This is a genomic window from Pantoea vagans (assembly GCF_004792415.1).
GTDB lineage: Bacteria > Pseudomonadota > Gammaproteobacteria > Enterobacterales > Enterobacteriaceae > Pantoea > Pantoea vagans.
Map to the genome: position 1 here is coordinate 2,522,299 of NZ_CP038853.1, position 54,763 is coordinate 2,577,061.

Here is a 54,763-nt window from a genome sequence, read left to right on the forward strand (position 1 = left end):
GGCGACAGCGGTAGATAACACGGCGTTACTGGCGCTGATGGTGCGTGGGTTGACCACGCCCGAGAAGCGAATGAACTCCGTGCCCTGATTAATGGCGATCTGTTTTTCACCGACCACGTGCAGGTTGCCGTTTGACAACACCTGATCCACGGTGACGGTAATGGTGCCGGTAAAGGTGTTATTGGCAGATGCGCCGCCTTTACCTGCGAAGTCGTTTTTGCCTTCGGCGCTGAGATTGGCTTTTTCGCCACCTGCACCCACCAGGCCTGCCAGACCCGTCGGCACGCCGCTCACACCAAAGCTGTTGCTGCCGTCGCGGCTGGCACTGGCTGAGGAGCTTTTGCTGGCGCTGACGTTTTCCTGCAGCGTGATGGTCAGGGTATCGCCGATGTTGCGTGGACGGCGATCTTCAAACAGCGGCTGATAGCCGTAGTTAAGTGGCGCGACGCCCTGGAATATAGAGCCGTTTACCACCGGTGGCGCGGACGGCATCGGCTGCGCCGTGGTTGCCCCTTCGACCAGCGGAGTACGCGGGACCAGGGCACATCCGTTAAGAGTTAGCAGCAACGAGGCGACTAACCAATGTCCAGGCTTGAGAATCTGTTGCTTCGCCACGGTGTCACGACCTTATTAATGTCTGTATCTCAGGCCAGCACGGGCTGGCCCTGTTCGGGATTAAAGCTGAGTTAATTTCGCCAGCATCTGATCAGAGGTGCTGATCGCCTTGCTGTTGATTTCGTAAGCGCGCTGCGTCTGAATCATGGTGACCAGCTCTTCCGCCACGTTAACGTTCGAGGTTTCGGTATAGCCCTGATAGAGCAGACCCGCGCCGTTCTGGCCTGGGGTACTGTCTGTCGGTGCGCCCGATGCCTGCGTTTCTTTGTAGAGGTTTTCACCCACGCTATCGAGACCGGCGTCGTTCATAAAGGTGCTCAGCGTTAACTGACCGACCTGCGCGGCCTGAGCCTGCCCCTGCTGCGTCACGCTGACCACACCGTCACGCGACACCGTAATGCTGGTAGCGTTGGCCGGAATGGTAATGCCTGGCTGCACCGGGAAACCGGAGTTGGTCACCAGCTGGCCGTTCTGATCAACCTGAAACGCGCCATCACGGGTATACGCAGAGGTGCCGTCCGGCATCTGAATCTGAAAATAACCCTGACCGTTAATAGCGATATCTTTTGAGTTACTGGTCTGCGACAGGTTGCCCTGGGTGTGCAGACGCTCAGTGGTCACCGGACGTACACCGGTACCGATCTGCAGGCCCGATGGCAGCGTTGTCTGTTCTGATGACTGCGTGCCCGGCTGGCGCATAGTCTGGTACATCAGATCTTCGAACACGGCACGTGAACGTTTAAAGCCGTTGGTGCTGACGTTTGCCAGGTTGTTGGCAATGACGTCCATGTTCATCTGCTGCGCATCAAGACCGGTCTTAGCGATCCATAAAGAACGAATCATGTTGTTATCCTCGCGCCTTAGCTCATGTTCAGGAGCTGATTGGCTTTTTGTTCATTTTCGTCGACGTTGGTGATGACTTTCATCTGCATCTCAAAACGTCGGGCGTTGGCGATCATATCGACCATGGTTTCCACTGGTTTGACGTTGCTGCCTTCCAGCACGCCAGGCATCACCTGCATAGTGGCGTCAGCCTGCAGTGCAGCACCGCGGGTCGCCTGCGTCGACGCAGTAGGACGGAACATGCCGTCATCACTGCGCTGCAGCTCCTGCCCGGTTGCCCTGACCAGCTTCAGCTTGCCTAGCTGAACCGTGGCGTTCGGTGAATCACCGGCGTTCAGCCCGGTGATAGAGCCGTCTGCCGCAATGGTGATTTCCGTACCCTGCGGGATCACAATCGGACCGCCATCGCCCATCACAGGATTGCCCTGAACCGTCAGCGTACCGGTCGGACTGATTTGCATATTGCCGTTGCGGGTATAGGCTTCGCTGCCGTCAGCGGTACGCACCGCCAGCCAGCCATCCTGCTGCACCGCCACATCGAGCGGACGCTCGGTGTAATCCATCGCGCCCTGACTCATGTCGGCGCCGGGTGTCGAGGCGGCGACCAGCGTACGGGTCGGCAGCGACCAGCCACTCACCGGCACCGCGCGCAGCGCATTCAGCTGTGCACGAAAACCCGGTGTTGAGGCGTTGGCGAGGTTGCTGGCGGTAACCGCCTGCTGATCCAGCGTCTGGCTGGCCGCGCCCATCGCGGTATATATCGCGTGATCCATATGGCAATCCTGTTAGCGAATTAGCGTAAGTTAACCAGCGTGTTGAGAATCTGGTCCTGAGTTTTGATGGTCTGCGCATTCGCCTGATAGTTACGCTGCGCGACGATCATGTTCACCAGCTCTTTACTCATGTCGACGTTGGACGATTCCAGTGCGCCCGACGTCAGTGAACCGAAGGTGCCGGTGTTAGCCAGACCAATGGCTGCCTGACCGGATGCGCTCGAAGCCTGCCAGACGTTGTCGCCTTTCGATTCCAGACCTTCCGGGTTTGAGAAGCTCGACAGGACAATCTGACCCAGCAGCTGGGTTTTCTTGTTTGAGTAGCTGCCGGTAATGGTGCCGTCATCATTGATCGCGTAGCTGGTCAGATCGCCTGGCGCATAGCCATCCTGCGTCGGGCTGCCAAAGGTGGTAGCGCCGGTGTTCTGCTGCAGGCTGCCCAGCATGCTCAGGTTGATCGGCTGATTGGCGACCGCGCCATTGGCGCCACCCACGTTCAGCGTCAGGCCGACGGTGCCATCCGTGGTGGTGCTCACAACGGCACCGGTAGCATCCAGCTTAGAGACGCTGGTCAGCTTACCGCTGGTGTCAAACGCCATTCTGAAGTCACCCGCTGAGGTGCCGGTGTTGCCATCAATGGTGTGGACTGTCCAGCTGTTGCTGGTGGTGTCTTTCACGAAATACATGTCGAGCGCGTGGTCATTACCCTGCGAATCGAACACGGTGGCGGTGGTTTTCTTGTTGTAGCTGTCTGCGTTCGCCGTCGAGAAGGTGGTCACCGTTGGCGTGGTATCCGTTGAGTTCAGGTTGGCAACCAGACCGGCCGTGGTGGTGGCGCGGGCTGGCATCTGCTCGGTAGGAATACGCAGCGCTACCGGGTTAGCACCCGACTGGATAGTGGCCGGTGAACCGCTTGCCGGATAGCCGGTCACGTTCAGACCCTGGGTGTTTACCAGGTTACGGTTGGCATCCAGTGTTAACTGGCCGTTACGTGAATAGAAGACGCCGCCGCTGCTGTCGGTCATACGGAAGAAACCGTTGCCGCTCAGCGCAACGTCCAGGCCACGGCTGGTGGTGGTGGTCGCGCCATCGTTAAAGTTCTGGATCACCGCAGCAACTTTGGTACCGAGACCGACGTTAGAACCGGCAAACATATCGGCAAACGCGATGGTGCTGGATTTAAAGCCCGCTGTCGCGGAGTTGGCAATATTGTTACCGATGACATCAAGGTTACTTGAAGCAGCACCAAGGCCGCTGACCGCTTGGGAAAATGACATGTGTTTGTTTCCTGTCTACAGGTTAATCAGAGAATCTGACGTACGTCGTCAAGGGTGGCGGAGCCCATGGTGCCGAGATCCAGTTTTGTGGTGTTGTTCGCAGTACTCACCCCATTGACGTAGGCGTAGTTAAGCGGTTGTGCCACCAGTTGTGTGTTGCCATTGCTTGCGGCAATCGCAACGCTGTATTTACCATCCGGTGCGACAGAGCCATCAGTCAGCTTGCCATCCCACGAGAAGGTGTGGACGCCAGCGCTCAGCGCGCCCAGATCGACGGTGTCGATCACCGTGCCATTGGCATCTTTAATGGTGGCGGATGCGCCGGTAGAGGCGGAAGCCAGCTCCACGCCGAATGGCGTTGTGGTGCCGTTGCCTACCAGAATCTGTCCGCCATTAACCATCACGCCATGCCCAATCAGCGTGGAGCTCTGCAGCGACTGGCTGGTGCTGATCTGTCCGGAGATCGATCCCAGTGTGGTATTCAGTTTTTCAATGCCGCTCAGGGTATTGATCTGTGCCAGCTGCGTGGTGAGCTGGCTGTTATCCATTGGATTGGTTGGATCCTGGTTCTTTAACTGCGTCACCAGCATGGTCAGGAACTGATTCTGTAAATCCTGTGCGTTGTTGCCGGTTGCACTGGTGCTGGATGAGCTAAGGACCGTGGGGTCCAGCTTTTCATTAACGCCTACCGCGATAGCCATAATTCTTCTCCGTTATTGCCCGATCGTCAGGGTTTTCATCATCATCGACTTCACGGTGTTGAGCACCTCGACGTTGGCCTGGTAGCTGCGTGACGCCGACATGGTGTTGACGCTTTCAGAAACCACATCCACGTTCGGCATCTTCACGTAGCCTTTGGCATCGGCCATCGGGTTGCCCGGGTCATAGACCAGCTTCGCAGGTGTCGGATCGTCCACGACGCGTGCCACTTTCACACCGCCGGTCGCAGAACCCGGTGCCGCATCGGTCTGGAAGACCACCTGCTTTGCCACGTAAGGCTTGCCATCGGGGCCGGTGACGCTGTCGGCGTTTGCCAGGTTACTGGCACTGACGTTTAATCGCTGTGATTGCGCGGTCATCGCTGAGCCGGCAATGTCAAAAATATTCAGCAAGGCCATAATTATTGCCCTTGTAACACGCTCATCATGCCTTTGATCTGGCTACTGATGAGGGTGAGGTCGGTTTGATATTTCAGGCTGTTATCCGCGAACTGTGTACGCTCACGGTCCATATCTACGGTGTTGCCGTCGGCAGAAGGCTGGTCAGGAATGCGATAAAGCATATCCATTGATGGCGCCCCGTTTGTCTGTGCTTCAATGTGGCGAGCTGACGTGACTTTTAACGCCATGCTGCTGCCTTCCGCACGACCATTGGACATCACCCGACTCAGCTCGCTGGCAAAGTCGATATCCCGGGCCTGATAACCAGGGGTATCGGCGTTGGCAATATTTGACGCCAGGATCTCCTGACGTTGAGCACGCAGGTTGAGGGCCTCCGTTCCAAATTTCAGCGCCGCATCCAGTTTGTCGAGCATGTTTCCTCCGCGTATGAGAATTTCGAGCTCGCAGCTTAATTTGAAAAAGCAAGCCGTCATCGTCTGAATAACGCCTTAAATGACCGCTATTTTGACAATTGAGGATTTTTCTTAACGGGTACACTCGTCGCCATCATCAGTGAGGAACTGCACAATGCGTCGATATCTGACCCTGCTGACCAGCCTGCTGGTCGTGATCGCCCTGCCGGCTTCTGCCGGGGATCTCAATGCACAACTGAATCAATTTTTTAAAGCGCGTGACGCTCAGCATGCTGAAGGCATGGTAGTAGTGGTTCGCACGCCGAAAGAGCAATGGCCAGCCTGTGAGACGCCTAAGTTCACCCTGCCAGGCAATAGCCGGTTATGGGGCAACATGAGCGTGGCGGCAAACTGCGATGAGAATCGCCGTTATATCCAGGTACAGGTTCAGGTCACCGGGTCTTATCTGGTGGCGACCCGGCTGCTGAGCCAGGGCAGCAGCGTCAGCGAAAGTGATTTCACGCTGCAGACCGGCCGTCTTGATACCCTGCCTGCCCGCGCCCTGCTGAATGCGGACGCAGTCGCAGACGCCGTAGTGCTGCGTGATATCCAGCCAGGACAGCCGATTAATCCCTCCACGCTGCGTCAGCCATGGCGCGTAAAGGCGGGTCAGAATGTGATGGTGATTGCCAGCGGGGACGGCTTTGACGCCAGCGGTGAGGGCAAGGCGCTGAACAACGCCGCCCGCTCGCAGTCGGTTCGGGTGAGGATGGGAAATGGCCAGATTGTCAGCGGTAAGGTGCGAGAGGATGGGAATATTCTTATAACGCTGTAAAGTGTTAAAGAAGCCCGCAGTGCTGCCGATAGAAGAATCAACAAAGCGATAACGCTATTATGATTCAGGTGGCAGACTTCCCCTGACCGTACAGGAGCCCGAATATGAGCATTGACAGAACGCAACCTCTGAAACCCGCCAGCACCGTACAGAGCCGCGACAGCAGTGAGTCTGGCAGCAGCAAAGTGCGTCAGAGTGCCAGCCCGGTGGCAGCCACGACCCCCGCTGCAGCCCAGGTCAGCCTGAGCAGCGCGCAGTCGCAGCTGATGCAGCCGAGCAGCAAAGATATTAACGTCGAGCGCGTTGAACAACTGAAAACCGCCATTCGTAATGGCGAACTGAAGATGGATACCGGCAAAATCGCCGATGCGCTGATTGCCGACACTAAGGCGTATTTAGAGGGTAATTAATTCCCATGAGTAATTTGCAGACCACATTAGATAAGATGCAGGACGTGCTGGCGTCGCTTTCAGCGGTGCTGGAAGAAGAGCAGCAGCAACTGGCAGCGGGCAGCATTAACAGCAACCTGTTGCAGCGCATCACCGAAGATAAAAGTGCACTGCTCAGTACGCTGAACTATCTGGATGAGATGCGCCGCACCGCTGAACAGAGTCAGGCGACATCGGCACCTTATCGTGGTCAGAACGACATGGCGCGCCGCTGGGACACTATTCAGCAGCATACCCGTCGTCTGCAGGATGCCAATGTTCATAATGGCATGCTGCTGCAGCATCAGATTCGCTACACCGAAAATGCACTTGAAGTGCTGAAGCCGCATCAGACTCAGGCCTTTTATGGCCCGGATGGGATGGGTAAAGGTCAGGCAACGTTAAGTCGAAAAGCCTGAGCCGCAAAGTAGCGAAAAAAATCCCGCCTGGTGCGGGATTTTTTATTGTCTGCTTTACGCTCAGTCTTACACAGCGGTGCGCCGTGCATAGTCGCGCAGCCTGAAGCCCAGCACTCCCAGCGCCAGGAAATAAGCGCCGCCGCCGACAGCACAAACCGCCGCCAGACGCAGCAGTCGCCACAGCATGGAGCCCTGTTCCCAGGCTGGCATCCACTGCAGCATGGCAAACAGCGCGCCGGCCATCACCACCACAGCGATCAGCAGGCGGAGCAGGAAGCTGCTCCAGCCCGGCTGCGGCATAAAGATATTCTTCTTACGCAGCTGCCAGTAGAGCAGCGACGCATTCAGACAGGCCGCCAGACCAATCGACAGTGACAGACCGGCATGTTTCAGCGGGCCAATAAACGCCAGGTTCATTAGCTGCGTCATGATCAGCGTGATAATCGCGATTTTCACCGGCGTTTTGATGTCCTGACGGGAATAGAAGCCCGGCGCCAGCACCTTAACCACAATCAGACCCATCAGTCCGACGGAGTAGGCGATCAGCGCACGCTGCGTCATCAATGCATCAAAGGCGGTGAACTTACCGTACTGGAACAGCGCCACGGTCAGCGGACCGGAGAGCATGCCCAGCGCCACGGCACTTGGCAGCGCCAGCAGGAAGCAGAGGCGCAGCCCCCAGTCCATCAGTCGGGAATATTCATCATGGTTGCCGCTGGCAAAACTTTTAGCCAGCGACGGCAGCAGAATGGTGCCCAGCGCCACGCCCAGCACACCCGAAGGAAACTCCATCAGGCGATCCGCGTAGTACATCCAGGAGACCGAACCCGAAACCAGAAACGAGGCGAAGATGGTGTTAATGATCAGCGAGATCTGACTGACGGAAACGCCCAGAATGGCCGGTCCCATCTGACGCATCACTCGCCACACGCCCGCGTCGCGCAGATTAAGACGCGGCAGCACCAGCATTCCCAGCTTTTTCAGGTGAGGAAGCTGATAGCCGAGCTGCAGCACGCCGCCCGCGACTACCGCCCAGGCCAGCGCCATTACCGGTGGACGAAAGTGCGGCGCAGCAAACAGCGCAAAACCAATCATGCTGACATTCAGCAGGGTTGGCGCAAACGCCGGCACCGAGAAGCGGTTCCAGGTGTTCAGCACCGCCCCCGCCAGCGAGGCCAGCGAGATCAGCATAATGTAGGGGAACGTCACCCGCAGCAGCGAGCTGGTCAGGGCAAACTTATCGGCACTGTCGGCAAAGCCTGGAGCCGTGACCATGATGACCCAGGGCGCAGCGATCATCCCCGCCACCGTGACCAGCGCCAGTGCCAGCGTTAGCAGGCCTGAGACGTACGCCAGGAACAGTTTCGTCGCCTCTTCACCCTGCTTGCTTTTATATTCAGCCAGAATCGGCACGAACGCCTGTGAGAATGCGCCTTCAGCAAAAATACGGCGCAGCAGATTGGGCAGTTTAAACGCAACAAAAAAGGCATCGGTCGCCATTCCGGCACCAAACACCCGCGCCACGATGGCATCACGGGCAAAGCCCAGTACGCGGGAAAACAGGGTCATAGAACTGACCGCTGCCAGCGATTTCAACAAATTCATAATTGACGGCGCATCCTGAAAAGAATCGGCAAAAAAGGAGAATTAGCGCGGGCACCCGAGGATGCCCGGCGACAGTCTACTGCCACGGAGGGAAATGACCAGCACGGAGTGTTACAAGGCGTTATTCCTGCGTCGCCTCACGCCACAGTTTTTCCACCACACGCTGCGCCATCAGCGCCTGCTCACCGCTGGTTTCAGGCTTCGTCTGATTTTGTACGCAGTCAATAAAATGGCGTGCTGCACCGCTGAAGCCGCGCTGCGTCAGATGGCTCTGCCAGGCGGGCGGCGGGGTGATTAGCAGGCCATCACTGCGCTCTTCCTGCCAGTCGCGCATCTCGCTGATGTCGATGCACTTACCGTCACACACTGCGCTGACCCGCTCGCGCTGACTGCCCGCGCGCCGGTGCATGCTGGTGGTGATCGCCAGGCCGTCAACAGCGAAATGGTGCTCGGCATAGAGCATCTGCCCCTGCTCGTTGGTATCAATGCGTCCCTGAACCTGGCGAAACGGCTTGCCGCCCAGCCAGAGCGCGGTGTCCACCACATGCAGGTAGTCATCAAGCAGGGTAAAGCGAAGATCCAGAGGTCCGACGCTGTCGCTGCGGTGCTTTTCAATCCGCAGAGAAGCCGCGCCAGCCATCTTCGCCCGCAGCTGCTGATAGCGCGGGGCGAACCGGCGGTTAAACGCCACCATCAGCTTACGCTGGCGTTTTTCCGCCAGCGCCACCAGCGCTTCAGCCTGCTCCAGGGTTTCAGCCAGCGGCTTGTCGACGCAGACATCTTTTCCTGCCAGCAGCAGCGCCCTGACCACCTCATAGTGGGTGGCGGTGCTGCTGTGAACAAACACCGCGTCGCAGGCTGCGGCTAACTCATTCAGTGAGCCAAAGCACTGCATGCGATAGCTGTCACAGATCGGGCGGGCTTTGGCCTGATTCGGGGAAAACGCCCCCACCAGCGTCCAGTCTGTCGCGGCCGACAGCACCGGCAGCCAGGCTTTCTGTGCGATACCGCCCAATCCCACCACGCCAATACGTAATGTCATCTCAGCTCTCCGGTTGCAGCAATTGGGTGAGTTGTGCCTGAAGTGCTGCGACCTGCTGTTCCAGCGTAGTGACGCGCGCCGCCAGGTCGCCCTGCTCCTCCGGCGCGTCGGCAGCCTGATGGGCGTCATCTTCATCGCCCAGCAGATGCATAAAGCGGCTTTCACGCTTGCCTGGCTCACGCGCCAGGCGGATGACCTGTGCACTGTCTTCGCGCTGCATCAAGCCTTCCAGCGTCTGCTCGACTTCGCCGACATCACTGAACTCGTGCAGACGACCGCTGCGGGTACGCAGTTCGCCTGGCGTCTGCGGCCCGCGCAACAGTAGCAGGGTGAGAAGAGCGACTTCCGCACTATTGAGTTTCAGTGTACCAAACGCGGAGTTACAGAAACGCTGCTCATATTTCACCACCCGCTGTCCGGCGGCGCTGCTGCCGGTGACCAGATGACGCTTTTCAAGCTGATCGAGCTTATTCTGTACCTCGCTTTCACTCAGCTCCATCACCGGCTCGCGATTCGATTTCTGATTACAGGCCACCACTACGCCATTCAATGACAGCGGATACTGCTCTGGCGTGGTGACCTGCTTCTCCAGCAGGCAGCCCAGCACGCGCAATACCTGCGCGGATAAAGCCATCTTCATGCTCGCGTCCTCATTATTGTCCACGCCGGTCAGGCGTCCATTCCCGCAGGGTTAAGGCTGTCAGCACGTGATCCTGCCAGCGTCCGTCGATCAGCAGATAATCTTTCGCGTAACCCTCTTTTTCAAAACCGAGTCGCGCCAGCAGATCGCCGCTGCGCTGGTTGTGCGGCATGTAGTTCGCCATGATGCGGTGAATATGCTGCTGGCGCTGCATATAGCGGATAGCCGACTGCAGGGCTTCAAACATCAGCCCCTGCCCCTGCCACTTTTCACCCAGTGAATAGCCGAGATAACAGGCGTGAAAGGAACCGCGCAACACGTTGCTGAAGTTCGCCACGCCACGCACTTCGGTTTCATCGCTGTCCATTAAAATGAAATAGAAGGCCGAACCCTGCTTATGCATGTCGGAAATCAGCCCGAGGCGCGCCTGCCAGCCCGACGGGTAGCAGTGGCTGTCATCGCGCACCGGCTCCCACGGTTTTAAAAACAGGCGGTTTTCCGAATAGTAATCTGCCATTCGCCAGGCATCACGTTCGTGAACCAGACGGACCACCAGACGATCGGTGGTTAATCGCACCCTGGGCGCGGCAGAACGATAGCCAAACATCCTGACTCCTGAAATCAATGGCTGTGAGTGAAAGCCGTCATTACCCGGCTTTCACTATAACCGCCGCCTGGGCTGCGGTAAAACGTTACAGCGGTTTAGCTTTAAGGAGGTTGATTTTGCTCTGTTATCACAGCGATGACCCGCCGGTTCGCCCGGCTACAGCCACCTATCCTGGCTGGCAGGTTTGCCCTGCAGGGTAATCTCTTCCATACTTTTTGAGCGCCCGAAAACAGGATGAATTGATTCACTCTGTTAAACACTAAACCTGTAAAAATCCGGGAGATCAGGATGAAACTCTATATCTATGACCACTGTCCTTTCTGCGTTAAGGCGCGAATGATTTTCGGTCTGAAGAATAAGCCGGTTGAGCTGGTGGTGATGCTCAACGACGATGAAGAGACGCCAAAACGACTGATCGGGCAGAAAATGGCACCGATTCTGCAAAAGCAGGATGGCAGCGCAATGCCTGAGAGCATGGAGATCGTGCATTACGTCGATCAACAGGATGGCGCGCCGCTGATCACCGGCGCGCTGAACCCGGCGATTGGCGACTGGCTGCGTCACATGAACAGCTATGTCAATAAACTGCTGCTGCCGCGCATTGCCGAAGCGGCCTTTGCCGAGTTCGCGACGCCTGAGGCGCGTAACTATTTCCGCAGCAAAAAACAGGCGAGCCTCGGTGATTTTGAAACGCTGAAGAGTCACTCGGCCGGGCTGATTAAGAATGTGAGTGAGGATCTGCGCAAACTGGACAAACTCATCGTTCAGCCTAATGCGGTAAACGGCGAACTGTCGGAAGATGATTTTAATCTCTTCCCGCTACTGCGCTCCCTGACGCTGGTCGCCGGTATCGACTGGCCGAGCCGGGTGGCGGACTACCGCGATAACATGGCCAAACAGACCCAGGTTAATCTGCTCTCTTCGATAGCGCATTAATCCCGTCCTGATGAGAGACGCTGCGGCGTTTCTCATCCCTTTCCTGATGACACCCTGCACGCATTCAGGCAGGCTATGGCCTGTTTACTGGCTCTGATATTCAGGATAAAGATCGATGAAAAAGGCTTTTTTCGGGCTGACTGCCCTGTTGATGGCGCTGCTGGTCAGCGGCTGTAATCAACTGACGCAATACACCATCAGCGAACAGGAAGTGAATCAGGCGCTGCAAAAGCACAACAACTACGAGAAAGATATTGGCGTCTCCGGACTGGTTAACGCACACATCGTGCTTAACAACCTGACCAGCCAGATTGGCCGCGAAGAGCCGGGTAAAGTGACGCTCTCCGGTAACGCAAAAATCAACGTCACTTCACTGTTTGGCCCGCAGCAGGCTGATATGCAACTGAAGATGCGTGCTCAGCCGGTTTATGATCAGCAGCAGGGCGCAATTTATCTGCGCGATCTGGAGATTGTCGATGCCCAGGTTGCTCCGGAAAAAATGGCCTCAATCATGAAGACGCTGACGCCTTATCTTAATCAGTCGCTGAAAAGCTATTTTGATCAAAAACCCGCCTATGTGCTCAGCGCTGACCGCAGCAAAGGCGAATCGCTGGCGAAGAAATTTGCCAAAGGACTGGAAGTGAAGCCCGGCGAACTGGTCATTCCCTTTACGCAGTAATTCCGATTTCCGCGCCCCCTGGCGCGGATTTTCTCTGGCGGCATAAAAAGCAGGTGCAAACGGTTGCCTGAATCCTTATGCTTAGACCCCGGCCAAAACACGCCTTTTGTTTCCTTTCTGCCGGAGCTTCACTGATGACAGCACAACCTCAGCAACTTACCCTGCGTCGCCCTGACGACTGGCATATTCATCTGCGTGATGATGAGATGCTCAAAACGGTCCTGCCCTATACCAGCGCGGTGAATGGTCGTGCCATTGTGATGCCAAACCTGGTGCCGCCGGTAACCAGCGTGGCGGCCGGTGAAGCGTACCGCGATCGCATTCTGGCGGCACTGCCCGCCGATCACGCCTTTACGCCGCTGATGACCTGCTACCTGACCGACTCGCTGGATCCTGATGAGCTTGAGCGCGGTTTCACCGCCGGTCTGTTCACCGCGGCGAAGCTCTATCCGGCGCACGCTACCACCAACTCCAGTCATGGCGTGACCAATATTGCGTCGATTGCCCGCGTGCTGGAGCGGATGCAGACGCTCGGTATGCCACTGCTGATCCATGGTGAAGTCACTGATGCACATATCGACATTTTTGACCGCGAAGCCCGCTTTATTGAAACCGTGATGGTGCCGCTACGCAGCCAGTTTCCGGCACTGAAAGTGGTGATGGAGCACATTACAACGCAGGACGCCGCTGAATATGTTGCCGATGCCGGTGAAACACTGGGCGCAACCATTACCCCGCAGCATCTGATGTTTAACCGCAACCATATGCTGGTGGGCGGAATTCGCCCGCACCTCTACTGCCTGCCCATCCTTAAGCGCAACGTGCATCAGGAAGCGCTGCGTAAAGTGGTAGCGAGCGGGAATCCACGCTTCTTCCTTGGCACCGATACCGCGCCGCATCTGCGTCATCTCAAAGAGGCCAGCTGCGGCTGTGCGGGCGTTTTTAATGCGCCGACGTCGTTGCCCGCCTACGCCACCGTTTTTGAAGAGCTGAATGCGCTGGAACATTTTGAAGCGTTCTGTTCTGAAAATGGCCCGCGTTTTTACGGTCTGCCGCTGAATGAGGGGACGATCACGCTGGTGCGTGAGCCGTGGCAGGTGCCGGAGTCAATTGCGCTCGGCAGCCACTCACTGGTGCCGTTCCTGGCCGGTGAAACGCTGAACTGGCGCATCGCATAATTTTACTTGCCTCCGGACCACCAATACTGTAAATATATACAGCATCTTAACCGGAGGCTATTATGCGCGTTGAAATTACCGTATCCAATACCCGACCTCTTCCTGCTGGCGCGATAGAAGCGTTAAGCGATGAATTATCGCGCCGCATCGACGAACAGTTCCCTGACTCGACCAATCACGTCAAGGTACGTTACGCCAGTGCTAACAATCTCAGCGTGCTGGGCGGTGGAAAAGAGACGCGCGACCAGATCAGCGAAATCCTGCAGCAGACGTGGGAAAGCGCTGACGACTGGTTCATTACTGATTAACCGCCACTGTGCTTTTTTTCCGGGTGTCGCCACCCGGTTTTTTTATCTTTTCTCCCCTCTCGCACTTCCCCCTCTCTGCATCTAGACTCTTAATGATCAATGCCCTATCCTTGCGCTCGTCACGCATAACAGGAGGTGCGACACCATGACTACTGATAAACCGGAAGAGGCGATGACCTTTGGTGAGTTGTTAGCACTGATTGGTGATCAGCAGCGTCGTTTAACGGTGCTGGAAAATGCCTTTTCCAGTCTGATTTTCTGTCTTGACGATCGTGCCAGTCAGCTGCTGGTGCACAATCTGTCGCTGGAAGCCCAAAATCAAAACCATGATGAGCAGCTTCAGCAGCACTTTGCCCGTCTGGCAGAAACACTGCAAAAGCGTGGCGGCGGCATCGTGCCGGAAACCCCGGCACTTTAAGCCCGTTCACGCGGCTTAACCCGCTTTTTGCATGCCCATAGAACAGTGATAAAAATGCCTGCCCGTCAGGCATTTTATTTTTCAACGCCCTCCTTTCAAACGCAAATATTCTGTGAGAAGCTGGCTCACGGCATTTTTTAAACAGTGATACCCAGGTTTACTGTTATAATTGTTTCGCTATCGGAATAAAAAAGCCGCATTGAACCTCATCATGCACTTCGTTTAACGAGTAATAAGGAGGTTATAATGGACAGAAGAAAAGACGTTATCCAGACCCATCCTCTGGTGGGCTGGGACATCAGTACCGTTGATAGCTATGACGCCATGATGATCCGCCTGCACTCGCTGTCGTCGCAGGATCAAAAAGAAGAAGAAGCGGATGTTGGCCCGACCTACTGGCTGACAACGGATGTGGCAAGGCAGTTTATCTCGATCCTCGAAGCAGGCATCGCCAAGATAGAATCAGCCGAGCAACCAGAACGACTCCTCAATAAGCATTAATTTCTGCCGCATCAAAGAGGCGCCCTAAGGGGTGCCTTTTTCGTTTCTGTTTCTGGTATGCTTTTGATTATGTGACTCTTAGAGTGTCGTTATCATGATTTATGATCTTATCGTCGTCGGCAGCGGCTCAGTGGGCGCGGCGGCTGGCTACTATGCTACCCAGGCGGGTTTATCGGTATTAATGATCGACAGCGCCCATCCTCCCCACAATCAGGGAACGCATCATGGCGAGAGCCGGCTGATTCGCCACGCCTATGGTGAAGGCGAACGTTATGTTCCGCTGGTTCTGCGGGCGCAGACGCTATGGGATGAGCTGGAACAGCGCGCCGGTGAGCGCATCATGCATCGCAGCGGCGTACTTAACCTTGCACCTGACCACTCCCCCTTTATCCGCAACGTTATCGACAGCGCGAGCCGCTGGCAGCTCAATATCGAGGTGATGCAGCCCGATGAAGTGCGTAAGCGCTGGCCGCAAATCAACGTGCCTGAGGGTTATCTGGGCGTCTTTGAGCCGCAGTCCGGCTTTCTGAAATGTGAACAGGCGGTTCGCAGCTGGATCCAGCTGGCAGAACAGGCGGGCTGTGCGCAGCTGTTTAACTGCCCGGTCTCAGAGATTGGTCGCGATGGCGACCTGCAGCAGGTCACCACCCTGGATGGCATCTATCGGGGCCGCAAAATGCTGATAAGCGCTGGCACCTGGGTCGGCAAATTAATCCCTGACCTGCCGGTCGCCCCTACCCGCAAGGTATTTGCCTGGTATCAGGCAGATGGCCGCTACAGCGAGAATAATAAGTTTCCCGGCTTTACGGTTGAGATGGCAGATGGCAGCCAGTTTTACGGCTTCCCGGCGGATAATAACGCACTGAAGGTAGGTCGCCACGATGGCGGTCAGCTGATGCAGCAGCCTGAAGATCGCAAACCTTTTGGCGCGGTAGCGGCGGACGGCAGTGAGGCCTTTGGTTTTCTCCGTCAGTTTTTACCTGGCGTCGGCGTCTGTCTGCATGGCGAAGCCTGCAGCTACGATTTCAGCCCGGACGAAGACTTTATTATCGATACCCTGCCGGGTGAACCTGACCGCCTGTTAATCACCGGACTCAGCGGACATGGTTTTAAATTTGCCAGCGTGTTAGGCGAACTTGCTGCGGAATTCGCACAGCAAAAACCGTTCTCCTTTGATTTGTCCCCCTTCCGCCTCTCGCGTTTCTGACTCTGATAACGGGTGGCATCAGTCTGATGCTGCCCTGTTGACATAATCTGACGAAAACTGAATCTTACTGACATAACGTTGATTTATATTTCGCCCATATCGTTAATTACCGTTATTTAACGTTGACGACTAACCCGCCAGAAATATCTCATTCAGTAATACTGGTCATTTCACCGCTGTTTTATTCAACCTTTTCACTGCGGAAATTAAAATTTATAGAAGCGTAAGGTCGATTGCTTTTATATTTCATAATGTGGATGCTTATTTCAGATTATTTCCTCATGAAACCCACATTATGTTATTGCGTAATACACCTCATCAGTTTGGACTGGTTGCTGTGCTACTGCACTGGTCAATGGCGCTGGCGATTTATGCCATGTTTGCACTGGGACTCTGGATGGTTGGACTCGGCTATTACGACAGCTGGTACCACGACGCACCGGAAATCCATAAAAGTATTGGCGTCATCCTGTTGCTGACGCTGATCATTCGTCTGCTGTGGCGCGTTATTTCCCCGCCGCCAAAGCCGCTGAGCAGCTATTCCCCGCTGGTGCGTATCAGTTCGGTAGTGGCGCACCTGCTCCTTTATACCCTGCTGCTGGCCATTCTGATCAGCGGCTATCTGATCTCCACCGCCGATGGCAAACCGATCGCCGTATTTAACTGGTTTACGCTGCCCGCGCTGTTCAGCGGCGCAGGCGAACAGGCAGACCTGGCTGGCGACATTCATCTCTGGCTGGCCTGGACGGTTGTGGTCCTGTCGGTACTGCATGGTCTGGCTGCGCTGAAGCATCACGTTATCGATCGCGATATCACCCTAAAAAGGATGTCAGGTTTACGTCTCCCCTCTCCCTCTGAAAAGGATAATTAATATGTTTAAGAAGACCCTGCTGGCGATGACCGGTGCCAGCCTGCTGCTCGGCTCAATGACTGCCAATGCCGCAGACTATAAGATTGATAAAGAGGGCCAGCACGCCTTTATTCAGTTCCGCATTCAGCATCTGGGTTACAGCTGGCTCTACGGCACCTTCAAAGATTTTGACGGTAGTTTCACCTTCGATGAGAAGAACCCGGCCGCAGATAAAGTTGACGTGACCATTAACACTAGCAGCGTTGACACCAATCATGCGGAGCGAGACAAGCACCTGCGTAGCGCTGACTTCCTGAACAGCAGCAAAAACCCGCAGGCAACGTTCAAATCCACAGTAGTGAAGAAAGAGGGTGACGAGCTGAAGATTACCGGCGATCTCACGCTGAATGGCGTGACTAAACCGGTGACGCTGGAGGCGAAAATGCTGGGTGAAGGCAAAGATCCGTGGGGCGGCTACCGCGCTGGCTTTGAAGCCGAAGGCGAAATCACACTGAAAGATTTTAATATTACCAAAGATCTGGGGCCAGCTTCGCAGAAGGTTGAGCTGATGATCTCGGTTGAAGGTGTGCGCCAGTAAAACAGCAAGCCGCCTGAAGCTCACTTCAGGCGGCCACGCTTATTTCTTCACTGGCGACGGAATAGTCATGTTTAACAGGCCACGCGACTTGTTAAAGATCTTGTTGCCATTCTCACGTCCCGCCCGGCGAGCGCGCTGCTCCTCCGGTGAGAGTTTTGCTTCTTCCTGACAGATCGGGCTACAGCAGTTTTCAAACTTCTCTGCGCAGCTTTTGCACTGGATAAACAGCAGATGACAGCCGTCATTCACGCAATTGACATGGGTATCACAGGGTTCGCCGCACTGATGACAGTTCGACAGCACGTCGTCAGAGATCCGCTCACCCATCCGCTCATCAAACACAAAGTTTTTGCCTTTGAAGCGAACCGGTAGTCCCTGTTCACGGGCGCGCCGGGCATACTCGATGATGCCGCCTTCAATGTGGTAGACATCCTCGAAGCCGTTATGCCGCATCCAGGCGCTCGCCTTTTCACAGCGGATCCCGCCGGTGCAGTACATGACGATCTTTTTGTCTTTCTGATCCTGCAACATATCAACCGCCATCGGCAGCTGATCGCGGAAGGTATCAGCAGGTACTTCCAGCGCATTATCGAAGCGACCCACTTCATATTCATAATGGTTACGCATATCGACGAACAGGGCATCAGGATCGTCCAGCATGGCGTTAACTTCTGCCGCTTTAAGATACTGACCGACGTCGCTGGCATCAAAACTGTCGTCTTCAATACCGTCCGCCACAATGCGGTCGCGCACTTTCAGACGCAGTACCCAGAACGATTTCCCATCATCATCCAGGGCAATATTCATGCGCAGGTTGTTGAGCGCCGGGTCAAAGCCATACAGCCACGCTTTCATCTTTTCATACTGGCTGGCGGGCACGCTGATCTGCGCATTAATGCCTTCATGCGCGACATAGACGCGACCAAAGACTTTGAGTGACGTCAGGCCAAGGTAGAGCGCATCGCGGAAGGCTTTAGGGTCGGCAATCTGGAAATATTTATAAAAAGAGACAGTGGTGCGCGGCTCAGTTTCAGCCAGCATGCGCGCCTTCAGCTCTTTATTGGAAACGAGGTTATGTAACACTGGCATGGTGTTCTTTCCTGTTATCAATAGGAGAAATTTAGCGGGCACATGATACCTGATTTCACCGGGATGCAAAGGCCAGTCTCGGAATTGAGCGCGGGTTGCTGTTTTTTCCGGCACTATCTGGCTATTTAACATCAGCCTGCAGTAGCCTGTTCTGTCAGTGATATTTATACGCACGATAAAAACTGGCACAATGGCGTAAATCAATGAGATATCAGCACTGAATGGTGCGCGACGCAGGAAAATTAACCTTCACATGACTCAGTTGCCTCAGTTTTCACGAGAACTGCTTCACCCGCGCTATTGGCTGACCTGGCTGGGTGTCGCTTCTCTTTATCTTTTGGTGCTACTTCCTTATCCCCTGCTTTATGTGCTCGGCTGCAATATTGGTCGTATTGGGATGCGTTTTATGAAGCGACGCGTCAGTATCGCCCGACGTAATCTGGAATTAACATTTCCGGATATGCCGGTTAATGAACGCGAAGCGATGGTTAAGCACAATTTCGAATCCGTCGGCATGGGATTGATTGAGACCGGTATGGCGTGGTTCTGGCCGGACTGGCGCATCAACAAATGGCATAAGCCTTCGGGTCTGGAGCATATCCAGCAGGCGCGCGATAGTCAGCGTGGCGTGCTGCTCATTGGTATGCACTTTCTGACGCTGGAGATTGGTGCACGCATGTTTGGCATCCATAATCCTGGCATTGGCGTTTATCGTCCTAATGACAACAAACTGATCGACTGGCTGCAGGTAAAAGGCCGGATGCGGTCGAATAAAAGCATGATCGACCGAAAAGATCTAAAAGGCATGATCCGCGCACTGAAGCACGGTGACATCATCTGGTACGCACCGGATCACGATTATGGCCCGCGTAGCAGCGTCTTTGTGCCTTTTTTTGCCGTGGAAAAAGCAGCCACGACGGTGGGCACTCATCTGCTGATCCGCACCGGTAAACCGGCGGTTATCCCCTTTGTGCCGCGTCGTCTGCCCGGCGGACGTGGTTATGAACTGATGATACTGCCTGACATCAGCGGTGAGTTTACGCTGGAAAGCGATGAAGTAACCGCAGCCAGAATGAATAAAGTGGTCGAAGAGGGCGTCCTGCTGGCCCCCGAACAGTACATGTGGCTCCACCGCCGCTTTAAAACGCGCCCCGAAGGCGAGCCTTCACGTTATTAATCAGTTCGCGCTAAATGTCCGCCAGGCATTTAGCGCGTTTCTGACCCGACATCCTGCCAAATAAATCAGTCGCTCATCACAGAAGAATCCTTTCAGCCATATCCCAGGACCAGTGATAATTGTGGGTCTATAAACGGAATATAATTTCTTTCTGTTTACCGTTAACCTCGCTAACCCATTTCTTCACCGGAAAGCGCTGCATGCGCACTTTAGCTTTTTATTAATTAATATTGTAGCGAAGTCTGTTTAATTTCATCTGGCGCTATTTATTCCGTATTCCAGGCCTAATCCTATTTAGCCAGTCTTAATGATATCTCCGCGCTTATGAATTGATAAAAATTAACTTATTTTACAATCGATTACCCGGTTAATTTGGCTTATATACCATTTTGTGTTTTTTTAATGTGCTGATAGATCGTTATGGAATTTGAAGTCGTTTATCCTTATCGGTAATTTCATTTGTAACAGTCAGACCTTTAATGGACCTGGCCAAAATTATAAAAAGACAATACACAGCAACCTCTAACGGGACAGATTATATGAACAAAGGTCTCTACTATTACGTTACTATCAGCACCGATCAGGACAATTATCATTTTCTGCATCGAAAAGGGTGCAAACGCCTGCCAGATAAAGACGAGCTGATATTTATCGGCACGTTATATAATCTGAGTCAGGCACTTTCGATCGCCAGAATTAATTTTAAGAAAGTGAAGCCCTGTATAAAATGTTGTATCCGCTACTCCGCACCGGTGATTCATGACTCCGTCCAACCTGTTCTGCACTTCCCGCAAAAGATGATCTGACCCTGGCTGGCGGGAAATGGCTTATTTCCCGCCAGTTGCACCGCCCTGCCCTTTCCCTCCTACAGATTTCGTCTATCCTTCACTGAAATCAAAACAATCCGTAGTTAATGAACCCGTAAGGAGAAGAGCGATGAGCATGTACAGTACGTTAGAGGAAGCGATTGATGCTGCACGTGAGGAGTTTCTCGCTAACAACCCTGAAGTGGATGAAGATGAAGCCTCAATCGGTCAGTTTGGTCTGCAGAAGTATGTGATGCAGGACGGCGATATCATGTGGCAGGCTGAGTTCCTGGCAGATGAAGGTGATGCGGGTGAATGTCTGCCTTTCCGCAGTGGTGAAGGCGCACAGGCTATTTTTGATGCTGACTTTGATGAAGTGGAACTGCGTCAGGAGTGGCTGGCGGAAAATACGCTGCACGAGTGGGATGATGGCGAATTCCAGCTGGAGCCGCCGCTTGACACCGAAGAGGGTGAAGCAGCGGCACAAGAGTGGGAGGATGATAACAGCGACTCCGATCGCAGTTATTCGTAAGGACCGTGACTGGCATCCACCGGTAACAATAGGGTGTCCATCACCAGGGACAGCGGCAGATCAAGGATGGTCAGTACCCGCCACCCACTGTCACGCACATCCCACTGCACGCCGGGATAATATTGATTACCGTGCCCCTGTCCGGGCACGGTACGGCTGATAATACTGCCGCATCCGCTTAAACAGAGCACAGCCGCAACGATAACGCCTGTTTTTAATAACCCTTTCACCACTGATATCCGCCCTGAACAGCCGTTGAAATCGTCACGCGCTACCTGCGGTAGCGTCCAGCACTCAATTTATCATCCTGATGCTGTTTTAATCCGATAAAAAAAGCGGCATCGCTGCCGCTTTTTCAGATTACGCGTTTTTTGCCAGCGCGTGAGGGTTGAGCGTGAGTTTCTGATAACTCTCTACCCACTGATGATACTTGTCCGCATTTTCCCACAGTCGGGTGTGAACACGGGCCAGCACCACCGGATCGCTGATCAGCTGCAGACGCTGTTCACGACCCAGTTTATCCGGAGCATCGCTCAGCGCCTGATCCACACGGCGGTCACGCGCATAGTCCAGTAACTGACTCTGCCTGTGGCGCGATGTCGCCAGTGCCGTTGCCAGCGCGTTGAAGGCAGGATGGAACAGGGCATGCATAAAGCCATTTTCCAGCGCGCGTTCGCGGTTCAGCAGCACATAGCGATCGGTATCGACCAGCTCCTGCGGCGGCGAGTACTCTTCCGGGATCAGGAACAGTTTGGCTTTCTTGCTCTTAATCCCCAGGGTTGAGCGACTCGACATCACCGAAACAAACGGCGACAGGATCAGTGAGAAGACAATCGGAGCCAGCCACCACAGGAAGTTAAGATCCAGCAGTCCCATACCAATTGCCCATACCAGACCCAACGCCATCTGCGAACCGTGACGTTTAAACGCCTCGCTCCATGGAGTGGCATCGTCATCACGCTGCGGTGAGTTCCAGACCACTTCCCAGCCGAGGAAAGCACTGACGACGAACACCGTATGGAACAGCATGCGCACCGGTGCCAGCAGCACCGAGAACAGCGTTTCCAGCACCAGTGATGCCAGCAGGCGCAGCGGACCACCGTAGGCCTTCGATCCTTTAAACCAGATCAACACCACACTCAGCATCTTCGGCAGGAACAGCAGCACCATCGTGGTTGAGAACAGCGCTATCGCCAGCTCAGGACGCCACTGCGGCCAGACCGGGAACAGCTGTCTGGGTTGCAGGAAGTAGGTCGGTTCCATCAGTGTATGCACCACCTGTAAGGCAGTGGAGAGCGCCAGGAACATGAACCACAGCGGAGCCGACAGATAGGACATGACACCGGTCAGGAACACCGCACGGTGAACCGGGTGCATCCCTTTTACCAGGAACAGGCGGAAGTTCATCAGGTTACCGTGACACCAGCGGCGGTCACGCTTCAGCTCATCCAGCAGGTTCGGAGGCAGCTCTTCATAAGAGCCCGGCAGGTCATAAGCAATCCAGACGCCCCAGCCTGCACGACGCATCAGCGCGGCTTCAACGAAGTCATGCGACATGATCGAACCGGCAAAAGAGCCTTCACCCGGTAACGGGGCCAGCGCACAGTGCTCAATAAAAGGTTTCACGCGGATAATGGCGTTATGACCCCAGTAGTGAGACTCGCCCAACTGCCAGAAGTGCAGACCGGCCGTAAACAACGGACCGTAGACGCGGGTTGCGAACTGCTGACAGCGCGCATAGAGCGTATCCATACCTGAGGCTTTCGGCGACGACTGGATGATACCGGCATTCGGATTCGCATCCATCATGCGCACCAGACCGGTCAGACACTCACCGCTCATGACGCTATCGGCATCCAGTACGACCATGTAGCTGTAGTTGCTACCCCAGCGACGGCAGAAGTCATCGATGTTACCGCTTTTACGCTTCACACGACGACGACGGCGGCGATAGAAGATCTTGCCCGCCCCGCCAACATCCCGCACCAGTTCCATCCAGGCTTTCTGCTCGGCAATGGCGATATCCGCATCGTAACTGTCGCTGAGAATGTAGACGTCAAAATGTTCAGCGTTCCCGGTGCGAACCACGGACTCCCAGGTCGCACGCAGACCCGCATAAACACGCTCAACGTCTTCATTACAGATCGGCATAATCAGCGCGGTACGATGTTCCGGATTAAGCGGCTCATCTCCGACCGTTGAATACGAGATACTGTATTTGTCACGGCCAATCAGCAGCTGCAGGAAGCCCATCAGGGCGGTCCAGAAACCGGCTGAAACCCAGCAGAACAGGATAGCGAACAGGAACAGGATGCCGGTCTGCAACACATAGGGCAGGATCTGCATCACTGACTGCTGCCAGTTCTGATTGATCATCTCCATCGGGTCCAGCAGCGTCCAGCCCTGATAGGGCAGAATGCTCTTCATGTACCAGGTGGCAACCACGGTCTGGAAAATGGTCAGGATCAGCAGGATGTAGCGGCGAATCGAACCGACATGACGCCACTTCTCTTCAGCACGCTGCTCTTCCGCATTGGCATAACGCGGCACCGATTTGTGACCACGCAGTGAGTCCCAGGCACGGGCAACCGGGTTGGTACGCCAGGCTTCCGGGAACATCAGTGAGCGTTTGACCTTCGGCATCGCTTTCAGAGTAGTGCGGTCGAGATAATCTTTACCTAACTGCTGACCGTCGGCCAGCGAATCGGGCCAGGCCATTTCGACCCGCGATGAGACCGATTTTAACGGCGCATCGTCGGGACGATCACTGGCTGCGACATCCCTGCCTAGCGCATCATGGATGAAGTGGAACTCGCCGGCATTCTGCAGTGAGACGCTCAGGCGGGCCTTCCCTGCCGCATCCAGCGGCAGAGATTCCACATAACGTTGAGGTGTAAAAGTGGATTTATTCATTGGCAGGTAACTGATAGCTCCAGGTTTCCGTCAATGTCTTGTCGCCGCTTACCAGGGCCGCACGCATTTCGGTGGACTGCTTGGTATCTTTCACACGCAGACGCAACACCAGACGCCAGCCTTTGGTGACCGGGTTATAACGTACGCTCTGCTCAACCACATCGGCATTTTTGCCGACGCTGACCTGCGGTGCCACCTGGCTGTTTTCCGCCATCTTGCTCATGTCTTTACCCACGAAGTCGATGGTGAAAGCCACGGTGCCATCCGGCTGACGCACGAGATTAGACTGCTTCACGTCACCCGCTGACCGGAGGGTGTTTTTAACCCAGGCCGTATCATCGGAGTGCAGCTGGTTTTCGTCGCGCGAGAAGTGCAGACGATATTTGAAGTTCATCTCTTTGCCAGGCTCTGGCAGCGTCTCCGGCGTCCAGAACGCAACGATGTTGTCGTTGGTTTCGTCTGCCGTCGGGATTTCAACCAGTTCAACCCGGCCTTTACCCCAGTCGCCGATTGGCTCAACCCAGCCGCTTGGACGCAGGTCATAGCGGTCATCAAGATCCTGATAGTTGTTAAAGTCACGCCCGCGCTGCAGCAGACCAAAACCTTTTGGATTTTCGATAGTGTAAGTGCTCACCGCCAGATGACGCGGGTTATTCAGGGGACGCCAAATCCACTCCCCGTTGCCATTGTGGATGGAGAGACCGTCCGAGTCGTGCAGTGCCGGACGGAAGTTGTTCACCGTGGATGGCTGATTCTGACCAAACAGGAACATACTGGTCAGCGGCGCAATACCCAGCTTGCCGACGTTATCACGCAGGTAAACTTTTGACTGCACATCAACGGTTGATGCCTCACCTGGATGCAGCACAAAGCGATACGCACCCGCCGCGCGCGGCGAATCGAGCAGTGCATAAATCACCAGCTGTTTGTCCTGTGGTTTAGGACGCTGAATCCAGAACTCTTTGAAACGCGGGAACTCTTCACCGGACGGCAGTGCCGTATCGATGGCGAGTCCACGCGCCGACAGGCCATAAACCTGACCGGCACCGATCACCCGGAAGTAGCTGGCGCCCAGGAAGCTGGCGATCTCATCGTTTTTACCCTTGTTGTTCAGTGGATAAAGCACTTTGAAACCGGCAAAACCGAGGTTTTTCACCGCATCCGCGTCATGTTTTACATTACCGAAATTAAAATAATCGGGGTTGTATTTAATCTCGCGCACCGCGCTGGCGGTCACTTCGTTAATCTGCACCGGGGTATCGAAGTACATGCCCTGATGATAGAACTCCAGCTTGAATGGCGTGCGCAGTTTGCCCCAATACGCTTTATCGTGGTTAAACTGGATCTGCTGATAATCAGCAAATTTCATTTCACGAAATTGAGAGGGTAAATTGCTTTTAGGCGCTTCGAAGCTTTTCCCTGCCAACGCTTTGGCTTGTTTTGCAACATCATCGATGTTAAACGCCCAACTGTTATTAGCGTACAACGCCAGCAGAACCGCAGTACCAATCCAGCGTACCTTCATCAGTCCGGCTTTATTTTTTTCTTTAGTCAGCACATCCCCCCCTTTCGTGTGCTTAAATCAAACCCGTTTATCTTAAAGGATTATTCGGTTTTCCGACAGCTTATGCGCAACATTGTTCCCGCATTTCGTCAGGCTTAACGCTACTTTTAGGACAATTAGACACTACGGATTCCACTGATAGTATACCCGGTTTATCCCAGGTAGAATTCTGCCCGAGCATAATCCGGTTTCAGGGTGAAACTGGCCAAACGTACTAACGAACTGGAACTTTATGAGTACTGTAAAACCTGAACGTGAATACTTCCTCGACTCCATCCGCGCGTATCTGATGTTACTGGGGGTGCCGTTTCACGTTTCCCTCATCTACTCAGCACAGAAATGGGCAGTAAACAGCCAGGAGGCCTCGTTATGGCTGACGCTGCTGAATGATTTTATCCATGCGTTTCGCATGCAGGTCTTTTTTGTCATCTCGGGCTATTTCTCCTACATGCTGTATCTGCGCTATCAGCCACGCCGTTTCCTGAAGGTGCGTCTGGAACGCGTGGGGATACCGCTTCTCACCGCCGTTCCGCTGCTCACGCTGCCGCAATTTTTCATGCTGAAAGCGTGGACAGATAAACTGGCTGACTGGCCCCGTTTCACGCCTTATCAGAAGTTTAATAACCTGATGTGGGAGCTGATTTCACACCTGTGGTTCCTGGTGGTGCTGGTGATGCTGACTACGCTGGGCATGGTGACGTTCCGCTGGTTGCGCGATCAGCATCGCACCATTGATTACACGCGGGTTGGCTGGGGTGCACTGACCGCTGGCGTGCTGGCGTGGGCGCTGGTCTGGTGCGTGTTCCGCCGTCTGGTGTTTCTGTTCCAGCCCGCCTGGCTGATGGATGGCTTGTTCAATATCATCGTGATGCAGACACTTTTCTATCTGCCATTCTTTATGCTCGGGGCGCTGGCGTGGAAGCATCCACCGCTGAAGCAGCTGTTTGTGCGGTTTAATCCGGTGATGTGGATTGGCGCGGTGTTGATGTTTGTCGCCTACTGTACCAATCAGCGTCTGAGCAGCGGCGATGGCTGGTTATATGAGCTGGATGCGATCATTACGACGCTGATGGGCCTCTGCATGCTGAACGTCTGCTTCTGCTTTGGTCACAAACTGCTGAACGCGCATTCACCGCGCATCATGTATCTGGTCAATGCGTCGCTGTTTATCTACCTGGTGCACCATCCGCTGACGCTGCTGTATGGCATTTATGTCACGCCGCGCATCGAAAACAACACGCTGGGCTTCTTCGTTGGCCTGTTGATGGTGTTTGGCATCGCGTTTCTGCTGTATGAGATTCACCTGCGCATCCCGCTGCTGCGGTTCCTGTTCTCCGGGAAGTTTGAGCGCAAACAGGCCAGACAAGGGAATTGATGGTGTTATATACAGACAGCACAAAAACTTAAAGCGATGGGAGCAAACGCCAGTAGCAAAGCATAGCGGGCCAGGGACAATAACGCCGGGAGCGTTTTTGAACAACGCAACGCGTTGGCCCGGCAACGGGCGCACCTCAGGGATGAGGTGCGTAATCGCCCGCGCTGAGCCCGCCATGGATGGCGGGTTTTGCGTCTTTGCGAAGGGCGTATGCTCCCTGAGCCCGCGCAGGGTCCATCCTGGATCTTACAGCAGCCACTCAATCGGCAGTCGCCATACCAATCGCACCTGCAGCCGTTGCCACCAGGAGCAGCCCGGCTCGTGCTTGTGCACGATCTGCTGCGGCTCATCCGGATACTCCAGCCAGTTTACCCGTCCCCACTTATCCAGCCGCAGTGTCCATGCCCGATCGCGCATCGACTGGCTGAAACGCTGATGCGTTTCTCCGGCCAGCGCTGCACTCTCGATAACCAGTCCCATCTCGGTATTCAGCACCGCTGAACGGGGATCAAAGTTAAACGAGCCGATAAACAACGTTTTTTGGTCCACCGAAAAGGTTTTGGCATGCAGGCTGGAGCCAGAGTTACCGGTTAAGCCCCGGTCGTGCGGGGCTTCAGGGACGCCCGCCTGCGGTTTCAGCTCATAGAGCGCAATGCCGTGGCGCAGCAGCTTTTTGCGCCATTTGGCGTAACCGGCATGAACAATCGACACATCGTTGGCCGCCAGCGAGTTGGTCAGAATGGCAATTTTCACCCCTTTGCGCTTCAGCGCCAGCAGTTGGGCGACGCCTGCGCGGGTTGGCACAAAGTAGGCCGAAATGATGTCGAACTGTTGTTGTGGCGTGCCAATCACCTCCAGCATCCGCTGCGGCAGCAGGCTTCTGGCGCGCGCTTTACCCAGCCCTTTACGCGGATCGTCACTCAGCAGGCGCGCTTTTGCCCAGGTCAGCGCCAGCGTCCCCTCTTCCAGCTCCTGCAGCAGCGATGAATTTTCCAGCCGCTGCAGGTAGCGCTGCACCGGTTCACTGTGACGCCATTCTGCTGGCAGACTCACACTGTCCTCTTCCGGCGCCTCGTCATCCAGCACCTTCTGCAGCGGCGACACCGGCTTACTGAGCCAGTAGCGCTCAAAATCCTCTGCAACCTCTTTCACCACCGGGCCAATCGCCATCACGTCGAGATCGGCAAACAGCGGTTCATTTCCGGTGCCGAAATATTCGTCGCCGATATTGCGCCCGCCGACCACGGTCGTCACGCCATCCACCGTAAAGCTTTTGTTGTGCATGCGGCGGTTCAGACGGGCAAAATCGGTGAGATAGCCCAGCGCTCGCAGGGTGCGAAACGAAAATGGGTTGAACAGCCGGACCTCAATATTGGGATGGCGATTAAGCTGGGCCAGCGTCTCATCCAGGCCCGGCGTATTATTGTCATCCAGCAACAGCCGTACCTTCACGCCGCGCCGGGCTGCTTCCAGTACAGCGCTGAACAGCAGCCGGCCAGAGAGATCGTTTTGCCAGATGTAATACTGAATATCGAGTGAACGCTCCGCTTTCTGCATCAGCAGATAGCGGGCAGCAAAGGCATCCAGCCCGTCGCTCAGCTGATGGACACCGCTCAACCCCGGATGGCGCTGACACTGGGGCTCCAGCCGTGTTTCCAGCCAGCTGGTCTGTTCTGATGGCTGCGAGAGCTCAAACGCTTCGGTCATGAAAATTCCCTGTAAAATGCAGTTATTTTTATTATTCCCCGGCCCGGCGTCTGACGCCATACCTCTGCTCCGATTAAGTGAGCGGTCACGGGCGTTTTTTAGTCTAGACTTAACTGGACGATCTGTGACCGGCATTTGTCCGGCAGGAGAGGAATATGTCTCATCAATCCCTTACAGATGCCCGCCAGCGCTACCATCCCAGCCTGTTTCGCAGCTTTTTCCAGGGCAGTTTCCCCTGCTCCACCGCCTGCCGTACGCCTGGGAAACGTCTGGATATGGTGATCAGCAGCGGACACGATATGCTGCTGGAAAAAGATTATGCTGCGCTGGCTGAGCAGCATCTGCTCACCGCCCGCGACGGTGCGCGCTGGCATCTGATTGAAAAGATTCCCGGTCAGTATGACTGGCAGAGCTTTCTGCCCATGGTTGACGCCGCACGACGCCAGCAGATGGAGATCATCTGGGAGCTGGCGCACTTTGGTTATCCCGATCATCTTAATATCTGGAAAGCCGAATTTGTTGATCATTTTAGCCGGTTCGCCCGCGCGATGGCGCAACTGATGCGCGACCAGGGCATTGAGCGCCCCTTTTTTACGCCGGTTAATCAAATCTCATTCTGGTCATGGGCTGGTGCGGATGTCGCCTGGTTTAATCCCCATGCCGCACAGCGTGGTAAAGAGCTGAAGCGCCAGCTGGTCCGCGCCTCGCTGGCGGCGATTCATGCGATTCGCGACGTCTATCCGGAGGCACGCTTTGTGCTGACCGACCCGCTGGTTCAGATTGCCCATCATCCTGATAACCCGGACAGCAAGCCTTATGCCGATGCGCATCACCAGGCGCAGTTCGAAGCCTGGGATATGCTGGCCGGCCGCGTTGATAAGGAGTTAGGCGGCAGTGAAGATTGCCTGGATATCCTCGGTCTGAACTACTATCCCGACAACCATTGGTTTTTCCCCGATCAGCCGATGTCACAGGAGGATCCGGTGCGCGAGCCGCTGCATATTCTGCTGGCGCAGTGCTGGCAGCGCTTCCGGCGTCCGATGCTGATTGCCGAAACCGGCGCAGAAGGTGATGCACGTGCGCCCTGGCTACAGGAGATCAGTGAAAATGTGGCGGTGGCGCTGGATCAGGGCATTGCGGTGGAGGGGATATCGCTCTATCCGGTGGTGGAATATCCCGCCTGGGCCGATGACCGGCGTTCGCCAGGTCCGCTGCTGGGATTAGCCGATCCCAATGGCAACCGGAACCTGCATGAGGCGTTAGCGCTGGTGTTGCGCAGTCAGCAGATTAAGTTTGCAACGCGTAATCAGACAGGCTGAGACGGTGACTTTTTGGGGTGACAGGACTGAACATCGAGCGTGGGGTCGGCAGGATGACGAACGTCGGTCAGCCAGACCATCGTAAACAGGAAGGTCACCCCGATCAGGCAGGCAGCCAGTAAACCGATAATTGCGATTAATTTATCATCTCCGGAGTCCATCGCCTTCTCCTTATTCTGTCCGTTGGATCCCCTGTCTGCGTCAGCTCATCCAGAGCGTAATCATCAGCACAAAGATTATAAGCGTTACCGAGGTCACCGCAAGCACCACTATCGCAAAGTGCGCATCGTCAAGTGACTGGCGAATCGGCTCATCGTGATCGTCGGGCGGCAAGGGCAAAGACATAACTATCCTGTGAAAAATAGGGATCGCCGGCAGTGATGCGGCGGGTGACAGTGTAAATCAAAGGCTGATTATCGTCCGGTTTTTTCTTCTGAAAGATAAACCGGCCCGTGCCAGTGCAGCACGGGCCTGAGATCAGACGCCGCGCCAGCGCCTGAAGATCAGTGAGGTATTAATTCCACCAAAGGCAAAATTGTTGCTCTGGATATAGTCGGTCTCCAGCTCTCGAGGCTTACCCATGATGTAATCCAGCTGACCACCGTCGGCGGTGGGTTGTGTCAGGTTCAGGGTTGGCGCAAACCACCCTTCGCGCATCATCTCAATACTCATCCAGGCTTCCAGCGCCCCACAGGCACCCAGCGTATGACCAAAATAGGATTTCAATGAGGAAATGGGCGTCGTTTCGCCAAATACCGCTGCCGTCGCCAGACTTTCGGCCATATCGCCGCGCTCAGTGGCCGTGCCGTGCGCATTCACGTAGCCCACCTCTGACGCTGTAATTCCTGCACTCTGTAATGCCCGCTCGATGCAAATCTGCATGGTTTCCCGCTGCGGCTGCGTGATATGGGCTGCGTCACAGTTGGTGTGAAAACCGGTGAGCTCGGCGTAAATCGTGGCGCCGCGCGCCTGAGCATGTTCCAGCGACTCCAGAATCAGCGTGCCTGCCCCTTCACCAATCACCAGACCATCGCGCTGCTGGTCAAAAGGCGCAGGCGTGGTGTGGGGAGCGTCGTTACGCTGGCTGGTGGCAAACAGCGTATCGAACACTGCGGCTTCCGACGGACAGAGTTCTTCGGCTCCCCCCGCCACCATCACCGTCTGATAGCCGTGACGAATTGCTTCCCAGGCATAGCCAATCGCCTGACTGCCAGAGGTGCAGGCGCTGGAGGTCGGGATCACCCGGCCGCGCAGGCCGAAAAACAGCCCGGCATTAACGGCAGCGGTATGCGGCATCATCTGCACATAGGTGGTGCCGGTGATATTGTTAGTGTGCTTTTCCGTCAGCATGGTGGCGAACTCGCTGACCGGCCCGGTGCTGCCGGTCGACGAACCGTAGGCGATACCCGTTTCTCCGCTGGTCAGCACCGGATGATCAATCAGGCCCGCCTGAGTCAGTGCCAGCTCGGTCGCGCGCGTTGCCAGCAGCGAAACACGGCCCATGGCGCGGATGCGCTTGCGGGTGTAGTGCGCAGGCAGCACAAAATCATCCACGGGCGCGCCCAGCAGAGTATGCAGTCCGTCATAAACCTGCCACTCCGGCATAAAACGTACCGCATTGCGGCCAGCGCGGATGCGTGCCGAGATCTCAGCCCAGGACTCCCCAAAGGCGGTCACGCCGCCCATGCCGGTTACGACGACCCGCTGGATCACAGCATGCCTCCATTAATCGAAATCACCTGACGCGTCACGTAACCGGCGATATCAGACATCAGATAGCTCGCCAGCCCGGCGACCTCTTCAGCCGCACCCATACGCTTCATCGGCACGATCTTCATCGCCTCTTCAATCACCTGCGGCTCCAGCCCTTCCATGCCGGTATCGATCAGGCCTGGCGCGATGCAGTTAACCGTAATTTTACGTTTAGCCAGTTCAATCGCCAGCGCCTTGGTGGCACCAATAATGCCTGCTTTCGCCGCACTGTAGTTGACCTGGCCGCGATTGCCCATCATTCCGGATACCGAAGAGAGCGTGATAATGCGGCCACCGCGTCGCAGGCCGATCATCGGCATCACGCAGGGCTGGATCACGTTGTAAAAGCTGTCGAGATTGGTATGGATCACGCTGTCCCACTCCTGATCCGTCAGCGCGGGAAAGGCTGCATCGCGGCTGATACCGGCATTGCTCACCACGCCATAGTAGGCACCGTGTTGCGCAATGTCCGCCTCCAGCGCGGCGCGGGTTGCCGCCCGGTCAGCAACATCAAATCCCAGCACCCGTCCACTGCCGCCTGCAGTCTCGAGCTGCTGCAGGCACTGCTCAGCACCATCGCGATCGCGGTTGAAATGTACGATAACCTGATAGCCATCCTGAGCGAGACGCAGCGCTATTGCGCGGCCTATGCCTTTACTGGCGCCCGTGACCAATACTGAATCTGTCATGGCTGATTTCCTTGTGATATTAATTGCTGTAACTCTGCTTCATTGGGTTGATAAGTATTCAGACGGCCGCTGGCAAGCCGCTGCGTGCCGTAACGGATGTCGCCTTCAAAGCTGCCCATGCGGTCGTCGCGCATCAGCAGCGTCATCCGGATATCCAGTGTGACATTGGCGGGAAACCGGGGATGCTCTGCCCGCCAGCCGCGTCCGCCCAGCAGCATACCGGGTGGGATCAGGGTTGCACCGCCCTGCTTTGCATGCCAGCCCGACCAGACGCCCACAGTTTGCGCCATCATCTCCACGCCAAACCAGGCGGGCAGTTCACCCTGTGGCGTCAGGAACGGTGCCAGTACGCCAGCAGCGCAGGTCGACACCTGACAGTGAACCTGCTCATCATCGACGGCAATCAGTTGATCAAGCAGCAGCATCGGCGCAGCGTGCGGCAGCCAGAGCGCCGCGGGAGAGTTAATCATTATCAGGCCGCCCCAGAATCAGACAGGTGTTGTTACCGCCAAAGGCGAATGAATTAGAAGCGATGACCGGCCGTTGCAGCGCCTGTGGCTGTAACAGCAAGCCGCAATCCGGCAGTGTCTCATCCTGCGCCGCCTCACTGAAATCCTGCGCGGGCAGCGGCAGATTTTTCAGCAGGATCAGCGCACTGAGTGCGGCTTCGCATACGCCCGCCGCACCGAGCGTATGGCCGGTCAGATGTTTGGTCGAACTGCACGGCACTGCATTGCCAGACAGACGCGCTATCACGGCGGCTTCCATCTGATCGTTCAGCGGCGTCGCTGTGCCGTGCAGATTGATATAACCCACCTGCTGCGGCAACAGATTCGCCTGTTGCAGCGCCATGCGCATCGCCCGTTCAGCGCCCTCACCCTGCGGATGGGGCGCAGACATGTGCCAGGCATCACAAGATTCGCCGACGCCCAGCAGCGCCAGCGGCTGCGGTTCGCGCGTCAGCAGCATTAGCGCAGCCCCTTCGCCAATTGAAATGCCGTCGCGATCGCGGCTGAACGGCGCGCAGCGACGCTCAGAGAGCGATTCCAGGCTGTCGAAGCCATTAATCGGCATCCGGCTCAGCGAGTCCGCACCGCCCACCAGCGCCACATCCACCAGCCCTGCCATTATCAGCCGCTGGCCGCTGATAATGGCGCGGGCACTGGAGGAGCAGGCGGTGGAAATGGTATAGGCCGGGCCATCCAGTTGCAGATAGTGAGCCAGAAAACGGGAAGGATCGCCCAGCTCCTGCATCTGGTAGTGATAATCCGGCTGGCTACCGCAAATCTGCTGATCGCCTTCATCCACGCCCGAGGTGCTGGTTCCCAGCACAATCGCTACTCTGCTGGCCCCATAGCGCGTAATCGCCGCATCAAGTGCCGGACGGATCTGCGCCAGCGCGGCCAGCAGCAGCTGGTTATTGCGGGTATTGTGTGCGCTCAGGGCTGCAGGAATGAGTGGCAGCTCGCCTTCAACTCTGCCGAGCCAGCAGGTACGATCACCGCTCAGCCAGCCATGACGCAGCTGCATGCCCGGTGCCTCACCTTTTTTCAGGCTGTCTGCAATCTGCTGACTGTCATTACCCAGGGCATTCAGCATGCCGATGGCAGAGATGTAAATCATGAGGCGTCCAGATGTTGAATGCGGATCTGATAGCCAAAGGCATGCTGCTGAATGCTGATCGGCTGGCGCTGATTACCGCGTTGCAGATAATCAATTTCGGTCACCAGCTGGTTATCGGCATCGATCAGCAGGCGCTTTAACCCCTGATCCTGCAGCGTCCAGCCTGGCGGCAGCTGTTTTTGCCACACATCCAGCGGCCAGTAGCTGAGCATGATGTCCGCCAGCACCTGACTGGCGGGTGGCATGTGCGGCAGCGGCATCAACTGCTGAGTGTGAATACCGCTAGCATCGTAGCGCAGGCTGAACAGGCGGATACCCACCGAAGAGAGCCCGGCCAGATCGATTTGCTGTTCATCGGCGCTGAGCAGCACCAGCAGTGACTGACTCTGACCTTTAACCTGCCCGGTCAGCAGCTGCTGCTGCTGGAAGGCGGGACGGATGCCCGGCTGTGGCAGCGTCACTTTTACGCCCGGTTTCAGCCAGGCAGAGGGACGGCTGCTGTCGGGTGCATGGCCGGCACAGGCGCTGAGCAGCAGAGCCGTCAGCAGAATAAAGGCGGCGCGGATCATCGTTTACTCCTTGATCGGGTGGGTCGCATCGCCAGCGGCGACAGCAGGAACGCGCTGAAGATACCGCTGCATAATACGGTGCCAAAACTGGCAATCGCGCTGGTGCTACTGAATACCAGCATTCCCAGCGTCAGTAAGGTGGTAATCATCGCCAGCGATACCGCCAGCAGCGAGGTCAGCGGCGTACCCTGTGGGTTGCTGAAAAATAGCGTGTAGTTAATGCCGATGCCCAGCACCAGAATCAGCGCCAGCAGCGCGAACAGGTTGAGCGATGCACCGATCCAGCCCAGTGTGGCCATCGCCATCGCCAGCGACAACAGCGACGGCAGCGCGCTGCGTAAGCCCGCCTTTAATCCCAGCCGCACGACAAAACTCAGGGTAATCAGCAGCAGCGCCAGCGCCAGTAATCCGCTCAGTAACGTCCGCCAGAAGCTGAACAGCGAATCGTAACTGGATTTGCGATCGATCCAGCTGACGCCCGGATGCTGCTTAGACAGCTCTGCGAGTGCGGCGCTGTTTTTGACGCCGCTGGTGGGGATCAGAACGCCACTCTGCCCGTCCGGCAGCGTCAGCCACAACAGTCGCCAGCCTTCACTCAGCGGACTCGCCAGCCAGGCATCCGGCGTCACCGGCATCGGGTTCAGATCCGGCGCGGCCAGCGTAATCCCCGCCTGCTGCAGTCGGTCTGTAATTGTCGGGGCAGCCTGCTTCAGCAGTTGCAGATCCTGCTGTTGCTGCGCCAGTGACGACAGCGGCAGCAGACGATAGCGCTGCAACCAGCCCTGCTGCTGTGCCTGATGGAGATCCGGTGCCAGTTTTTCCAGCCGCTGCAGCGTTTGCTGAGCGTCATCACCCCAGACCACAAACCAGGTCTGATCGGCGCGCTGGCCGGTCAGGGTTGCCAGTTGGCGATCCTGCTCCAGTAGTTGCGCAGGCGCGCTTTGCAGATGCGCGATGTCATCATCTACCTTCAGCTGGGCGATCCCAGCCAGGGCGAAGATGGCCATCAATACGGGTAATCCGACACGCAGCCCACGCTGACGACGCCAGGCAGCAAGCCAGCGCGCCAGTGGCACCATCAGCGGCACCGGACGCACTGGTAATCCGCGCACCAGCCACGGGTAGATCAGAATCACCATCAGGCAGGAGGCGGTTAAGCCGCTGGCAGCAAACACCGCCAGCTGACGCAGCCCTGGAAACGGTGCCAGCAGCATCAGCAGCCAGGCAATAGCCGTGGTCGCGAGCGCCAGCAGCAGCGTGCCGCGCACTTTACGCAGGCTCTGCCACGGCGTCTGCTGCTCGCCGTGAACCATGCGCTCGGTGAGATAATAGAGCGTGTAATCCGCCGAAATGCCGACAATACTCAGGCTCATCACCAGCGTCATCAGATGTAGCTCGCCGAAGCAAAGCAGCGTCATCACCGTGCCCGCCATTGCGCCGATCGCCACAGAGGTCACCGTCAGCAGCAACGGACGCAGCGAGCGGAAGACCAGCAGTACCAGCAGGACGACGCCAGCCAGCGTCACACTACCCAGTGTTTTGACATCATGCTGAGCACGCTGACTGGCGTTGTCGCTGAACAGCATCGTGCCCCGCGTCAGCAGTTTCGCCTGCGGCCAGCGGCTTTTAAGCTGCTGTTCCAGCGCGCTGAGCCGGGTCACCAGCGCATGACTTTGCTGCATACTGAAGGCGTTATTTGCCAGCTCGCCATGCAGAAAATACCACTGCTGACCCTGCTCATCTTTTACGGTCAGCCAGCCATCATGCAACGTCATCCGCCCGGCGTTCTGGGCCAGCGCCAGTTGTGAACCGCGCACCAGCATCAAAGGATCGCCCTGCAACTCTTTGCTGCTGACGCCCGAGAAGGCTGAGAAGAGCTGTGCCAGTAACCAGTCCGCCTGCGCCCCGCCGCCGTTCTGCAACCGGCCGCGCGTCGCTTCATCCATCAGTCCGTTGCGATGTTGCCAGGCAAAACGGCCCCACTGCTGCTGCTGCTGTGCATCAAGATCGCCCTGCACCTGTTTCAGATCAGGCAACGCGCGCAGCTGAGCCAGCCACCAGGCGGCGACCTGGGGATCGTCCTGATCGCCGGGTGAAATCAGCCACACCATCTGGCGATCCAGCCGCTGCATAAAGCCCTGCTGCAGCGCAGGTGGTGCCGCGCCCAGATTCTGCTGCGGCAATAGGGCAAGCACGCTGCTGTTAAGCTGGCTACGCGGCAACAGGAAAGCGAGCGCGGCGGCCAGCAGCAGGCAGAGGGCCAGCCACAGAATGGCCAGCAGCCGATCATTACGGCCCGGCAAAACGCGCCTGCTCCTCGTCGCTTAACTGTGGCGGTTCAATACGGGTGTTGCTGAGCTGAATCTGCGTCTTATCGCCCTGCTTATCGTCCAGGTTGATACTATTCAGGAAGGCGCTGCCCGCCAGCGAGATACGGTTGAATATTTTGTTGAGCGGCGCGGCTTTCGGCGTCAGTTCCAGCGTCCAGGCGCCATTGCCACGATCGCTGAAGGCCACGCTGAAGTTCTCATTCAGCACCTTCTGATCGGCCTGGAACAGCGCCCGCAGCAGATGGTTGAACTGGAACATCTGCGGATTACTGTCGGCGGTGATCACCTGAGGCTTCTGGCCTCTGAGGCTCTGCACCATACGTTTATCATCCAACAGCAGGGTCATCACAAACGGGGTCTGCTGATGCCACCACAACCCCTGCTCGCGGGCGATCAGCATCTGCCCATGCGACACCAGCGGCTGGTGCATACCTGAAATGGTGCGCGTCTGGATAAAGTCTGCCCGGATCACCGGCTGGCTGGCAAAACGCTGTTGCAGCTGATCCAGCGTGACCGCGCTGGCGGCACTGGCCCACAGCAGCAGGCCGGTAAGCACTATTTTCAGCATCCTTTCACTCCTAAACGTTCCAGTAAAATATCGGGCGACACAAAGCACAGCGCCTGGCTCTCCTTCTCTACCGCCACCTGCAGCGTATGTGCTTTGGTGGTGATCTGACCGGCGGCGTTTCGCACTTCATAATCGATGCGCAGGCGGTTCTCATATTCTGTAATCCGTGCGCTGACCCGAATCGTCTCTTCGCAGCGCAACGGCTGACGATATTTGACCCGGGTATCGACCACTGGCCAGACGTAGCCGCTGGCGGCCATTTCGGCATAGCTGTAATTAATACTGCGCAGCAGGACTTCGCGCGCCAATTCGAAAAAGCGGAAATAGTTACCGTGCCAGACCACGCCCATCGGGTCGCAGTCGTGGAATGAGACGGTCAGCACGACTTCAGCATGATGTTCAGTCATGGTTAAACTCCTTGTGGTGCGCCTGTTGCTCAGGCAGCGTCCAGAAATCGAAAAAGTTGAACCAGTCGAGGGGTGCCAGCAGCGCATAATGGGCCAGCCGTTCCGCGTAGCGATCGACCGCCTGTTGCAGCGCCTGCTGACGCTGCGCACGAGGCAACAGCAGCGGATCGGCATACGGCTCACAGTGAATACGCAGTTTACCCTGTTGCTGCAGGGCGAACATCAGCAGCACCGGGCAGCGCAATGCGGCCGCCAGCACAAACGGCCCCTGAGGAAACGGGGCAGCACGACCCAGAAAGTCGCTCCAGATCACCCGTCGCTCGCCACCGCGCTGCGGATTCACCGCCGTGCGATCCCCGACAATCGCCACCCATTCGCCTGCATCCAGCTTCTGCTGCAGCAGGATCGCCGTCTCCGGCCCGATATCGCTGACCGGCATCAGATTGACGCCCGCCTGTGGGGCGATGGTTTCCAGCACCGCCCGAAAACGGCGGGCGTTGTCGGTAAACACCAGCGCATTAATCACCAGTCCGCTGACCTGCTGCGCCATGGCGCGACAGGCTTCTATATCGCCGAGATGGGAAGCAAGGATCAGCTTGCCCTGCGGCGTTGGCGTGCGAATCACTGCTTCTGCGCCTGGCGCAAAATCGATATCCCGTCCCCAGCGCAGATCGCCGCGCCAGCTGGCCACTTTATCCAGCATCGCCCCGGCAAAGCGCAGGAAATGGCGATAGCTGTTAAGCCGGGGCGGTAACGCTACCTGACGCTGCTGTGCGGCGGCCGTCACCTGCGCCAGCCACTGCCGGGAGGCCGTGCGTGCGTGCTGACCGCTCAGCCAGTAAATCGCCACCACCGGCCAGAGCAGCAGCGTAAAAGGCAGTCGGCCGCCATAACGATAGACCGCCAGCATAAAGCGTAATCCCCACTGTCCGCGCCGTTCTGTTTCCACTGACCAGTGCGCTGGCGGTTTACGCATCGTCAGCAGCCGGGGAATGCGCGGCAGCATGCCAAAGAAGAGTCGGGTGTGCATCCAGGAGATGCGCAGGTTGTCATAGAGTGCATCGAAGTGAGACAGCCCGCTGGCGGGATAGGTGACTCGGGTCGGGATAAAGCGACTGCGCGTCCCCTGCCAGTAGAGCCGCACCATAATTTCGGTGTCAAAATCCATGCGCTGGCCGATGGCACGGCGATCGCACAGCGCCAGGGTCGCGGCCAGCGGATAGACGCGGAAGCCACACATGCTGTCGCGGATCGACAGCGACAGCGTTTCGATCCAGACCCAGAAGTGGGTGATATAGCGGCCATAAAGGCGTGATTTAGGGATCGAGTCGTCATACAGCGGCTGACCGGAGATCAGCGAGTCGGGATAGCGCTCAGCTTCTGCCAGCATCAGCGGCAGATCTTCTGCCTGATGCTGGCCGTCCGCGTCGAGTTGCACCGCATGGGTGAATCCGCGTGCCGCGGCGGCCCGCAGGCCGTGGATCACCGCCGCGCCTTTGCCCTGATTACTGTCGAGCCGCAGCAGGCTGAGCTGCGGGGTGTTCAGCGTCGCCAGCTGAAGCTGAGTGGCTGCATTGCTGCCGTCATCCACCACGATCACCGGCAGATTGAACGGTGCCAGCCGCGCCAGCACCGACGCCATCATCGCGCCGTGGTTGTAACAGGGGATCACCACGCAGGGCGAAAATGCGGTGTTTAACACAGCGCAATCTTCCCGCTGCTGGCACTCTGCTCGCCGTTGTCACTCAGCAGGCTGTAACGGAAGCTCAGACGCGACTTTTCAGCGTCCCAGTCAAGATGGAGCTGTAACAGGGAGTCGGGTGTGACCGGCTGCTGAAATTTGATGTTTTCAATGGCGGCAAACTGTTTTCCGGGCGCAAGCAGCAATATCCCGTAGTGCATGACCCAGTCGAGCTGTGCCACACCAGGCAGAATCGGCAGGGTCGCGAAATGGCCCTGGAACCAGAACAGTCCGGCTTCAATCTGCAGGGTCAGCGTCACGCTGTCCGCCTGCAGCTCCCGGCTGCGTTCAATCGGCAACATGGAAAAGTTCCTCTATTTGCGGCCAGGCGCGTTTACTTTGTGTGGTGACCGGAATGGTGGCGACAACACGCCAGTAGCGCGGCATCGCCAGCGGTTCCAGCCAGCGCTGCAGCTGGCGCTTCCACTGCTGTCTGCGCTGATGCAATGCTGCTTCGTCCAGCGTGCTGTTCAGCGACAACACGACGCCAATCGCCTGACGCTCATGACGCGTGACCACCAGCGCCGCAGCATCGTCTATCTCCGGCAGGTCGGTCAGACGTCGCTCCACTTCACTTAACGAGATGCGCTTATCGCCGATTTTTACGATACGATCGTGACGTCCTGCGAGCTGGAATCCACCGTCCTGCTGCATATTCAACCGATCGTCAAGCGGAAAGCCGCATTCACCCGCAATCAGTGGCGACCAGACCTGCCAGCGATCGGGCGTCACCTGCTGCAGCCTGACTGCCGGGAAGCAGCGCCATGGCGTCCCGGCCCGATCACACCGACGCCAGGCCAGGGTGCCGGTTTCGGTGCTGCCATAGATTTCACTGACCGGACAGCCAAAACGCAGCCAGACCTGTTCCGCATCCGACCCGCGCAGTGCACCTCCGGCCGACACAATCAGTTCACAGAAGGGCGCTTCAACCGTGCTGTCCAGCCGCGATAAAAAGGCCGGGCTGCTGATAAAAGCATAGCGACAGTCGCGCGGAAGCTGGGCCAGCTGTTCGCCGTAAAACAGCGGCTGAGCGGAAAACGGCAGCCTGAGTGCCATTGGCAAAAAAAGTCGAAACGATAAACCGTAGAGATGCTGATGGCTGACCGAGGCGATAACCCGGCATCCCCGCAACTGTTCGCCCCACAGGGTGCAGAGCCAGCGGCTCTCCTGCTCCATCACCGCCAGCGACTTCACCACCTTACGCGGCGCGCCGGTCGATCCCGAGGTAAAGAGCACCAGTTCTGAAGACGCCCGCAGCGGCGGCAAATGACCCGGCGCTTCTGCGTCATCGCACATCAGCAGCGGCAGGCTGACAGCCAGCGGCATATCGCACAGCACGCCCTCCAGCTGCTCCTGCATCTCATCCAGCAGTGCGGCGCGGCTGTGACCCGGCAACACCGGCGTTTTACCGGCATACCAGCATGCTAGCAGCGCCACACAAAACCGGTAGCTGTCATCGAAACAGAGCGCCCAGTGCACGCCCGGCTGTGCCGCTAAGCGCTGGCTGAGCGCCAGTACCTGACGATGCATCGCGCTGAGCATCAACGGTTGATCGCCGCGCCAGGCAACCTCGCGGTCGTCTCCCGTCAGCCAGTCAGCCACCCTCATGCTTTCCGCCTCACGCGCTGACGAATCAGCCATTCAGCCCCCATCAGCGCGGCGATGAGCAGATAGCTGATGCCGCCGTTCCACAGCGTCCAGAGCCGCAGATCGCCATTCAGACAGGTAAACAGCGCCATGCTGCCGTTGCCGATGAAAAACAGACACCATATTTGAGTCACGCGGCGGGTATAAAGTATCGCGGCGGCAGGCAGCTCAGGCTCGCGTAGCCGGGCAATGCGTTCCACTAGCGGCATCGCACTCCAGAGTGAGGCGCCAAACACCAGCAGCATCGCCAGATTAACCGCCACCGGATACCACAGCAGCAGATGCTGAGCGCGTAACAGCTGGCTGCTGACACAGAGCAGCGCGCCGAGTAGCGCCAGCCAGCCCATGACCGCACCCATAGCATTCTGCTGACGACGCAGCTGCAGCCAGCGCAGACCAAACAGCAGCGCCAGCAGCCAGAACAGCCCTTGCCAGTGCGACTGAGTCAGTGCCAGCCAGACCAGCAGTGGCCAGGTCAGCAGCGTAAGCAGATTGAGCAGACGAAGAGTGGCAGCAGGCACAGGGGATCAGGCGTCTTCGCGCATCAGTTGTTCTACTGCATCCACCACGTCCTGGACGGTACGCACCGTGCGGAAGGTTTCCGGCTTAATTTTACGGCCGGTACGTTTTTGCAGGTGAACCACCATATCGACGGCATCAATGCTGTCGAGTTCAAGATCTTCATAGAGCCGTGCCTCAGGATGGATATCCTCAGGGGCAATTTCGAACAGGCTGGTGAGCAGCGAAGCCACTTCCTGATAAATCTCTTGTTTGTTCATCATAAGGTTGTCTCCGCTTTCAGCCGCGCTGTTGGTTGACGAACGCTGCCAGCGTCGCAACAGAGAAGAAGTGGGCACGCAGGGTTTCACTCTCCGCAGAAAGTGCCACGCCATAGCGATTTTTCACTGCCAGGCCAAGTTCCAGTGCATCAATGGAGTCCAGCCCCAGTCCGTCGCCAAACAGCGCCGCGTCGGTCTCTATATCATCAGGGCTAAGGTCTTCAAGGTTCAGCGTGTCGATAATCATCTGTTTGATATCGTTAATTAATGAATCCATACCGGTTTTCGTCTTACCTGTTCTGGGGGACCAGCGCCTTCTCTAAATGGCGGGTCAGGCGACGCGCGGCCAGCGGCTGCGCATCGGGATTGCTTTCACAAAACGACTGACTGTCGATTCGCGTTTGTACTCGCACGGTAAACAGCGGTTTAACCGGCGGAATCTGATACCAGCGGCTCTGTTTATCGAGCATCCGCTGGCTGCAGGTGATGTGAACCACGCGCAGGTCGCATCCGGCGCGTACCGCGATATTGGCGGCCCCGCGCTGCAGGGTCAGCGGCTGACCATAGCGGGTGCGGGTGCCTTCCGGAAAAATCAGGATATTGTCGCCGCGCGCCAGTCGCTGCTGACTGTCCGGCAGTAGCGTCTCCGCTTCACTGTTGATCAGATAGTCGGCGGCGCGGATCACCCCACGCATAAAGGGGTTCTTTTGCAAATCGGCTTTGACCAGACAATCCATCTCTGGTAGTACCGAGGCGATCATCACGTAGTCGATCAGTGACGGATGATTAGCGACAATCAGGCAACCGCGATCCTGTTGCAGCTGCTCTGCCCCTTCAATGCGGTAGTCATAGACGCCGGTCATCCGGCAGAACCGCAGAAAGCAGCGAAAGCTGAAGGCGATAGCGCGTCGGGCCAGTTGACGGCGGCGCAGCGAATCACGCTGAACCAGCAGCAGCAGATTGAAGCCAATCAGTGACAGCAGCAGACCGCCAAGGCCAAACAGCGTAAAACTTATCGCCGTCATCACCAGCCGCCAGCAGTAGTTAACACGACTGCCCGCGAACAACGCCGGTTGTGAACAATCAGCCATGATTTCTCTCCCAGTGCCATATCAGGCGTTCGCCTGGCAGGCTGAAGGTGGTCGATTGCGCCAGCCACTGCTGCAGAAAATGCAGGCTCTGCGGCAACCGCGGTTCTGCGTGCTTCTCTTTTCCGGCGCGGCCCGTACAGTGCAGCTCTTCGCCCGCACGCAGCAGCAGCGCCACCGCATAGGGAACATTCACGCACTGTTCCGACAGCCACGGCAGATAATAATCAGGCACGATGCCGTCAAAATCGACCAGCAGTACCTGCTGATAGCCCGCCTGATGCAGGGCGCTGACTTCAATCAGCCCCTGCTGAAAAGAGTCGATGCCTGCCGCAATTGAGGTGGAGACTAGTGGCGCTTTTGCCGCAATGGTCAGACTACCGACCGCCGAGTTGTGAACCGACATGGCAAAATCCGTGGGGGACATGAACTGCTGATCCGCCAGGGTGGTGAGAATACGCAGATTACGCTCCAGCTCACCGTGACGACTGGTAAACACGATCGCGTCAACCTGCTGACGCGCCATCAGCGCCAGCCCGCACTCTACTGCCGCACGACTGCCCCCGCTCAGACGACGTGCTGTCATCATCGGTAAAAATTGCGGCTTTGCCATCACCTCTGTCGGGTCGATAGCCATGCCCTGTTGTGCCCAGTTCTGCCAGGCCTCGCGCCCGTGTAATCCCGGAGCCAGAGCCTGCCAGTCGACCAGTGAGTAAGTGAGTTTCATCTCAACACTCTTTTCGTCATACGTGTGGAGTCGGCGTTCATCGGATCGTCACCCCTGCCCTCAGCAAAAAAGTGCATACCGGAAAACCTCTGCCGATCCCGCATCGGGGATTCACGGTAGAGGTTTATTAGGTGGTTCAGCAATAGCAGCTCATCTGATTTGTCGGCCGGATGCCGGAGATCTTTATGCTCCGATCGTCTGTCGGCAAATCATTGCGACTGCGCACGCATTACTGAGCGGCCAGGGCCGAGAGTCGTAACTGAATATCCTGATCGAGATTGGCAATCCAGCGGTTGTAGTTATTGTGGATCTCACCCTGTCCCGCTTTCAGGTTTTCACTGCTGACATAATCGATGCGGTAGTTCTGGCTGGTATAGGTGATGCGAATGGTCGCCACGAAATCACGCTGGGCCAGACGGCCATTGATTACGCCAGGAGAAACAGGCGTCATCACCCATTTACGGCCAATGCCCGCTTCAATGATCGCCAGTTTCATCTGGTTATCGGTGTAGCGCTGAGTCAGGGTCTGATTCACGTTATGAATCGGTGCCGTACGCGCGCAGCCGGTTAATAACACAGCAGCGACGATTAATGTAAAAAATGTATTTTTATTCATGATGAATCCCTTCTTTTGTTATTTATATTAATTAGTTATGTGAATAACTCGCCGTGCGCAGCCTGAACTTTTCGTGCGCTTTTCCGTCTGGCTGGCTTAAAACCCGCGCATGATACCATCGAATGTAAAGACAGGTAAGCAGAAGTATGGATGGGTTTTTAGTGGTTATCTGGGGGATTAAAGCGGGGTAAGATGCGCAGTCATAGCCACAGCGCAGAGGCCGATCCTGGCCGCAGAAACTCTTGCTGCGGCTGGATCGGACAAGGCAATTATGGTGTGGAGGCTGGTGTCCAGCCACCGCCCAGCGCGCGGTAGAGGTCGATCTGCGCCAGCAGCAGATTATTTTTAACCGTCACCCGATTGAGCTGGGTTGAAAACAGGGTTCGCTGCGCATCCAGTTCATCCAGATAAGAAGCGTAACCGTTCTGATAGCGATTGCGGGCAATGCGCCGTGCCTCCGTTACATAGGCTTCCTGCTTTTGCAGCTCCTGGAGCTGTTCCTCACCTCGTCTGATGGCATCAATGGCATCGCTGACTTCCGAGAAGGCGTTGCGTACCACTTTTTCATAGCCATACAGTGCCTGATTGCGCGCCGCCATGGAGACATCCACCTGCGCCGTCAGCGCTTCACGGTTCAGCAGCGGTGCGAGGATGCTGCCACCTACGCTCCACAGCCGGAACGGGTCATCCGCCAGCTGATGCAGCACCGAACTCTGCAGGGTGCCTGTGGCGGTGAGGTTCAGCCCTGGCAGCAGCTTCGCCCGCGACGAGGCCAGGCTCGCATCTGCGGCCAGTAACTGACGCTGTGCCTGCACAATGTCCGGACGGCGATTAAGCAGCTCTGAAGGCAACAGTGACGGCATCTGCTGGGGTAAGATCTGGTCGAACTGCTGACGACGGGCGATGCTGCGCGGATTCATGCCCACCAGAATGCTCAGCGCATTTTCCTGCTGGGTGATCTGATGCTGCAGCTGCGGCATCTGCGCTCTGGCTGACTGATATTCCGAGGCGGCCTGCATCCACTCCAGTCTGGAGGTGTAGCCGGTTTCAAACTGACGCTGTGCCAGCTTCAGGGAGTTGTTGCGGGTCGCCAGTGTCGCCTCCGTCACCCGCAGCTGTTCATCCAGCGCGCAGAGGTTGAGATAGCCTGACGCCACCGAACTGGCGATGGTCAGCTCGGCCGCAGACGCGGCAGCCTGCTGCGCCGCTAAGGTCGCCTGTGCCGCCGAAATGCTACTGCTGCGCGCTCCCCAGAGATCCACCTCATAGTTCGCCTGTAGTAAGCCCTGAAAAACATCGGTTTCATACGGCTGGCCCGTCACTGACGAGAGCGTGCGCTCGCGGGTTGCAGCCACCCCGGCGCTCAGCGTCGGAAAATTATCGCCCTGCGTGGCGCGCAGCTGGGCGCGATACTGATCGACCCGGGATCGTGCCGTGAGAATATCGGGATTATTGCGCAGCGCCTGGGTCACCAGCCGGTTGAGATATTCATCATGAAACGCGCGCCACCACGCCGCCTCCGGTGCGGCAGAAGGACCGACACTATTACGCCACGCATCGGGGATCGGCAGAGAGGACGGTGCCTTTTCAACCTGGGTGGCACAGCCTGTCAGCAGCAGCGCCATCACACCGATCAGTAAGCGAACCCTCATGGTGCGCCCTCAGCAGCGGGCTGGGCGGCGGTGTCGATATTCACTTCAACCGACATACCCGGACGCAGCTGATGCATATCCTGATCGTTGATGCGGATGCGAACCGGAATACGCTGTGCGATTTTAACGAAATTGCCGGTAGCGTTATCAGGCGAAATGGCGCTGAACTCCGAACCTGCGGCTGGTGAGATAAATTCCACCTGCCCGTTAAAGCGTTTGCCATCCAGCGCATCGACCCGAATAGTCACCGGCAGGCCGGGACGAATATTGGCCAGCTGGGTCTCTTTCAGGTTCGCGATGATCCATTTGTGATTGGGTACCACCGAGGTCAGGCGCGTACCGGCCGTGACATAGGCCCCGGTGCGAACCGACAGCTGACCAAGCTGGCCATCGTCGGGCGCGGTAATGCGGGTATTTGCCAGATCGATCTCTGCCAGCTCCAGCGCGGCGCGGGCGCTGTCGACATCGCCTTGCAGCGCGTCGCGATTCACGATGACGGTTTGCAGATTCTGTTCGGCGACAGCGATCTGCGCCGCCGCCTGACGCACCTGCGCCTGGGCCTGGGCATTTGCAGCGCGGGCGGCGTCACGCTCGCGCACCGACAGCGATCCATCCGCCGTAAGACTTTCAACCCGCTTCAGGTCAAAGCCGCTTTTCAGCGCCTGGGCTTTGGCATTCTCCAGCGCCGCTTTATTGCTCTGAATCGTCGCTTCTGCGCTGCGCCGCTGCTGCAGATTATTGTTGAGTGCCGCCTGCTTCATCGCCAGCTGCGCCTGCGCCTGATGCACCCGCTGGCGATAGATACGGTCGTCAATCGTCATCAGCAGTTGCCCTTTTTTCACCGGCTGCAGGTCAATCACCTCTACCGATGTGAGATAGCCATTAACCTGCGGACTGATAAAGGTTACCTGACCGCGCACATAGGCGTTTTCGGTACTTTGTATGGCGCTGGTGAAGGGCCAGAGTTGCCAGGCGTAGAGAATAACCAGTACGCCAATCACCACAATGCCGCTGCCTGCGGCAATAGAAAGAATACGGCGGCGATTGGCGCGCTCGCGTTCCGCCGCCTGAAGCTCATCCTGCTGACTCATTGTTTCTCCGTTGATTCCTGTAACGCGGCCAGCTGTTGCTGCTCGCGCAGGTTAAATTGCGCCTGACGCCAGTCAAGATAGCGACGTCGGGTTAAACGCCAGATCACCCACATCAGCGTGACCAGGGCCAGCGCGGCAGTTAACAGGTAGGTGTCGTTATAAGCGAGCACGTTGGCCTGCAGCGTGGCAACCGTCTGTAACTGGCTGGTGCTCTGCGCACCGCGCAGAACGTCGTCACCCACGAGCGAATTAAACAACGCATTGTACTGGCTGAGCCGCTCGGTAACGTTGGGATCGAGCAGTGAGAGCTGATCGCCCAGCAGGCTGGAGTGATATTTTTCCCGCCAGACCTGAAACGTGCCCAGAATCGCCGAGCCGATCAACCCGCCCAGGTTCTGACTCATGCCAAACAGCACCACAAAGCTCACCAGATTTTTCGGCTGCGTGACCACGCTGCCAATGCCCATCAGCATGGCGGGTGCCATGAAAAATGCGCTGCTGAAGCCCAGCAGAAACTGGCTGAAATACATATCGGGGCCACGGGTCAGCGGACTGGATTGCGCATCCATCAGCGAGGCGATAATCATCACCACCAGCGACGCGACAATCGGCCAGTTAAGATGCGCAGGCTTGATGGTCAGCGCACTGGCAGCGATGCCCACGATAACCCCGGCCATGATCGCCAGCGCCAGACCGCGCATCTGATCGTTCTGCAGGCCGATTTGCTGCAGAAAGCCAACCGCACCGGTGTTCTGTTCCGCCAGCACAATACGGATCATGATCATCACAATGCCCAGCCGCACCATCATGCCGCTGCTGAGCCAGCGGGTATTAATCAGCGGGTTGCGCCGGTTATGTTCAATGACGATGGCCGCGACAATCAGCGTCAGGGCAATCGCAGTACAGATACCGAGCCAGGGCGTGGTAAACCACCACTCAATACGGCCCAGTGTCAGTACACCGCACAACAGCGCCATGCCGGGCGCCAGCAGGATAAAGGTGACGAAGTCCATCTTCTCAAACGTTTTGATGCGATCGCCCGGAGGCAGTTTCACCAGCAGGACCCCGCCGAGCGCAATCAGCGCCAGACCGAGTTCAAACAGATAGAGACCACGCCACTCATTGAGCTGCAGTAATTCCGACGAGAATAAGCGGGCCAGCGGGATAGCCAGCTGCGAGACCGTCAGGCCTATCACCAGCGCTTTCAGCCTGTGTTTCGCAGGCCAGGCCTGTACCTGATAGTAGATACCCAGCGAGCTGAGCGCCGCAGCCACCATGCCGTGGGCCGTGCGCACAACGATTGCCGAGCTGAGGTCGTTGGCGAACAGATGAAAAAACGCCACCAGCACATAGAGCACCAGAAACGCTTCGGTAAAGACACGCAGACCAAACTGCTGACGGAACTTCACCAGCAGCAGGTTAATGGAGATATTGCCCATCACGTAGACCGCAGGCAGCCAGGCAATTTCATTCGACCAGGCCCCAAAGGTGCCCTGCAGATTAACCAGGTTCGCCGTGACCAGCGCATTACTCAGCGCACCAGTCAGCGAGATCAGTAAGCCGATCAGACCAAACGCCAGACGTTTTGGCATCGGATGCAGCGGGGTCGAGGGCGAACCCGGCAGCATCGGTTTTTCATGCGGCAACCACTCGCGTGCAGCGTAGGGATTTCGCTTTGCCACTGCTACATACTTCCCATGCGGCTCAGCAGTTGTTGCAGTACACACTCGGTGACGGCCAGATCCTGCGGATCGATATCGGCCAGCATTTCAGTACGGAGTGCATCAGCTTCGGTTTTCACTTTAGCGAACGCTTCGTTGCCCTTTTCGGTCAGCACCAGGTGACGTTTGCGGCGATCTTCCGGCGGCTGTACCCGCGTCAGCAGTGACTGTTTGACCAGCCGATCCACCAGCGGCACCATGCTGGCATCTTCCAGTCCCAGCAGTTGCGCCAGTTCGGTCTGAGTCATGCGTTGCGGTTCACTGGCAATCAGCCCGATGGCCATCCAGCTGCTCATGCTTAAGCCGCTATCTTTAAGATGACGATCTACCGCCAACCGCCAGGCGTGGGCGGTCAGATGCAGTAAATGGGTAAAGGTACGGGTATGCTGAGACAAATGTTAGCAGCCTAATAGTAAGACATCTAATTGAGTGGAAGCGTTATTATACGCAAAGCGAAACACGATTGAAAAGCGTCCGGTCTGTTAAAAATTAGTGGATCACGTCAGAATGTCCAGAGGCCGTAACCGGGAGCCCGATCACATGAAACAGGCATCAGCAAACTGGGTCGATCTGCGTCGCGACGCCGTCAGTGGTATCGAGGCCCTGCGCGCCCATTTTACCGGCCACGCCTATGATCCGCACTGGCACGACAGTTATCTGATTGGCGTGACCGAGCAAGGTGTACAGCAGTTTCATTCGCGACGCAAACAGCATCAGAGTCGTCCCGGAACGGTCTTTATGCTTGAGCCGGAGGAGCTGCATGATGGTGATGCCATCAACGACAGCGGTTTTACCTATCGGATGCTCTATCTTTCGCCACAGCAGATTGCCCGCCACCGCGCCCCTGAGCAGGCTGATGCGCCCTCACCGCATGAGCTGCGGTTTGCTGCCACGCTGCGCGATGACCGCCCGCTGGCGTATGCCGTCTGGCACGCATTTGATGCGCTGTGGCACAACCATCCCGCCATCATCAAAGAGGCAGCTATGGACAGGATGCTGAGTCAGCTCACCCCGCACCAGCAGTGGTTTCTGCCCGCGCAGCACACAGACAGAGATGCCCGGGTGGCGCTGCAGGCGCGTGACTGGCTGATTGCCCATCATGCGGATAACCCCGGTCTGGCGCAGATGGCACAGCATCTTCAGACAGATCGCTTCCGGCTGTCGCGCCTGTTTCAGACGCACTGGGGTTTGCCGCCCCACGCATGGCTGGTGCAGTGGCGACTGAGCCAGGCACGACGCCAGCTGGCGCAGGGCCAGCCTGTCGCCGATGTGGCCGCTGCGCTGGGTTTCGCCGATCAGAGTCATCTGGGCCGCTGGTTTAAGCGCGCCTGCCAGCTCTCCCCCGCCCGTTATCAGCACGCCTGCACAAATCTTCCAGATCCGGGCTGAGTCACTTGCCACAATGCGTTTTTTTCGTCAGGAGAAGCGCAATGCAGGACAAACGATGTGTGATGATACTTAATGCCGCTCTGCCACCAGGCAAAGCGACCAACGCCGCCGCCGTAATCGCCTTAACCCTGGGACAGCGCCATCCGACATTGGTTGGTGACGCGCTGGAGGATGCAGAGAAATACCCCTCACCCGGTTTGATTACTACCGGCATTCCGGTGCTGGCTGCCTCCGACCAGGAGCTTGATGTTTTGCGGGAACAGTGCGAACAGGCAGAGTACGATCTGGTGCTGTTTCCGGAAGCAGGCCAGAGTACCACCGATTATCAGGCGCTGGGTGACGTACTGCGGCAACAACCCCGACAGCAGTGGCGTCTGCTGGGGCTGGCTATCGTCGGCGATAAGAAAGCGCTGCGTAAGCTGACGGCAAAACTGGCGCTTTTCAGTTAGTTTTTCAGCGGGAAGCAGGCTAAAACTTCCCTTACCCCTCCCTTTCATCAGCCGAACCCATCGTTTGTATAGGTTATTTGTACAGATTTGGGTTCGGATTAATCCTTATAAGCTGCTGATAAGTGATTAATAGCACGTTTTGCCAAAGGATCCGATTGTACAGATTGCCCTTCATTGTATAAGTTTACTGCCATGAGTTGTCATGCGACTCTGTAACGAATGATGCACTTGCGTCGCCTCTGAAGGTGTCAGTGGATTTCCACCTTCAGAGGTTATTTTTTATCTGCTCAGTTTTTGCAGCTGGCACCATCGCATCTGTCCATGTGATGGTTTTTTTGATCGATTTTGTCCTGACATCCGAACCGGAATCGGGCTGTTCTGAAGGGCTTACACATGCAATATATTCTTCCCCGGACCAATCAGGAAATTGCTGATTACTTCAATCCTGCCGCCAATAAGCCAGCCAGCGAGATGGAAATGCTGGGTATCCTTGTTGCAGAAATCCTGCAATCAGGCATGCCAGTGAATAATAAAGCCATTATCTCAAAGCTTATCCACCGGCTGGAACTGGAAAGCGACAGGGAGATGCTGGACATCTACCGGCAGCTGCTTGACCTGGTGGTCCATAAAACCCCGGACGATTTTTCACTGTAATCGCGACTCCACGGAGGGAGTCACCCGCCTTTTTCTGGCATCTTCGCCAGTCGCCCGGTACTATCTGCCCCTCACCATTATCCCAATCTTCCCGCCCCTCGCGCGGGAGCAAAACAACTAAAGAGCCTGCAAAACTTTATGATTCAGACCAATGATGTTGCCGCAACCGACGTTGTGGCGGGCGATATCAGTGTGGGGCGCGTTCTGCGTTCGCCTGCGCTGCTGACCCGTGAATGCCTGGCCGGTGTGATTACCGCGCTGGCGCTGATCCCTGAAGTAATCTCTTTTTCCGTTATTGCCGGTGTCGATCCGAAAGTCAGTCTGGTCGCCTCGGTGGTACTCTGCCTGACGCTGTCGATACTGGGCGGTCGTCCGGCAATGGTCACGGCAGCGGCAGGTTCCGTGGCGCTGGTGATCGGGCCGATGGTCCATCTGCACGGTGTTGAATATATTCTGCCGGCAGTGGTGATGGGTGGTGTGATTCAGATTCTATTTGGTGTGGCTGGTCTGGCGCGCATGATGCGCTATATCCCCCGCTCGGTCATGCTGGGATTTGTGAATGCACTTGGCGTGCTGATTTTCTTTGCTCAGGTGCCGCACGTCTGGGGTCAGTCATCCCTGGTGTGGATCTTCTTTGCCGTCACCCTGGCTATCGTGCTGTTGTTGCCGCGCCTGTTAAAGAGTGTTCCTTCACCTCTGGTCGCCATTGTGGTGGTGACTGCGGTCGCACTGTTAATGGGTTATCGCATGCCGAACGTGGGCGATGAAGGGCCAATGAGTCCCGGCCTGCCCGGTTTTAACAGTCTGCTGGTGCCGCTTAACCTGCAGACCCTGCAGATTATCTGGCCCACCGCACTCAGCATCGCTTTTGTCGGGCTGATGGAGTCACTGCTTACCGCCAAACTGGTTGATGATCTGACCGATACTCCTTCCAGTAAGCGACGTGAAGCCTGGGGCCTTGGGGTCGCAAATATTTTTGCCGGTTTTTATGGCGGCATCGCCGGGTGCGCGATGATAGGTCAGACCATCGTCAATGTTGAGCTGGGCCGGGCGCGCAGCCGTGTCTCCACCCTGGCCGCCGGTCTGGTGCTGCTGTTACTGGTGACCGGACTCAGCCGGATCATGGCGCAAATCCCGATGGTGGTGCTGGCCGGGATCATGATGGTGGTGGCGGTGAAAACCGTTAACTGGCATAGCCTGCAGCCCGCTACCCTGAAACGTATGCCGTGGTCAGAAACGCTGATTATGGTGCTGACGGTGGCGGTGACGGTCTGGACAGGTAATCTGGCGCTGGGCGTGCTGGCTGGGGTGATCCTCGCGATGCTGCTGTTTGCCCGTCGTATTGCGCACGTTATCCATGCGGAACGCCAGCTGAGCGACGATGGCAGATCAGTGCGCTATGTGGTGCATGGTCCGCTGTTCTTTGCCAGCAGCAACGATCTGTTTGAGCATTTCGATTATGCCCATGATCCGAAAAAGGTGACGATCGATTTAACCCACGCCCAAATCTGGGATGCATCCAGCGTCGCGGCACTGGATGGCATTGAGTATCGCTATCAGCGTTATGGTGCAGAGGTGACCATTGAGGGGCTGGATCCACGCAGTACTGATTTCCATCAGCGCCTGACCGGTAATTTCGGCTAAGAGGGTGCGTTCTGCTGCCTCTCCGGCAGCAGAATTTACTCAGCCTGTTGTCGGCGCGCCCGGTAACGGCCCACCATCGTAATCAGCGCCTGATAGATTAAACCGGCGTAGAGACTTGTCAGAACCGCCAGACCAGGCTCCTTGCCCTGCTGCTGCCATGACATAAACCACATGAATACGCCCCACAGAACAGAGAACACCAGCCAGCCGCGGACGAACTTCATCATGCCATTCATAACGACTCCTCTTAAATGAAGAGCTACCTTAGCGTGCTGCTGCCCGCAACGCATTCCCGGCTTGCAGGAGTTGAGAGGCGTCTCAAATAATCGCCATTAATTTACGCTATGCAGCGGGCGCCCGACGCTGACTGCGCGATTTTTTGGCGATTCTCTATACTTTACGTTCCGCTTACCTGATCAGGGAATTACGATGAAACGTACGGCTTATCTGTTATCGACGCTGGCTATTCTTGCTACTCTCACCGCCTGTGCACCGCCGCCGCCGGGCAGAGATGCCCCACCACCGCCACCGCCAGGCGGACAGCAGCCGGTTGGCGCACCGGGTGGTGTCGGTCCGGCAGGACAACCGCAGGGATAATGTGTTTCAGGCCAGCCTGTCTCGCAGGCTGGCTAGTGCCGAAAGGCGCAGCCGCAGGCTGACATCTCACCCGGAATGACTTTGCCAGAATGAGAGTGACGCTGCTGTAATTGCCCCTCTTCACCGCTGTTTTCTGCCCGCTGTCCCAGCCAGCGATCTAATGCGCGGCCGATGATTTGTCTGACGTCCGGTGACCAGCTGGTAAGATGCCAGGTCGGACTGCGGGCTTCCTCAGTGTCACCAAATCCTGCCACCGCCAGATGCGTACCCTGACCAAAATCGCGTACTGCCTGTATCGCACCAAACGCCAGCAGATCGTTTTCACAGAAAAGTGCCTGAATGCGCTCAGCGGCACGGGTCTTTTTCAGATACTGCATCATCGCCTGATAAGCGCCGTCACGGTCGTCAGCGGCAGCAGTGAGTTCTGCATCCAGCGTCATGCCCGCCGCCTGTAATGTGGTGCAGTAGCTCTGCTTCTGCGCCACGTCACCGGGCTGGCTCTGCAAAAAGCCAAACCGCTGATGCCCCTGTGCGAGCAGTAACGCTGCTGTCACTTCGCCCGCCCGCAGCGCATCCGCCTGCCATTCAGGTTCTGCGTCAATCTCCAGCACCGCCAGATTACAGGCACTGATGGCCTTGTTTCCGGGCAACAGCAGCAGACCCCGCAGCGCAAGGGGCGTCGCCTGCTGGATGAGAGCTGTCAGTGCCACGTCAGTTCCGGCATTCAGCAGCACCGTGATAACCCCGCGCGCATTGAGCTGGCGCGTGACCTCATCCAGTATTTTCTGTTGAGAGGGATTGCGCAGTTGGCTGGCGACAACGCCGATAATCGGGGGTAAAGCCGGTTCCATTAAGTCAGGAATAGACGGTGTACTCATTGGCGTTAACTTCTCTGAGACGGCAAACAATCATCCACTTTACGATAAGCCAGGGTGTTTCAACAGGTTACAGAGTTCGATGTGGGCCGCAAAAATGAGTGAAATCAGATGTAACTGAGTTTGCGGTGGCAGAGCAGCAGGCGTTAAGAAGTGGCGAGAGAAGGACCGGGCAGCAGGAATTGAACCCGCATCGTCAACCCATTAAGAGTTGCAGTAATACCTTTATACCATGCCCGAAAAGTTTGCCTGGAAAGCACACTGTGTAGACAAGGTTAGTGCTCCTTTCAGAACTGACAAGCGCAAGCGGCGTGTTTATTCAGCAATCGCTGCATAAACCCATAAACCAGGCGCGGGCACCTGCAGACATTGATTATTCCGCTAACCTTAAATGTCAGGCA

At 56.7% G+C, this 54,763-nt stretch carries 63 protein-coding genes and 1 tRNA gene (1 of these 64 cut by a window edge); 22 read left to right on the plus strand and 42 right to left on the minus strand.

The genetic code is table 11. From position 1 onward, the window contains the following. The 7 genes in view from EGO56_RS11795 to flgB are tightly spaced (at most 60 nt apart) and all read right to left on the minus strand, a layout consistent with a single transcriptional unit that may run on beyond the window. On the minus strand, positions 1 to 615 hold the 5' portion of the coding sequence (locus EGO56_RS11795) for a flagellar basal body L-ring protein FlgH (protein ID WP_033732242.1). It extends 96 nt beyond the left edge of the window; only the first 615 of its 711 coding nucleotides appear in the window; it begins with the start codon at positions 613 to 615; its stop codon lies off the left edge, out of view. A 60-nt stretch (positions 616 to 675) separates the two neighbouring features. After that, positions 676 to 1,458 (minus strand): flagellar basal-body rod protein FlgG, encoded by a 783-nt coding sequence (gene flgG / locus EGO56_RS11800; protein WP_003849881.1) that lies wholly within the window; start codon positions 1,456 to 1,458, stop codon positions 676 to 678. Positions 1,459 to 1,475: 17 nt separating this feature from the next. Then, positions 1,476 to 2,231 carry a flagellar basal body rod protein FlgF gene (locus EGO56_RS11805; RefSeq protein WP_013357443.1) on the minus strand — a complete coding sequence of 252 codons (756 nt, stop codon included), beginning with the start codon at positions 2,229 to 2,231 and terminating at the stop codon, positions 1,476 to 1,478. A 20-nt stretch (positions 2,232 to 2,251) separates the two neighbouring features. Then, complete coding sequence (gene flgE, locus EGO56_RS11810) at positions 2,252 to 3,508, minus strand: flagellar hook protein FlgE (RefSeq protein WP_135909264.1); 1,257 nt, start codon at positions 3,506 to 3,508, stop codon at positions 2,252 to 2,254. Between the two features lie 26 nt (positions 3,509 to 3,534). Then, the gene (flgD, locus tag EGO56_RS11815) at positions 3,535 to 4,209 is read right to left on the minus strand and encodes a flagellar hook assembly protein FlgD (protein WP_135909266.1); all 675 of its coding nucleotides are present in this window, start codon (positions 4,207 to 4,209) and stop codon (positions 3,535 to 3,537) included. Positions 4,210 to 4,221: 12 nt separating this feature from the next. After that, the gene (flgC, locus tag EGO56_RS11820; RefSeq protein WP_013357440.1) at positions 4,222 to 4,626 is read right to left on the minus strand and encodes a flagellar basal body rod protein FlgC; all 405 of its coding nucleotides are present in this window, start codon (positions 4,624 to 4,626) and stop codon (positions 4,222 to 4,224) included. Positions 4,627 to 4,628: 2 nt separating this feature from the next. After that, on the minus strand, positions 4,629 to 5,042 hold the full coding sequence (gene flgB, locus EGO56_RS11825) for a flagellar basal body rod protein FlgB (RefSeq protein ID WP_003849889.1): 414 nt from the start codon (positions 5,040 to 5,042) through the stop codon (positions 4,629 to 4,631). Between the two features lie 154 nt (positions 5,043 to 5,196). Between flgB and flgA the strand changes: the two genes are divergently transcribed. From flgA to flgN, 3 genes are all read left to right on the plus strand, one after another. After that, positions 5,197 to 5,856: a flagellar basal body P-ring formation chaperone FlgA gene (gene flgA, locus EGO56_RS11830; RefSeq protein WP_061062159.1), complete on the plus strand. Its 660-nt coding sequence runs from the start codon at positions 5,197 to 5,199 to the stop codon at positions 5,854 to 5,856. Positions 5,857 to 5,960: 104 nt separating this feature from the next. Beyond that, complete coding sequence (flgM, locus tag EGO56_RS11835) at positions 5,961 to 6,266, plus strand: flagellar biosynthesis anti-sigma factor FlgM (RefSeq protein ID WP_033732238.1); 306 nt, start codon at positions 5,961 to 5,963, stop codon at positions 6,264 to 6,266. 5 nt (positions 6,267 to 6,271) lie between these two features. Beyond that, positions 6,272 to 6,703 (plus strand): flagellar export chaperone FlgN, encoded by a 432-nt coding sequence (flgN, locus tag EGO56_RS11840; protein ID WP_013357436.1) that lies wholly within the window; start codon positions 6,272 to 6,274, stop codon positions 6,701 to 6,703. 66 nt (positions 6,704 to 6,769) lie between these two features. On the opposite strand, the gene murJ is transcribed toward flgN, so the two are convergent. The 4 genes from murJ to rimJ form a co-directional block, all read right to left on the minus strand. After that, on the minus strand, positions 6,770 to 8,308 hold the full coding sequence (gene murJ, locus EGO56_RS11845; protein WP_135909268.1) for a murein biosynthesis integral membrane protein MurJ: 1,539 nt from the start codon (positions 8,306 to 8,308) through the stop codon (positions 6,770 to 6,772). Between the two features lie 121 nt (positions 8,309 to 8,429). Further along, positions 8,430 to 9,350, minus strand: a complete 921-nt coding sequence (locus EGO56_RS11850; RefSeq protein ID WP_135909270.1) for a Gfo/Idh/MocA family protein — start codon at positions 9,348 to 9,350, stop codon at positions 8,430 to 8,432. A 1-nt stretch (position 9,351) separates the two neighbouring features. Then, entirely contained in the window at positions 9,352 to 9,990 is a 639-nt protein-coding gene (locus EGO56_RS11855) for a DUF480 domain-containing protein (protein WP_135909272.1), read from the minus strand. 13 nt (positions 9,991 to 10,003) lie between these two features. Next, positions 10,004 to 10,597 (minus strand): ribosomal protein S5-alanine N-acetyltransferase, encoded by a 594-nt coding sequence (gene rimJ / locus EGO56_RS11860; protein ID WP_013357432.1) that lies wholly within the window; start codon positions 10,595 to 10,597, stop codon positions 10,004 to 10,006. A 288-nt stretch (positions 10,598 to 10,885) separates the two neighbouring features. Here rimJ and grxB point away from each other — a divergent pair, with 288 nt between their 5' ends. The 9 genes from grxB (at position 10,886) to EGO56_RS11905 (ending at position 17,272) form a co-directional block, all read left to right on the plus strand. Beyond that, positions 10,886 to 11,533 carry a glutaredoxin 2 gene (gene grxB, locus EGO56_RS11865; RefSeq protein ID WP_135909274.1) on the plus strand — a complete coding sequence of 216 codons (648 nt, stop codon included), beginning with the start codon at positions 10,886 to 10,888 and terminating at the stop codon, positions 11,531 to 11,533. 115 nt (positions 11,534 to 11,648) lie between these two features. Beyond that, positions 11,649 to 12,212: a lipoprotein gene (locus tag EGO56_RS11870; RefSeq protein WP_013357430.1), complete on the plus strand. Its 564-nt coding sequence runs from the start codon at positions 11,649 to 11,651 to the stop codon at positions 12,210 to 12,212. A gap of 134 nt (positions 12,213 to 12,346) precedes the next feature. Further along, on the plus strand, positions 12,347 to 13,390 hold the full coding sequence (pyrC, locus tag EGO56_RS11875; RefSeq protein ID WP_135909276.1) for a dihydroorotase: 1,044 nt from the start codon (positions 12,347 to 12,349) through the stop codon (positions 13,388 to 13,390). A 62-nt stretch (positions 13,391 to 13,452) separates the two neighbouring features. Continuing rightward, on the plus strand, positions 13,453 to 13,698 hold the full coding sequence (gene dinI / locus EGO56_RS11880; protein ID WP_003849907.1) for a DNA damage-inducible protein I: 246 nt from the start codon (positions 13,453 to 13,455) through the stop codon (positions 13,696 to 13,698). A gap of 145 nt (positions 13,699 to 13,843) precedes the next feature. Then, positions 13,844 to 14,116, plus strand: coding sequence for a hypothetical protein (locus tag EGO56_RS11885; RefSeq protein WP_013357428.1), 273 nt, complete (start codon positions 13,844 to 13,846; stop codon positions 14,114 to 14,116). Positions 14,117 to 14,362: 246 nt separating this feature from the next. Next, positions 14,363 to 14,617: a biofilm formation regulator BssS gene (gene bssS / locus EGO56_RS11890; RefSeq protein ID WP_013357427.1), complete on the plus strand. Its 255-nt coding sequence runs from the start codon at positions 14,363 to 14,365 to the stop codon at positions 14,615 to 14,617. Positions 14,618 to 14,711: 94 nt separating this feature from the next. Then, positions 14,712 to 15,824 (plus strand): N-methyl-L-tryptophan oxidase, encoded by a 1,113-nt coding sequence (gene solA / locus EGO56_RS11895; RefSeq protein WP_135909278.1) that lies wholly within the window; start codon positions 14,712 to 14,714, stop codon positions 15,822 to 15,824. A 295-nt stretch (positions 15,825 to 16,119) separates the two neighbouring features. Continuing rightward, positions 16,120 to 16,695, plus strand: a complete 576-nt coding sequence (locus EGO56_RS11900) for a cytochrome b (protein ID WP_135909280.1) — start codon at positions 16,120 to 16,122, stop codon at positions 16,693 to 16,695. Position 16,696: 1 nt separating this feature from the next. After that, positions 16,697 to 17,272, plus strand: coding sequence for a YceI family protein (locus EGO56_RS11905; RefSeq protein WP_135909282.1), 576 nt, complete (start codon positions 16,697 to 16,699; stop codon positions 17,270 to 17,272). A 39-nt stretch (positions 17,273 to 17,311) separates the two neighbouring features. Here the strand turns inward: EGO56_RS11905 and trhO are convergent, their stop codons facing one another. Continuing rightward, entirely contained in the window at positions 17,312 to 18,361 is a 1,050-nt protein-coding gene (trhO, locus tag EGO56_RS11910) for an oxygen-dependent tRNA uridine(34) hydroxylase TrhO (protein WP_110331684.1), read from the minus strand. A gap of 253 nt (positions 18,362 to 18,614) precedes the next feature. On the opposite strand from trhO, the gene EGO56_RS11915 reads away from it, so the two are divergent. The 3 genes from EGO56_RS11915 (at position 18,615) to EGO56_RS11925 (ending at position 20,876) form a co-directional block, all read left to right on the plus strand. Further along, positions 18,615 to 19,538, plus strand: coding sequence for a Kdo(2)-lipid IV(A) acyltransferase (locus EGO56_RS11915; RefSeq protein WP_135909284.1), 924 nt, complete (start codon positions 18,615 to 18,617; stop codon positions 19,536 to 19,538). A gap of 539 nt (positions 19,539 to 20,077) precedes the next feature. Continuing rightward, complete coding sequence (locus tag EGO56_RS22515; protein ID WP_135909286.1) at positions 20,078 to 20,344, plus strand: hypothetical protein; 267 nt, start codon at positions 20,078 to 20,080, stop codon at positions 20,342 to 20,344. Positions 20,345 to 20,474: 130 nt separating this feature from the next. Continuing rightward, on the plus strand, positions 20,475 to 20,876 hold the full coding sequence (locus EGO56_RS11925; protein WP_135909288.1) for a MysB family protein: 402 nt from the start codon (positions 20,475 to 20,477) through the stop codon (positions 20,874 to 20,876). Here EGO56_RS11925 and EGO56_RS11930 read toward each other — a convergent pair. From EGO56_RS11930 to EGO56_RS11940, 3 genes are all read right to left on the minus strand, one after another. Next, a complete protein-coding gene (locus EGO56_RS11930) occupies positions 20,867 to 21,079 on the minus strand; it encodes a YceK/YidQ family lipoprotein (protein ID WP_161733850.1) in 213 nt (70 codons plus the stop codon). The genes EGO56_RS11925 and EGO56_RS11930 overlap by 10 nt on opposite strands. A gap of 157 nt (positions 21,080 to 21,236) precedes the next feature. Continuing rightward, a complete protein-coding gene (mdoH, locus tag EGO56_RS11935) occupies positions 21,237 to 23,789 on the minus strand; it encodes a glucans biosynthesis glucosyltransferase MdoH (RefSeq protein WP_135909290.1) in 2,553 nt (850 codons plus the stop codon). Beyond that, positions 23,782 to 25,317, minus strand: coding sequence for a glucan biosynthesis protein G (locus tag EGO56_RS11940; RefSeq protein WP_179291200.1), 1,536 nt, complete (start codon positions 25,315 to 25,317; stop codon positions 23,782 to 23,784). The genes mdoH and EGO56_RS11940 overlap by 8 nt, the downstream gene beginning before the upstream one ends. Before the next feature lie 268 nt (positions 25,318 to 25,585). On the opposite strand from EGO56_RS11940, the gene mdoC reads away from it, so the two are divergent. Then, positions 25,586 to 26,728, plus strand: a complete 1,143-nt coding sequence (gene mdoC, locus EGO56_RS11945; protein ID WP_135909292.1) for a glucans biosynthesis protein MdoC — start codon at positions 25,586 to 25,588, stop codon at positions 26,726 to 26,728. Between the two features lie 246 nt (positions 26,729 to 26,974). Here the strand turns inward: mdoC and EGO56_RS11950 are convergent, their stop codons facing one another. Then, entirely contained in the window at positions 26,975 to 28,435 is a 1,461-nt protein-coding gene (locus EGO56_RS11950; protein ID WP_135909294.1) for a phospholipase D family protein, read from the minus strand. Positions 28,436 to 28,590: 155 nt separating this feature from the next. On the opposite strand from EGO56_RS11950, the gene EGO56_RS11955 reads away from it, so the two are divergent. Further along, a complete protein-coding gene (locus EGO56_RS11955; RefSeq protein WP_135909296.1) occupies positions 28,591 to 29,754 on the plus strand; it encodes a beta-glucosidase in 1,164 nt (387 codons plus the stop codon). Here the strand turns inward: EGO56_RS11955 and EGO56_RS22305 are convergent. The 23 genes from EGO56_RS22305 to EGO56_RS12060 all read right to left on the minus strand — a co-directional run bounded on the left by EGO56_RS22305 (position 29,742) and on the right by EGO56_RS12060 (position 49,149). Beyond that, positions 29,742 to 29,915, minus strand: coding sequence for a hypothetical protein (locus EGO56_RS22305; protein WP_013357414.1), 174 nt, complete (start codon positions 29,913 to 29,915; stop codon positions 29,742 to 29,744). The two genes, EGO56_RS11955 and EGO56_RS22305, sit on opposite strands and share 13 nt — an antisense overlap. A gap of 40 nt (positions 29,916 to 29,955) precedes the next feature. After that, complete coding sequence (locus tag EGO56_RS22310; RefSeq protein ID WP_010246429.1) at positions 29,956 to 30,099, minus strand: hypothetical protein; 144 nt, start codon at positions 30,097 to 30,099, stop codon at positions 29,956 to 29,958. Between the two features lie 132 nt (positions 30,100 to 30,231). After that, on the minus strand, positions 30,232 to 31,467 hold the full coding sequence (locus tag EGO56_RS11960; RefSeq protein WP_185948861.1) for a beta-ketoacyl-ACP synthase: 1,236 nt from the start codon (positions 31,465 to 31,467) through the stop codon (positions 30,232 to 30,234). Next, positions 31,464 to 32,195, minus strand: coding sequence for a 3-ketoacyl-ACP reductase FabG2 (locus EGO56_RS11965; RefSeq protein WP_135909298.1), 732 nt, complete (start codon positions 32,193 to 32,195; stop codon positions 31,464 to 31,466). The genes EGO56_RS11960 and EGO56_RS11965 overlap by 4 nt, the downstream gene beginning before the upstream one ends. Beyond that, the gene (locus tag EGO56_RS11970; protein ID WP_135909300.1) at positions 32,192 to 32,668 is read right to left on the minus strand and encodes a hotdog family protein; all 477 of its coding nucleotides are present in this window, start codon (positions 32,666 to 32,668) and stop codon (positions 32,192 to 32,194) included. The genes EGO56_RS11965 and EGO56_RS11970 overlap by 4 nt, the downstream gene beginning before the upstream one ends. Further along, positions 32,658 to 33,818, minus strand: a complete 1,161-nt coding sequence (locus tag EGO56_RS11975) for a beta-ketoacyl-[acyl-carrier-protein] synthase family protein (RefSeq protein ID WP_135909302.1) — start codon at positions 33,816 to 33,818, stop codon at positions 32,658 to 32,660. The genes EGO56_RS11970 and EGO56_RS11975 overlap by 11 nt, the downstream gene beginning before the upstream one ends. Continuing rightward, positions 33,815 to 34,387 carry a DUF3261 domain-containing protein gene (locus EGO56_RS11980; RefSeq protein WP_135909304.1) on the minus strand — a complete coding sequence of 191 codons (573 nt, stop codon included), beginning with the start codon at positions 34,385 to 34,387 and terminating at the stop codon, positions 33,815 to 33,817. The genes EGO56_RS11975 and EGO56_RS11980 overlap by 4 nt, the downstream gene beginning before the upstream one ends. Then, complete coding sequence (locus tag EGO56_RS11985) at positions 34,384 to 36,690, minus strand: MMPL family transporter (protein WP_135909306.1); 2,307 nt, start codon at positions 36,688 to 36,690, stop codon at positions 34,384 to 34,386. Before EGO56_RS11985 ends, EGO56_RS11980 begins: the two co-directional genes overlap by 4 nt. Next, on the minus strand, positions 36,677 to 37,285 hold the full coding sequence (locus EGO56_RS11990; RefSeq protein ID WP_135909308.1) for a LolA family protein: 609 nt from the start codon (positions 37,283 to 37,285) through the stop codon (positions 36,677 to 36,679). The genes EGO56_RS11985 and EGO56_RS11990 overlap by 14 nt, the downstream gene beginning before the upstream one ends. Continuing rightward, entirely contained in the window at positions 37,279 to 37,692 is a 414-nt protein-coding gene (locus EGO56_RS11995; RefSeq protein WP_135909310.1) for an acyl-CoA thioesterase, read from the minus strand. The genes EGO56_RS11990 and EGO56_RS11995 overlap by 7 nt, the downstream gene beginning before the upstream one ends. Further along, a complete protein-coding gene (locus EGO56_RS12000) occupies positions 37,685 to 39,394 on the minus strand; it encodes a glycosyltransferase family 2 protein (RefSeq protein WP_135909312.1) in 1,710 nt (569 codons plus the stop codon). Before EGO56_RS12000 ends, EGO56_RS11995 begins: the two co-directional genes overlap by 8 nt. Beyond that, positions 39,388 to 39,735: a 3-hydroxyacyl-ACP dehydratase FabZ family protein gene (locus EGO56_RS12005; RefSeq protein ID WP_095707404.1), complete on the minus strand. Its 348-nt coding sequence runs from the start codon at positions 39,733 to 39,735 to the stop codon at positions 39,388 to 39,390. Before EGO56_RS12005 ends, EGO56_RS12000 begins: the two co-directional genes overlap by 7 nt. Further along, on the minus strand, positions 39,722 to 41,041 hold the full coding sequence (locus EGO56_RS12010) for an AMP-binding protein (RefSeq protein ID WP_135910574.1): 1,320 nt from the start codon (positions 41,039 to 41,041) through the stop codon (positions 39,722 to 39,724). Before EGO56_RS12010 ends, EGO56_RS12005 begins: the two co-directional genes overlap by 14 nt. Next, positions 41,038 to 41,601 (minus strand): COG4648 family protein, encoded by a 564-nt coding sequence (locus EGO56_RS12015; protein ID WP_135909314.1) that lies wholly within the window; start codon positions 41,599 to 41,601, stop codon positions 41,038 to 41,040. The genes EGO56_RS12010 and EGO56_RS12015 overlap by 4 nt, the downstream gene beginning before the upstream one ends. Positions 41,602 to 41,607: 6 nt before the next feature. Further along, positions 41,608 to 41,862 carry an acyl carrier protein gene (locus tag EGO56_RS12020; RefSeq protein WP_013357401.1) on the minus strand — a complete coding sequence of 85 codons (255 nt, stop codon included), beginning with the start codon at positions 41,860 to 41,862 and terminating at the stop codon, positions 41,608 to 41,610. Between the two features lie 16 nt (positions 41,863 to 41,878). After that, positions 41,879 to 42,136, minus strand: a complete 258-nt coding sequence (locus EGO56_RS12025; RefSeq protein WP_010669816.1) for a phosphopantetheine-binding protein — start codon at positions 42,134 to 42,136, stop codon at positions 41,879 to 41,881. A gap of 13 nt (positions 42,137 to 42,149) precedes the next feature. Then, complete coding sequence (locus tag EGO56_RS12030) at positions 42,150 to 42,950, minus strand: lysophospholipid acyltransferase family protein (protein WP_135909316.1); 801 nt, start codon at positions 42,948 to 42,950, stop codon at positions 42,150 to 42,152. Next, a complete protein-coding gene (locus tag EGO56_RS12035; protein ID WP_135909318.1) occupies positions 42,943 to 43,674 on the minus strand; it encodes a beta-ketoacyl synthase chain length factor in 732 nt (243 codons plus the stop codon). The genes EGO56_RS12030 and EGO56_RS12035 overlap by 8 nt, the downstream gene beginning before the upstream one ends. Before the next feature lie 229 nt (positions 43,675 to 43,903). Then, positions 43,904 to 44,290 (minus strand): hypothetical protein, encoded by a 387-nt coding sequence (locus EGO56_RS12040; RefSeq protein WP_135909320.1) that lies wholly within the window; start codon positions 44,288 to 44,290, stop codon positions 43,904 to 43,906. Between the two features lie 269 nt (positions 44,291 to 44,559). Continuing rightward, positions 44,560 to 45,942, minus strand: coding sequence for an efflux transporter outer membrane subunit (locus tag EGO56_RS12045; protein ID WP_135909322.1), 1,383 nt, complete (start codon positions 45,940 to 45,942; stop codon positions 44,560 to 44,562). Next, positions 45,939 to 47,033 (minus strand): HlyD family secretion protein, encoded by a 1,095-nt coding sequence (locus EGO56_RS12050; protein ID WP_135909324.1) that lies wholly within the window; start codon positions 47,031 to 47,033, stop codon positions 45,939 to 45,941. The genes EGO56_RS12045 and EGO56_RS12050 overlap by 4 nt, the downstream gene beginning before the upstream one ends. Beyond that, entirely contained in the window at positions 47,030 to 48,715 is a 1,686-nt protein-coding gene (locus EGO56_RS12055; protein ID WP_135909326.1) for an MFS transporter, read from the minus strand. The genes EGO56_RS12050 and EGO56_RS12055 overlap by 4 nt, the downstream gene beginning before the upstream one ends. Before the next feature lie 2 nt (positions 48,716 to 48,717). Beyond that, a complete protein-coding gene (locus EGO56_RS12060) occupies positions 48,718 to 49,149 on the minus strand; it encodes a MarR family winged helix-turn-helix transcriptional regulator (RefSeq protein ID WP_135909328.1) in 432 nt (143 codons plus the stop codon). Between the two features lie 145 nt (positions 49,150 to 49,294). On the opposite strand from EGO56_RS12060, the gene EGO56_RS12065 reads away from it, so the two are divergent. The 4 genes from EGO56_RS12065 (at position 49,295) to EGO56_RS12080 (ending at position 52,890) form a co-directional block, all read left to right on the plus strand. After that, positions 49,295 to 50,143, plus strand: coding sequence for an AraC family transcriptional regulator (locus tag EGO56_RS12065; RefSeq protein WP_135909330.1), 849 nt, complete (start codon positions 49,295 to 49,297; stop codon positions 50,141 to 50,143). Positions 50,144 to 50,184: 41 nt separating this feature from the next. Next, complete coding sequence (locus EGO56_RS12070; protein WP_135909332.1) at positions 50,185 to 50,592, plus strand: DUF2000 domain-containing protein; 408 nt, start codon at positions 50,185 to 50,187, stop codon at positions 50,590 to 50,592. 393 nt (positions 50,593 to 50,985) lie between these two features. Continuing rightward, the gene (locus tag EGO56_RS12075) at positions 50,986 to 51,246 is read left to right on the plus strand and encodes a biofilm/acid-resistance regulator YmgB/AriR (RefSeq protein ID WP_013357391.1); all 261 of its coding nucleotides are present in this window, start codon (positions 50,986 to 50,988) and stop codon (positions 51,244 to 51,246) included. Between the two features lie 138 nt (positions 51,247 to 51,384). After that, positions 51,385 to 52,890 (plus strand): SulP family inorganic anion transporter, encoded by a 1,506-nt coding sequence (locus tag EGO56_RS12080; RefSeq protein ID WP_167493434.1) that lies wholly within the window; start codon positions 51,385 to 51,387, stop codon positions 52,888 to 52,890. Between the two features lie 35 nt (positions 52,891 to 52,925). On the opposite strand, the gene EGO56_RS12085 is transcribed toward EGO56_RS12080, so the two are convergent. Continuing rightward, on the minus strand, positions 52,926 to 53,126 hold the full coding sequence (locus tag EGO56_RS12085; protein ID WP_013357389.1) for a DUF6404 family protein: 201 nt from the start codon (positions 53,124 to 53,126) through the stop codon (positions 52,926 to 52,928). Between the two features lie 193 nt (positions 53,127 to 53,319). Between EGO56_RS12085 and EGO56_RS22315 the strand changes: the two genes are divergently transcribed. Next, complete coding sequence (locus tag EGO56_RS22315; protein WP_013357388.1) at positions 53,320 to 53,487, plus strand: hypothetical protein; 168 nt, start codon at positions 53,320 to 53,322, stop codon at positions 53,485 to 53,487. A gap of 32 nt (positions 53,488 to 53,519) precedes the next feature. On the opposite strand, the gene EGO56_RS12090 is transcribed toward EGO56_RS22315, so the two are convergent. Both EGO56_RS12090 and EGO56_RS22320 read right to left on the minus strand, forming a co-directional pair. Further along, the gene (locus tag EGO56_RS12090; protein WP_135909334.1) at positions 53,520 to 54,365 is read right to left on the minus strand and encodes a substrate-binding domain-containing protein; all 846 of its coding nucleotides are present in this window, start codon (positions 54,363 to 54,365) and stop codon (positions 53,520 to 53,522) included. 164 nt (positions 54,366 to 54,529) lie between these two features. Then, positions 54,530 to 54,602: transfer RNA gene (locus EGO56_RS22320), tRNA-Lys, on the minus strand. Positions 54,603 to 54,763: the final 161 nt, after the last annotated feature.

What these genes read in the sequence shown, in the direction of transcription:
- flgG (WP_003849881.1), bottom strand. Translation starts at nt 1,458, where the DNA reads ATGATTCGTTCTTTATGGATCGCTAAGACCGGTCTTGATGCGCAGCAG.
- EGO56_RS11805 (WP_013357443.1), bottom strand. Translation starts at nt 2,231, where the DNA reads ATGGATCACGCGATATATACCGCGATGGGCGCGGCCAGCCAGACGCTG.
- flgE (WP_135909264.1), bottom strand. Translation starts at nt 3,508, where the DNA reads ATGTCATTTTCCCAAGCGGTCAGCGGCCTTGGTGCTGCTTCAAGTAAC.
- flgD (WP_135909266.1), bottom strand. Translation starts at nt 4,209, where the DNA reads ATGGCTATCGCGGTAGGCGTTAATGAAAAGCTGGACCCCACGGTCCTT.
- flgC (WP_013357440.1), bottom strand. Translation starts at nt 4,626, where the DNA reads ATGGCCTTGCTGAATATTTTTGACATTGCCGGCTCAGCGATGACCGCG.
- flgB (WP_003849889.1), bottom strand. Translation starts at nt 5,042, where the DNA reads ATGCTCGACAAACTGGATGCGGCGCTGAAATTTGGAACGGAGGCCCTC.
- flgA (WP_061062159.1), top strand. Translation starts at nt 5,197, where the DNA reads ATGCGTCGATATCTGACCCTGCTGACCAGCCTGCTGGTCGTGATCGCC.
- flgM (WP_033732238.1), top strand. Translation starts at nt 5,961, where the DNA reads ATGAGCATTGACAGAACGCAACCTCTGAAACCCGCCAGCACCGTACAG.
- flgN (WP_013357436.1), top strand. Translation starts at nt 6,272, where the DNA reads ATGAGTAATTTGCAGACCACATTAGATAAGATGCAGGACGTGCTGGCG.
- murJ (WP_135909268.1), bottom strand. Translation starts at nt 8,308, where the DNA reads ATGAATTTGTTGAAATCGCTGGCAGCGGTCAGTTCTATGACCCTGTTT.
- EGO56_RS11850 (WP_135909270.1), bottom strand. Translation starts at nt 9,350, where the DNA reads ATGACATTACGTATTGGCGTGGTGGGATTGGGCGGTATCGCACAGAAA.
- EGO56_RS11855 (WP_135909272.1), bottom strand. Translation starts at nt 9,990, where the DNA reads ATGAAGATGGCTTTATCCGCGCAGGTATTGCGCGTGCTGGGCTGCCTG.
- rimJ (WP_013357432.1), bottom strand. Translation starts at nt 10,597, where the DNA reads ATGTTTGGCTATCGTTCTGCCGCGCCCAGGGTGCGATTAACCACCGAT.
- grxB (WP_135909274.1), top strand. Translation starts at nt 10,886, where the DNA reads ATGAAACTCTATATCTATGACCACTGTCCTTTCTGCGTTAAGGCGCGA.
- EGO56_RS11870 (WP_013357430.1), top strand. Translation starts at nt 11,649, where the DNA reads ATGAAAAAGGCTTTTTTCGGGCTGACTGCCCTGTTGATGGCGCTGCTG.
- pyrC (WP_135909276.1), top strand. Translation starts at nt 12,347, where the DNA reads ATGACAGCACAACCTCAGCAACTTACCCTGCGTCGCCCTGACGACTGG.
- dinI (WP_003849907.1), top strand. Translation starts at nt 13,453, where the DNA reads ATGCGCGTTGAAATTACCGTATCCAATACCCGACCTCTTCCTGCTGGC.
- EGO56_RS11885 (WP_013357428.1), top strand. Translation starts at nt 13,844, where the DNA reads ATGACTACTGATAAACCGGAAGAGGCGATGACCTTTGGTGAGTTGTTA.
- bssS (WP_013357427.1), top strand. Translation starts at nt 14,363, where the DNA reads ATGGACAGAAGAAAAGACGTTATCCAGACCCATCCTCTGGTGGGCTGG.
- solA (WP_135909278.1), top strand. Translation starts at nt 14,712, where the DNA reads ATGATTTATGATCTTATCGTCGTCGGCAGCGGCTCAGTGGGCGCGGCG.
- EGO56_RS11900 (WP_135909280.1), top strand. Translation starts at nt 16,120, where the DNA reads ATGTTATTGCGTAATACACCTCATCAGTTTGGACTGGTTGCTGTGCTA.
- EGO56_RS11905 (WP_135909282.1), top strand. Translation starts at nt 16,697, where the DNA reads ATGTTTAAGAAGACCCTGCTGGCGATGACCGGTGCCAGCCTGCTGCTC.
- trhO (WP_110331684.1), bottom strand. Translation starts at nt 18,361, where the DNA reads ATGCCAGTGTTACATAACCTCGTTTCCAATAAAGAGCTGAAGGCGCGC.
- EGO56_RS11915 (WP_135909284.1), top strand. Translation starts at nt 18,615, where the DNA reads ATGACTCAGTTGCCTCAGTTTTCACGAGAACTGCTTCACCCGCGCTAT.
- EGO56_RS22515 (WP_135909286.1), top strand. Translation starts at nt 20,078, where the DNA reads ATGAACAAAGGTCTCTACTATTACGTTACTATCAGCACCGATCAGGAC.
- EGO56_RS11925 (WP_135909288.1), top strand. Translation starts at nt 20,475, where the DNA reads ATGAGCATGTACAGTACGTTAGAGGAAGCGATTGATGCTGCACGTGAG.
- mdoH (WP_135909290.1), bottom strand. Translation starts at nt 23,789, where the DNA reads ATGAATAAATCCACTTTTACACCTCAACGTTATGTGGAATCTCTGCCG.
- mdoC (WP_135909292.1), top strand. Translation starts at nt 25,586, where the DNA reads ATGAGTACTGTAAAACCTGAACGTGAATACTTCCTCGACTCCATCCGC.
- EGO56_RS11950 (WP_135909294.1), bottom strand. Translation starts at nt 28,435, where the DNA reads ATGACCGAAGCGTTTGAGCTCTCGCAGCCATCAGAACAGACCAGCTGG.
- EGO56_RS11955 (WP_135909296.1), top strand. Translation starts at nt 28,591, where the DNA reads ATGTCTCATCAATCCCTTACAGATGCCCGCCAGCGCTACCATCCCAGC.
- EGO56_RS22305 (WP_013357414.1), bottom strand. Translation starts at nt 29,915, where the DNA reads ATGGACTCCGGAGATGATAAATTAATCGCAATTATCGGTTTACTGGCT.
- EGO56_RS22310 (WP_010246429.1), bottom strand. Translation starts at nt 30,099, where the DNA reads ATGTCTTTGCCCTTGCCGCCCGACGATCACGATGAGCCGATTCGCCAG.
- EGO56_RS11965 (WP_135909298.1), bottom strand. Translation starts at nt 32,195, where the DNA reads ATGACAGATTCAGTATTGGTCACGGGCGCCAGTAAAGGCATAGGCCGC.
- EGO56_RS11975 (WP_135909302.1), bottom strand. Translation starts at nt 33,818, where the DNA reads ATGATTTACATCTCTGCCATCGGCATGCTGAATGCCCTGGGTAATGAC.
- EGO56_RS11980 (WP_135909304.1), bottom strand. Translation starts at nt 34,387, where the DNA reads ATGATCCGCGCCGCCTTTATTCTGCTGACGGCTCTGCTGCTCAGCGCC.
- EGO56_RS11990 (WP_135909308.1), bottom strand. Translation starts at nt 37,285, where the DNA reads ATGCTGAAAATAGTGCTTACCGGCCTGCTGCTGTGGGCCAGTGCCGCC.
- EGO56_RS11995 (WP_135909310.1), bottom strand. Translation starts at nt 37,692, where the DNA reads ATGACTGAACATCATGCTGAAGTCGTGCTGACCGTCTCATTCCACGAC.
- EGO56_RS12005 (WP_095707404.1), bottom strand. Translation starts at nt 39,735, where the DNA reads ATGTTGCCGATTGAACGCAGCCGGGAGCTGCAGGCGGACAGCGTGACG.
- EGO56_RS12010 (WP_135910574.1), bottom strand. Translation starts at nt 41,041, where the DNA reads ATGAGGGTGGCTGACTGGCTGACGGGAGACGACCGCGAGGTTGCCTGG.
- EGO56_RS12020 (WP_013357401.1), bottom strand. Translation starts at nt 41,862, where the DNA reads ATGATGAACAAACAAGAGATTTATCAGGAAGTGGCTTCGCTGCTCACC.
- EGO56_RS12025 (WP_010669816.1), bottom strand. Translation starts at nt 42,136, where the DNA reads ATGGATTCATTAATTAACGATATCAAACAGATGATTATCGACACGCTG.
- EGO56_RS12030 (WP_135909316.1), bottom strand. Translation starts at nt 42,950, where the DNA reads ATGGCTGATTGTTCACAACCGGCGTTGTTCGCGGGCAGTCGTGTTAAC.
- EGO56_RS12035 (WP_135909318.1), bottom strand. Translation starts at nt 43,674, where the DNA reads ATGAAACTCACTTACTCACTGGTCGACTGGCAGGCTCTGGCTCCGGGA.
- EGO56_RS12040 (WP_135909320.1), bottom strand. Translation starts at nt 44,290, where the DNA reads ATGAATAAAAATACATTTTTTACATTAATCGTCGCTGCTGTGTTATTA.
- EGO56_RS12045 (WP_135909322.1), bottom strand. Translation starts at nt 45,942, where the DNA reads ATGAGGGTTCGCTTACTGATCGGTGTGATGGCGCTGCTGCTGACAGGC.
- EGO56_RS12050 (WP_135909324.1), bottom strand. Translation starts at nt 47,033, where the DNA reads ATGAGTCAGCAGGATGAGCTTCAGGCGGCGGAACGCGAGCGCGCCAAT.
- EGO56_RS12065 (WP_135909330.1), top strand. Translation starts at nt 49,295, where the DNA reads ATGAAACAGGCATCAGCAAACTGGGTCGATCTGCGTCGCGACGCCGTC.
- EGO56_RS12070 (WP_135909332.1), top strand. Translation starts at nt 50,185, where the DNA reads ATGCAGGACAAACGATGTGTGATGATACTTAATGCCGCTCTGCCACCA.
- EGO56_RS12075 (WP_013357391.1), top strand. Translation starts at nt 50,986, where the DNA reads ATGCAATATATTCTTCCCCGGACCAATCAGGAAATTGCTGATTACTTC.
- EGO56_RS12080 (WP_167493434.1), top strand. Translation starts at nt 51,385, where the DNA reads ATGATTCAGACCAATGATGTTGCCGCAACCGACGTTGTGGCGGGCGAT.
- EGO56_RS12085 (WP_013357389.1), bottom strand. Translation starts at nt 53,126, where the DNA reads ATGAATGGCATGATGAAGTTCGTCCGCGGCTGGCTGGTGTTCTCTGTT.
- EGO56_RS22315 (WP_013357388.1), top strand. Translation starts at nt 53,320, where the DNA reads ATGAAACGTACGGCTTATCTGTTATCGACGCTGGCTATTCTTGCTACT.
- EGO56_RS12090 (WP_135909334.1), bottom strand. Translation starts at nt 54,365, where the DNA reads ATGAGTACACCGTCTATTCCTGACTTAATGGAACCGGCTTTACCCCCG.